The organism is Nocardia sp. NPDC127526 (assembly GCF_042672265.1).
Taxonomy (GTDB): Bacteria; Actinomycetota; Actinomycetes; order Mycobacteriales; family Mycobacteriaceae; genus Nocardia.
In genome coordinates this window covers 90,374-146,356 of the sequence record NZ_JBHXVO010000016.1, presented here as the reverse complement: position 1 = coordinate 146,356, position 55,983 = coordinate 90,374, and the positions used below count along the sequence as shown (strand labels likewise).

Annotated in this window: 55 protein-coding genes; 40 read left to right on the top strand and 15 right to left on the bottom strand. The window is 68.2% G+C overall.

Annotation, left to right across the window (positions count from 1 at the left end; all coding sequences use genetic code 11):
* Positions 1-195 precede the first annotated feature (195 nt).
* The 7 genes from ACFVIV_RS24405 (at position 196) to ACFVIV_RS24375 (ending at position 6,865) form a co-directional block, all read left to right on the top strand.
* Complete coding sequence (locus tag ACFVIV_RS24405; RefSeq protein ID WP_379199976.1) at positions 196-696, top strand: flavin reductase family protein; 501 nt, start codon at positions 196-198, stop codon at positions 694-696.
* An 86-nt stretch (positions 697-782) separates the two neighbouring features.
* Positions 783-1,922, top strand: coding sequence for a Rieske 2Fe-2S domain-containing protein (locus ACFVIV_RS24400; RefSeq protein WP_379199974.1), 1,140 nt, complete (start codon positions 783-785; stop codon positions 1,920-1,922).
* An 11-nt stretch (positions 1,923-1,933) separates the two neighbouring features.
* Positions 1,934-2,179 carry a hypothetical protein gene (locus ACFVIV_RS24395; RefSeq protein ID WP_379199972.1) on the top strand — a complete coding sequence of 82 codons (246 nt, stop codon included), beginning with the start codon at positions 1,934-1,936 and terminating at the stop codon, positions 2,177-2,179.
* 241 nt (positions 2,180-2,420) lie between these two features.
* Positions 2,421-3,605, top strand: a complete 1,185-nt coding sequence (locus ACFVIV_RS24390) for a 2Fe-2S iron-sulfur cluster-binding protein (protein WP_379199970.1) — start codon at positions 2,421-2,423, stop codon at positions 3,603-3,605.
* 17 nt (positions 3,606-3,622) lie between these two features.
* The gene (locus tag ACFVIV_RS24385; protein WP_379199968.1) at positions 3,623-4,501 is read left to right on the top strand and encodes a VOC family protein; all 879 of its coding nucleotides are present in this window, start codon (positions 3,623-3,625) and stop codon (positions 4,499-4,501) included.
* A gap of 122 nt (positions 4,502-4,623) precedes the next feature.
* Positions 4,624-5,832 (top strand): LLM class flavin-dependent oxidoreductase, encoded by a 1,209-nt coding sequence (locus tag ACFVIV_RS24380; RefSeq protein ID WP_379199966.1) that lies wholly within the window; start codon positions 4,624-4,626, stop codon positions 5,830-5,832.
* 1 nt (position 5,833) lies between these two features.
* Positions 5,834-6,865, top strand: coding sequence for a zinc-binding dehydrogenase (locus ACFVIV_RS24375; protein WP_379199964.1), 1,032 nt, complete (start codon positions 5,834-5,836; stop codon positions 6,863-6,865).
* Positions 6,866-6,937: 72 nt separating this feature from the next.
* Here ACFVIV_RS24375 and ACFVIV_RS24370 read toward each other — a convergent pair whose 3' ends face one another.
* Positions 6,938-8,647 carry a nitroreductase family deazaflavin-dependent oxidoreductase gene (locus ACFVIV_RS24370; protein WP_379199962.1) on the bottom strand — a complete coding sequence of 570 codons (1,710 nt, stop codon included), beginning with the start codon at positions 8,645-8,647 and terminating at the stop codon, positions 6,938-6,940.
* 111 nt (positions 8,648-8,758) lie between these two features.
* Here ACFVIV_RS24370 and ACFVIV_RS24365 point away from each other — a divergent pair, with 111 nt between their 5' ends.
* Together ACFVIV_RS24365 and ACFVIV_RS24360 are read left to right on the top strand one after the other, a co-directional pair.
* Complete coding sequence (locus ACFVIV_RS24365; protein WP_379199960.1) at positions 8,759-9,346, top strand: TetR/AcrR family transcriptional regulator; 588 nt, start codon at positions 8,759-8,761, stop codon at positions 9,344-9,346.
* A gap of 58 nt (positions 9,347-9,404) precedes the next feature.
* The gene (locus ACFVIV_RS24360; RefSeq protein ID WP_379199958.1) at positions 9,405-10,205 is read left to right on the top strand and encodes an NAD(P)H-binding protein; all 801 of its coding nucleotides are present in this window, start codon (positions 9,405-9,407) and stop codon (positions 10,203-10,205) included.
* Between the two features lie 54 nt (positions 10,206-10,259).
* Here ACFVIV_RS24360 and ACFVIV_RS24355 read toward each other — a convergent pair whose 3' ends face one another.
* Positions 10,260-10,616: a GNAT family N-acetyltransferase gene (locus ACFVIV_RS24355; protein WP_379199956.1), complete on the bottom strand. Its 357-nt coding sequence runs from the start codon at positions 10,614-10,616 to the stop codon at positions 10,260-10,262.
* A gap of 41 nt (positions 10,617-10,657) precedes the next feature.
* A complete protein-coding gene (locus ACFVIV_RS24350; protein ID WP_379199954.1) occupies positions 10,658-12,175 on the bottom strand; it encodes an MFS transporter in 1,518 nt (505 codons plus the stop codon).
* Positions 12,176-12,384: 209 nt separating this feature from the next.
* Here ACFVIV_RS24350 and ACFVIV_RS24345 point away from each other — a divergent pair, with 209 nt between their 5' ends.
* The 10 genes from ACFVIV_RS24345 (at position 12,385) to ACFVIV_RS24300 (ending at position 21,044) form a co-directional block, all read left to right on the top strand.
* Positions 12,385-12,963 (top strand): hypothetical protein, encoded by a 579-nt coding sequence (locus tag ACFVIV_RS24345; protein WP_379199952.1) that lies wholly within the window; start codon positions 12,385-12,387, stop codon positions 12,961-12,963.
* Between the two features lie 91 nt (positions 12,964-13,054).
* Positions 13,055-14,323: a glutamate-5-semialdehyde dehydrogenase gene (locus tag ACFVIV_RS24340; RefSeq protein WP_379199950.1), complete on the top strand. Its 1,269-nt coding sequence runs from the start codon at positions 13,055-13,057 to the stop codon at positions 14,321-14,323.
* Between the two features lie 114 nt (positions 14,324-14,437).
* The gene (locus ACFVIV_RS24335) at positions 14,438-15,322 is read left to right on the top strand and encodes an AAA family ATPase (RefSeq protein WP_379199948.1); all 885 of its coding nucleotides are present in this window, start codon (positions 14,438-14,440) and stop codon (positions 15,320-15,322) included.
* 4 nt (positions 15,323-15,326) lie between these two features.
* Positions 15,327-16,823, top strand: coding sequence for a VWA domain-containing protein (locus tag ACFVIV_RS24330; RefSeq protein WP_379199946.1), 1,497 nt, complete (start codon positions 15,327-15,329; stop codon positions 16,821-16,823).
* Between the two features lie 64 nt (positions 16,824-16,887).
* On the top strand, positions 16,888-17,571 hold the full coding sequence (locus ACFVIV_RS24325; RefSeq protein WP_379199944.1) for an RsiV family protein: 684 nt from the start codon (positions 16,888-16,890) through the stop codon (positions 17,569-17,571).
* Positions 17,572-17,641: 70 nt separating this feature from the next.
* The gene (gene nadD / locus ACFVIV_RS24320; RefSeq protein WP_379199942.1) at positions 17,642-18,286 is read left to right on the top strand and encodes a nicotinate-nucleotide adenylyltransferase; all 645 of its coding nucleotides are present in this window, start codon (positions 17,642-17,644) and stop codon (positions 18,284-18,286) included.
* Positions 18,283-18,696 (top strand): ribosome silencing factor, encoded by a 414-nt coding sequence (rsfS, locus tag ACFVIV_RS24315; RefSeq protein ID WP_379199940.1) that lies wholly within the window; start codon positions 18,283-18,285, stop codon positions 18,694-18,696. The genes nadD and rsfS overlap by 4 nt, the downstream gene beginning before the upstream one ends.
* The gene (locus ACFVIV_RS24310) at positions 18,696-19,358 is read left to right on the top strand and encodes a histidine phosphatase family protein (RefSeq protein ID WP_379199938.1); all 663 of its coding nucleotides are present in this window, start codon (positions 18,696-18,698) and stop codon (positions 19,356-19,358) included. Before rsfS ends, ACFVIV_RS24310 begins: the two co-directional genes overlap by 1 nt.
* Positions 19,348-20,148 carry a diglucosylglycerate octanoyltransferase gene (octT, locus tag ACFVIV_RS24305; protein ID WP_379199936.1) on the top strand — a complete coding sequence of 267 codons (801 nt, stop codon included), beginning with the start codon at positions 19,348-19,350 and terminating at the stop codon, positions 20,146-20,148. Before ACFVIV_RS24310 ends, octT begins: the two co-directional genes overlap by 11 nt.
* A gap of 53 nt (positions 20,149-20,201) precedes the next feature.
* Positions 20,202-21,044, top strand: coding sequence for a DegV family protein (locus ACFVIV_RS24300; RefSeq protein WP_379199934.1), 843 nt, complete (start codon positions 20,202-20,204; stop codon positions 21,042-21,044).
* Here the strand turns inward: ACFVIV_RS24300 and ACFVIV_RS24295 are convergent.
* Positions 21,041-21,433, bottom strand: a complete 393-nt coding sequence (locus tag ACFVIV_RS24295) for a hypothetical protein (protein ID WP_379199932.1) — start codon at positions 21,431-21,433, stop codon at positions 21,041-21,043. The genes ACFVIV_RS24300 and ACFVIV_RS24295 overlap by 4 nt on opposite strands.
* A gap of 66 nt (positions 21,434-21,499) precedes the next feature.
* A complete protein-coding gene (locus ACFVIV_RS24290) occupies positions 21,500-21,961 on the bottom strand; it encodes a MarR family winged helix-turn-helix transcriptional regulator (RefSeq protein WP_379199930.1) in 462 nt (153 codons plus the stop codon).
* 143 nt (positions 21,962-22,104) lie between these two features.
* Here ACFVIV_RS24290 and ACFVIV_RS24285 point away from each other — a divergent pair, with 143 nt between their 5' ends.
* The 3 genes from ACFVIV_RS24285 to ACFVIV_RS24275 are packed head-to-tail and all read left to right on the top strand — an operon-like array spanning position 22,105 to position 24,718.
* Positions 22,105-22,968, top strand: coding sequence for a ComEA family DNA-binding protein (locus ACFVIV_RS24285; RefSeq protein WP_379199929.1), 864 nt, complete (start codon positions 22,105-22,107; stop codon positions 22,966-22,968).
* On the top strand, positions 22,965-23,156 hold the full coding sequence (locus ACFVIV_RS24280; protein ID WP_379199927.1) for a hypothetical protein: 192 nt from the start codon (positions 22,965-22,967) through the stop codon (positions 23,154-23,156). Before ACFVIV_RS24285 ends, ACFVIV_RS24280 begins: the two co-directional genes overlap by 4 nt.
* Positions 23,157-23,212: 56 nt before the next feature.
* On the top strand, positions 23,213-24,718 hold the full coding sequence (locus ACFVIV_RS24275; RefSeq protein ID WP_379200029.1) for a ComEC/Rec2 family competence protein: 1,506 nt from the start codon (positions 23,213-23,215) through the stop codon (positions 24,716-24,718).
* Here ACFVIV_RS24275 and ACFVIV_RS24270 read toward each other — a convergent pair.
* Entirely contained in the window at positions 24,715-25,578 is an 864-nt protein-coding gene (locus tag ACFVIV_RS24270) for an NAD(P)-dependent oxidoreductase (RefSeq protein ID WP_379199925.1), read from the bottom strand. The two genes, ACFVIV_RS24275 and ACFVIV_RS24270, sit on opposite strands and share 4 nt — an antisense overlap.
* A gap of 100 nt (positions 25,579-25,678) precedes the next feature.
* Here ACFVIV_RS24270 and ACFVIV_RS24265 point away from each other — a divergent pair, with 100 nt between their 5' ends.
* On the top strand, positions 25,679-26,029 hold the full coding sequence (locus tag ACFVIV_RS24265) for a winged helix-turn-helix transcriptional regulator (RefSeq protein WP_379199923.1): 351 nt from the start codon (positions 25,679-25,681) through the stop codon (positions 26,027-26,029).
* A 68-nt stretch (positions 26,030-26,097) separates the two neighbouring features.
* Complete coding sequence (holA, locus tag ACFVIV_RS24260; RefSeq protein ID WP_379199922.1) at positions 26,098-27,069, top strand: DNA polymerase III subunit delta; 972 nt, start codon at positions 26,098-26,100, stop codon at positions 27,067-27,069.
* A 1-nt stretch (position 27,070) separates the two neighbouring features.
* Here holA and ACFVIV_RS24255 read toward each other — a convergent pair whose 3' ends face one another.
* Together ACFVIV_RS24255 and rpsT are read right to left on the bottom strand one after the other, a co-directional pair.
* Entirely contained in the window at positions 27,071-27,805 is a 735-nt protein-coding gene (locus ACFVIV_RS24255; RefSeq protein WP_379199920.1) for an LGFP repeat-containing protein, read from the bottom strand.
* Between the two features lie 273 nt (positions 27,806-28,078).
* Positions 28,079-28,342 carry a 30S ribosomal protein S20 gene (gene rpsT, locus ACFVIV_RS24250; protein WP_379199918.1) on the bottom strand — a complete coding sequence of 88 codons (264 nt, stop codon included), beginning with the start codon at positions 28,340-28,342 and terminating at the stop codon, positions 28,079-28,081.
* A 211-nt stretch (positions 28,343-28,553) separates the two neighbouring features.
* Between rpsT and ACFVIV_RS24245 the strand changes: the two genes are divergently transcribed.
* The 4 genes from ACFVIV_RS24245 to ACFVIV_RS24230 all read left to right on the top strand — a co-directional run bounded on the left by ACFVIV_RS24245 (position 28,554) and on the right by ACFVIV_RS24230 (position 32,879).
* On the top strand, positions 28,554-30,206 hold the full coding sequence (locus ACFVIV_RS24245; protein ID WP_379199916.1) for a circularly permuted type 2 ATP-grasp protein: 1,653 nt from the start codon (positions 28,554-28,556) through the stop codon (positions 30,204-30,206).
* Between the two features lie 21 nt (positions 30,207-30,227).
* Positions 30,228-31,196 (top strand): alpha-E domain-containing protein, encoded by a 969-nt coding sequence (locus ACFVIV_RS24240; RefSeq protein ID WP_379199914.1) that lies wholly within the window; start codon positions 30,228-30,230, stop codon positions 31,194-31,196.
* Positions 31,193-32,035, top strand: coding sequence for a transglutaminase domain-containing protein (locus ACFVIV_RS24235; protein ID WP_379199912.1), 843 nt, complete (start codon positions 31,193-31,195; stop codon positions 32,033-32,035). The genes ACFVIV_RS24240 and ACFVIV_RS24235 overlap by 4 nt, the downstream gene beginning before the upstream one ends.
* 64 nt (positions 32,036-32,099) lie before the next feature.
* A complete protein-coding gene (locus ACFVIV_RS24230) occupies positions 32,100-32,879 on the top strand; it encodes an aquaporin (RefSeq protein ID WP_379199910.1) in 780 nt (259 codons plus the stop codon).
* A gap of 83 nt (positions 32,880-32,962) precedes the next feature.
* Here the strand turns inward: ACFVIV_RS24230 and ACFVIV_RS24225 are convergent, their stop codons facing one another.
* Positions 32,963-33,544, bottom strand: coding sequence for a type II toxin-antitoxin system PemK/MazF family toxin (locus ACFVIV_RS24225; RefSeq protein ID WP_379199908.1), 582 nt, complete (start codon positions 33,542-33,544; stop codon positions 32,963-32,965).
* A gap of 82 nt (positions 33,545-33,626) precedes the next feature.
* Between ACFVIV_RS24225 and lepA the strand changes: the two genes are divergently transcribed.
* From lepA to ACFVIV_RS24210, 3 genes are all read left to right on the top strand, one after another.
* Entirely contained in the window at positions 33,627-35,477 is a 1,851-nt protein-coding gene (lepA, locus tag ACFVIV_RS24220; RefSeq protein ID WP_379199906.1) for a translation elongation factor 4, read from the top strand.
* A 408-nt stretch (positions 35,478-35,885) separates the two neighbouring features.
* Entirely contained in the window at positions 35,886-38,306 is a 2,421-nt protein-coding gene (locus ACFVIV_RS24215) for a hypothetical protein (protein WP_379199904.1), read from the top strand.
* On the top strand, positions 38,303-40,096 hold the full coding sequence (locus ACFVIV_RS24210) for a dynamin family protein (RefSeq protein WP_379199902.1): 1,794 nt from the start codon (positions 38,303-38,305) through the stop codon (positions 40,094-40,096). The genes ACFVIV_RS24215 and ACFVIV_RS24210 overlap by 4 nt, the downstream gene beginning before the upstream one ends.
* 9 nt (positions 40,097-40,105) lie before the next feature.
* On the opposite strand, the gene ACFVIV_RS24205 is transcribed toward ACFVIV_RS24210, so the two are convergent.
* A complete protein-coding gene (locus ACFVIV_RS24205) occupies positions 40,106-42,160 on the bottom strand; it encodes a glycoside hydrolase family 15 protein (protein WP_379199900.1) in 2,055 nt (684 codons plus the stop codon).
* A gap of 65 nt (positions 42,161-42,225) precedes the next feature.
* Here ACFVIV_RS24205 and ACFVIV_RS24200 point away from each other — a divergent pair, with 65 nt between their 5' ends.
* The gene (locus ACFVIV_RS24200) at positions 42,226-42,462 is read left to right on the top strand and encodes a hypothetical protein (protein ID WP_379199898.1); all 237 of its coding nucleotides are present in this window, start codon (positions 42,226-42,228) and stop codon (positions 42,460-42,462) included.
* Positions 42,463-42,614: 152 nt separating this feature from the next.
* The gene (locus ACFVIV_RS24195; protein WP_379199896.1) at positions 42,615-42,869 is read left to right on the top strand and encodes a hypothetical protein; all 255 of its coding nucleotides are present in this window, start codon (positions 42,615-42,617) and stop codon (positions 42,867-42,869) included.
* Positions 42,870-42,871: 2 nt separating this feature from the next.
* On the opposite strand, the gene ACFVIV_RS24190 is transcribed toward ACFVIV_RS24195, so the two are convergent.
* Complete coding sequence (locus ACFVIV_RS24190) at positions 42,872-43,930, bottom strand: M48 family metallopeptidase (protein WP_379199894.1); 1,059 nt, start codon at positions 43,928-43,930, stop codon at positions 42,872-42,874.
* Positions 43,931-44,153: 223 nt separating this feature from the next.
* Between ACFVIV_RS24190 and ACFVIV_RS24185 the strand changes: the two genes are divergently transcribed.
* The 5 genes from ACFVIV_RS24185 to ACFVIV_RS24165 all read left to right on the top strand — a co-directional run bounded on the left by ACFVIV_RS24185 (position 44,154) and on the right by ACFVIV_RS24165 (position 48,200).
* The gene (locus tag ACFVIV_RS24185; RefSeq protein WP_379199892.1) at positions 44,154-44,243 is read left to right on the top strand and encodes an Ms4533A family Cys-rich leader peptide; all 90 of its coding nucleotides are present in this window, start codon (positions 44,154-44,156) and stop codon (positions 44,241-44,243) included.
* A 189-nt stretch (positions 44,244-44,432) separates the two neighbouring features.
* Positions 44,433-45,476 (top strand): sulfate ABC transporter substrate-binding protein, encoded by a 1,044-nt coding sequence (locus ACFVIV_RS24180; RefSeq protein ID WP_379199891.1) that lies wholly within the window; start codon positions 44,433-44,435, stop codon positions 45,474-45,476.
* A 128-nt stretch (positions 45,477-45,604) separates the two neighbouring features.
* Complete coding sequence (gene cysT / locus ACFVIV_RS24175; protein ID WP_379200027.1) at positions 45,605-46,402, top strand: sulfate ABC transporter permease subunit CysT; 798 nt, start codon at positions 45,605-45,607, stop codon at positions 46,400-46,402.
* On the top strand, positions 46,402-47,208 hold the full coding sequence (gene cysW / locus ACFVIV_RS24170; protein WP_379199889.1) for a sulfate ABC transporter permease subunit CysW: 807 nt from the start codon (positions 46,402-46,404) through the stop codon (positions 47,206-47,208). The genes cysT and cysW overlap by 1 nt, the downstream gene beginning before the upstream one ends.
* The gene (locus tag ACFVIV_RS24165; RefSeq protein WP_379199887.1) at positions 47,205-48,200 is read left to right on the top strand and encodes a sulfate/molybdate ABC transporter ATP-binding protein; all 996 of its coding nucleotides are present in this window, start codon (positions 47,205-47,207) and stop codon (positions 48,198-48,200) included. Before cysW ends, ACFVIV_RS24165 begins: the two co-directional genes overlap by 4 nt.
* A 276-nt stretch (positions 48,201-48,476) precedes the next feature.
* Here the strand turns inward: ACFVIV_RS24165 and ACFVIV_RS24160 are convergent, their stop codons facing one another.
* The gene (locus tag ACFVIV_RS24160) at positions 48,477-49,619 is read right to left on the bottom strand and encodes a CobW family GTP-binding protein (RefSeq protein ID WP_379199885.1); all 1,143 of its coding nucleotides are present in this window, start codon (positions 49,617-49,619) and stop codon (positions 48,477-48,479) included.
* Positions 49,620-49,982: 363 nt separating this feature from the next.
* Between ACFVIV_RS24160 and ACFVIV_RS24155 the strand changes: the two genes are divergently transcribed.
* Positions 49,983-51,464, top strand: coding sequence for a helix-turn-helix domain-containing protein (locus ACFVIV_RS24155; RefSeq protein WP_379199883.1), 1,482 nt, complete (start codon positions 49,983-49,985; stop codon positions 51,462-51,464).
* Positions 51,465-51,480: 16 nt separating this feature from the next.
* Here ACFVIV_RS24155 and pucL read toward each other — a convergent pair whose 3' ends face one another.
* Positions 51,481-52,401, bottom strand: coding sequence for a factor-independent urate hydroxylase (pucL, locus tag ACFVIV_RS24150; protein WP_379199881.1), 921 nt, complete (start codon positions 52,399-52,401; stop codon positions 51,481-51,483).
* Between the two features lie 182 nt (positions 52,402-52,583).
* Here pucL and ACFVIV_RS24145 point away from each other — a divergent pair, with 182 nt between their 5' ends.
* Positions 52,584-53,948 carry a uracil-xanthine permease family protein gene (locus ACFVIV_RS24145; protein WP_379199879.1) on the top strand — a complete coding sequence of 455 codons (1,365 nt, stop codon included), beginning with the start codon at positions 52,584-52,586 and terminating at the stop codon, positions 53,946-53,948.
* 100 nt (positions 53,949-54,048) lie between these two features.
* Here ACFVIV_RS24145 and ACFVIV_RS24140 read toward each other — a convergent pair whose 3' ends face one another.
* Positions 54,049-54,474, bottom strand: a complete 426-nt coding sequence (locus ACFVIV_RS24140) for a molybdenum cofactor biosynthesis protein MoaE (RefSeq protein ID WP_379199877.1) — start codon at positions 54,472-54,474, stop codon at positions 54,049-54,051.
* Complete coding sequence (moaCB, locus tag ACFVIV_RS24135) at positions 54,467-55,708, bottom strand: bifunctional molybdenum cofactor biosynthesis protein MoaC/MoaB (protein ID WP_379199875.1); 1,242 nt, start codon at positions 55,706-55,708, stop codon at positions 54,467-54,469. The genes ACFVIV_RS24140 and moaCB overlap by 8 nt, the downstream gene beginning before the upstream one ends.
* Between the last annotated feature and the right edge of the window lie 275 nt (positions 55,709-55,983).

Genomic DNA, 55,983 nt, shown 5'->3' with positions numbered 1-55,983 from the left:
CGATTAGGCATGTGCCGGTTTCGGACCTTGTGCTACCCATCACAGTGCCCTGGGCCACATCCGTAGGAATCGGGAGAACTACGTATAAATCACGTATCCGCGTCTCGGTGACCGAACCACGATATTGACGCCTCCCCGCGCCGACCTGCTGTCATGACTGACAGCTATATTTCGAACCGAAATAAAGGAGGCGCCGTGGAACCGGTGCTGACGTCCCCGGGGATCGATCCGGCCGCCTTCAAGGCGGTGCTCGGACGATTCGCTTCCGGAGTCACCGTGATCACCGCCCTGGACCGGGGAGAACCGGTCGGATTCGCCTGCCAGTCCTTCGCCTCGCTGTCTATCGAACCGCCGCTGGTGAGCTTCTTCCCGGCCCGGACCTCGACGACTTGGCCGCGCATACGTCATGCCGGTGAGTTCTGCGTGAACATCCTGGCCGACCACCAGACCGATATCTGCCGCCGCCTCGGCCGCCCCGGGCCGGACAAGTTCGCGGGCATCGACTGGACCGCGTCGGAGAACGGCTCACCGCTGCTGACCGGGGCCCTCGCCTCCATCGACTGCGCCCTGCACGACGAGGTCGACGGCGGCGACCACACCATCGTCATCGCCCGCGTGACCGGACTGAACGAGCATTCCGAGGCGAATCCGCTGCTCTTCTACCGGGCCGCGTTCGGCCGTCTCGCACACCAGTAGCTACCTCCCGGCCAGTGGGACAGCCGTTGTCGAAGGCGTCACCCGGGCCGCAACCATCGAAGTACCGGCAAGGGAGAGGAACACACATGACCACCACGGACAGTGACGTGCGCGTGATCGACGCGGGCGCCCCGCCCACGCGATTCGCGCGCGGCTGGCACTGCCTGGGCCTGGCCGACTCCTTCCGCGACGGAAAGCCGCACGCCATCAAGGCCTTCGGCACCGAGATCGTGGTGTTCGCGACGGAGGACGGCGCCCTCAATGTGCTCAATGCCTACTGCCCGCACATGGGCGGCAACCTCGCCGACGGCACCGTCAAGGGCGATTCGCTGGCCTGCCCGTTCCACGACTGGCGCTGGAACGGCAACGGCAAGTGCACCGGAATCCCTTATGCGCGACGGGTTCCGCCGCTGGCGCGCACCAAGGCCTGGCCCACCATGGAGCAGAACAAGCAGCTGTTCGTATGGAACGACCCGGAGGGCCGCCCGCCCGCACCCGAGGTCGCCATTCCGCGCATCGACGGCGCGTTCAGCGACGAGTGGACCGACTGGACCTGGAACACCATGATCGTGGACGCCAACTGCCGCGAGGTCATCGACAATGTGGTGGACATGGCGCACTTCTTCTACGTGCACTACGGATTCCCGACCTTCTTCAAGAACGTCTTCGAGGGCCATGTCGCCAGCCAGTACATGACCTCGGTGTCCCGCGACGACATGATGGGCGAGACCGCGAAAGCCTTGGGCGGCAAGAACGTCCTGCATTCGGAGGCGTCCTACTACGGCCCCTCCTACATGATCGACTACCTGCGCAGCGAGAGCGCCGGGCTGACGGTCGAGGGCTATCTGATCAACTGCCACTACCCGATCTCCGAGAACCAGTTCATGCTGCAGTACGGCGCGATCGTGAAGAAGCCGACCACGGTGTCGCCCGACGAGGCGGTCGGCATTGCCGACAAGTTCGCCAATGGCCTGGGCAAGGGCTTCGAGCAGGACGCGAACATCTGGAAGCGCAAGTCCCGCATCAACAATCCGCTGCTGTGCGAGGAAGACGGCCCCGTCTACCAGCTGCGCCGCTGGTACGAGCAGTTCTACACCGATGCCGCCGCGGTCTCCGAAGAGATGACCGCCCGCTTCGAATTCGAGGTCGACACCACCCGCGCCGTCACCGCCTGGGAGGCCGAGGTCGCCGAGAACGTGGCCGCCGGCCGCGCCCCGGCCTTCTGAAAGCCCCTGCCATGAACAAGGTTTCGTGCCACACCTGCGGAACATGCGTACTGGCGGAGAAGTTCGGCCCGCACCACACCAGCGTGCAATGGAACACCGCCGCCCGCACCGCCTGCACCGAACTCGGCCACACCGGCCCGCCCTCCCACACCTGCCACGCCCTGCGCGCCAGCATCGACGCCGCGGTGGAAGCGGGCGAGTTGACGGTCAGTACCCGCGAAACGGACGTTCGCACCCGTGGACGGACCTTGGCATGAGCACCCGCCTTCGTCCTCACCACGGTGCGTGCGCCTACCCGCGTCCTCACCCCGGTGCGTGCGCCTACCCGCGTCCTCACCCCGGTGCGTGCGCCTACCCGCGTCCTCACCCCGGTGCGTGCGCCCATTCTCGTCATCCCGGCGCGTTTCTTGGCCGGGATCCACGGCAGCGAGCGACTGCTGACCATTGTGGGGCTCGGCGAAAAGCACGCCGGAATGGCGGGGCCGGAGCACGACGCTCATGGAAATCGACAGCACGGGAACAGAACTGGTGGAGCGAATGACGGTGGCGGAGATCGACCCGGACATGGCGCAGCTGGAGGCGAATGCCGTGCTGGAGCGGGACCAGCTGGAGGCGGACGTCGCGCTCGATACGGTGCGGCAGGCGGGCGCGTTCGCCTCGGTTCGGGTCGTGCGCGTGGTGCGGGAGACCGAGGACGCGGTGTCGCTGGAGCTGGCTCCGGAGGCGGGGCACGCCGGGATGTTCGGGTACAAGCCGGGGCAGTTCCTCACGTTGCGGATTCCGAGTGAGCTGACCGGGTCGGTGAGCCGGTGCTACTCGCTGTCCAGTGCGCCGCACGAGGGCGGGTCGCTCAAGGTGACCGTTAAGCGGACGGTCTCGGGGTATGGCTCGAACTGGTTGTGCGACAACGCGGTCGAGGGCATGGCGCTGGATGTGCTGCCGCCCGCCGGGTTGTTCACGCCTGGCTCGCTGGACAGCGATCTGTTGCTGTTCGCCGGTGGCAGCGGCATCACGCCGGTGCTGTCGATTCTGAAGTCGGTGCTGGCGGAGGGGGCCGGGCACTGCACGCTGATCTACGCCAACCAGCACGAGAACTCGGTCATCTTCGCGGCGGAACTGGCGGAGCTGGCGGCGGCGCATCCGGATCGGCTGCTGGTATTGCACTGGCTCCAGTCGGTGCAGGGCCTGCCCAGCGTCGAACAGCTTGCCGCGCTGGCGAAGCCGTGGGCCGGGCGCGAGGCGTTCGTCTGCGGTCCCGGCCCGTTCATGGACGCCGTCAGCGCCGCCATGGCCGCGCTGGGCGCGGACCGCAAGCGGGTGCACGTCGAGAAGTTCGTGTCGCTGTCGGGCAATCCCTTCGAAACCGACTCCGCCACAGTCGATATCGACGCTGCCGATGATGCGGGCGACAATGCCACCGCGCGGGTCGAGCTCGACGGTGAGAACCACGAGGTCACCTGGCCGCGCAGCCAGACGCTGCTCGACGTGCTGCTCGCCGGGGGCATCGAAGCGCCCTACTCGTGCAGGGAGGGCGCGTGCAGCGCCTGCGTCTGCCGCGTCGTCTCCGGCGAGGTGTCCATGCGCCGCAATGAAGTACTCGAAGACGCCGACCTGGCAGACGGCTATGTGCTGGCCTGCCAGTCGGTTCCGGTGACCGACGACGTTTCCGTCACCTATTCCTGATCGTAAGAGGAGTGATCATGGCTGCCTTCAGCTCCCTCGGCTATGTGCGAACCCGCATTGCCGATGTCGACGCCTGGCGCGAATTCGCCTTCGACACCATCGGTTTCGCCGAGGGGTCCGGCCCCAACCCGGCTTCCGTCTATCTGCGCACCGATGAGCACACCTACCGCTTGGAGCTGGTGCCCGGCGAGCGCGACGAGGTCCTCGCCGTCGGCTGGCAGGTCGCCGACAGCAGATCGCTCGCCCTGGTGCGCGAGACCCTGGAGAAGGCCGGTGTCGCCGTGACCGCCCTGTCGGTGGCCGAGGCCGCGGCCCGGCACGTCGAGGAGGCCATCAGCTTCACCGATCCGTCCGGCTTCACCATCGAGGTCTTCCACGGCCCGCTGCTCGACCACAGCCCGGTGCTCACCAAATACGGCGCCCGCTTCGTCAACGGCGATCTCGGCTTGGGGCACGTGGTGCTGCCGGTCCCCGATATCGAGGCCGCGCGCCGGTTCTACACCGAGGTCCTGGATTTCGCCTCCCGCGGCTCCTTCCGGGTCGGCCCGCCCGTGCATCCGATCTGGATCCGCTTCATGGGCGTCAACCCGCGCCACCACAGCCTCGCCCTCATTCCCGGCAGCCGCCCCGACGGCCCGGGCATCGTGCACATCATGGTCGAGGTCGACGCCCTCGACGATGTGGGCCGGGCCCTGGACCGCGTCACCAAGGCCGGCTACCACCTGTCCTCCACCCTGGGCCGGCACACCAACGACAAGATGATCTCCTTCTACGTCCGCACCCCCGGCGGCTGGGATCTCGAATTCGGCTGCGAGGGAATGCTGGTCGGCGACGACTACGTCGCCGAGGAGATGACCGCCGACAGCTACTGGGGCCACGAATGGGCCCGCGGCTGACGCGGTGAGACCGGCCCGCCGTCACCCGCGACGGCCGGCCGCCGCTTCTCCGCCAGAGCCCCGGCGGATCCAGCGGCATGTTCGGAGCACAACTGAATATCCCGCAAAGGAGCGACCGAAAATTGACTCAGCCCATCGCATCCGGACCCACCCGCTTCGGATTCTTCATCGCGCCTTATCACCCGCTGACCGGCAATCCCACCCTGCAGATCCAGCGTGATCTGCGCCTGGTGGAACTCGCCGACGAACTCGGCTATGCCGAGGCATGGGTCGGCGAACACCATTCCGCCGGTCTCGAAATCATCGCCGCGCCAGAGGTTTTCCTGGCCGCCGTCGCCGAACGCACCCGGCGGATCCGGCTGGGCACCGGCGTGAACTCGCTGCCCTACCACCAGCCCATGATGCTGGCCGACCGGCTGTGCCTGCTCGACCATCTCACCAAGGGCCGCGTCATGATGGGCATCGGCCCGGGCCAGCTCGCCTCGGACGCCTCCATGATGGGCGTACCCCAGCCGCGCCAGCGCGACATGATGCACGAATCCATGGATGTGCTCACCCAGCTGCTGCGCGGTGAGGCGGTGACCGCCAAGACGGACTGGTTCGAGCTCAACGAGGCGCGCCTGCAACTGCTGCCGTATCAGCGGGGCGGGCTGGAAATGGCTGTCGCATCGACCATTTCACCCTCCGGCGCGGTACTGGCCGGACGTCACGGCGCGGGCCTGCTGTCCCTCGCCGCCTCCGATCCGAGCGGGTACGAGGCGCTGCTGCCCAACTTCAAGGTCTACGAGAAGACCATGACCGACAACGGCCACACGGTTGACCGCGACAAGTGGCGGCTGGTCGCCCCCATGCACTTGGCCGAGACCCGCGAGCAGGCCCGCCGCGAAGCCGAATGGGGCATCGGGCATCTCGTCGACTACATCAAGCAGCTCAGCGGCATGGACGTCCCCTGGGGCGATACCGCCGCCGAAGCCGTCGAGCAGTGGGTCGGCCCCGGCTTCCCGGCCTTCGGCCGCGCCACCATCGGCACGCCCGACGACGCCATCGCCACCATCGAGGCCCTCGCCGCACAGTCCGGCGGCTTCGGCACCTTTCTGGTGCTGGCCCTCAATGTCGCGGACTGGGACGCCACCCAGCGCTCGGTGCGCCTGTTCGCCGAACACGTCATCCCGCACTTCACCGGCGCGAACCGCAATCGCCTCGCATCCCTGGACTGGGCTCATGCCAATAGCGAGCGCCTCATGTCCGGTATGCGCGCGGGCGTGGAAGCCGCCTTCGAACGCCACGGCCAGGCTCTGGCGGCCGCCCTCCAGCCCGAGGAAGGACAGTGACATGCGCGCGGTAGTCATGCGCAACCGCAAGCTCGTCGTCGACGAGTTCCCGGACCCGGTGCCGGGACCGGGCCAGGTGCTGGTCGAGACCATCGCCTGCGGCATCTGCGGCTCCGACAAGGCGGCCCTGGACTACACCGACGAGTTCCTCCAGGCCTCGCGCGACAGCGGCGTCCCCACCTTCCTGTTCGACCCGCACAAGGACATGGTCATGGGCCATGAACTGTCCGCCCGGGTGATCGGCGCGGGACCGGATACGCCATTCGTGGCGGGGCAGAATGTCGTCGCCCTGCCCTGGGCACTGGATGCGGCGGGCGGCATCCACGGCGTCGGCTACTCCAATGTGTTCCCGGGTGGCTTCGGCGAACGCATGGTCCTGCAGGCCATGGCCCTCGAACCCATCCCCGAGCACGTGCCGCCGCACGTCGCCGCCATGACCGAACCTCTCGCGGTCGGCTTCGGCAATGTGGCCAGAACCGGCATCGGCCCGGAGGGCACCGGCATCGTCATCGGTTGCGGCCCGGTCGGTTTGGGCGCGGTCGCGGCCCTGGCCGAGCGAGGCGTCGCCCCCATCGTGGCGTCCGATCCGTCCACGCTGCGCCGGGAGGCGGCCCTGCGGCTCGGCGCACACCGAGTGGTCGATCCGAACGCCGAAGAGCCCGTGGAGATCTGGCAGGAACTGGCCTCGCCCGGCCAGCAACTGCACGTCTTCGTCTGCGCCGGAGTCCCCGGCCTCCTCAACGACCTCATGTACAAGGTCCCCCGGGAAACCCGGATCCTGCAGATCGGCTCGGTCATGTCCGACGACGTGATCCGCCCGATCGTCGGCATCTACAAGGACATCTCCCTGCAGATGTGCATGGTCTACCCGCACGCGGAATACGCGAAGACCCTGCACCGCATAGCCGATGGCGTCATCGACGCCGAATCCCTGGTCACCACCCAGGTGGGCTTCGACGGCGTAGCCGACGCCATCGACTCCCTCCGCCACCCCGACGACCACATCCAGATCCTGGTCCGCCCCGACCTGTGAGTGAAACGCTTGCGACCGGGAACTGGTGGCGGCATTTCGCGAGTAGCCCCCGCCACCAGTTCCCGGTCGGCGTCATTTCTGATCTGTGAAGGTGATTCGGACGGTGACGGGGGTGGTTTCCAGGGCGGCGAACATGGAGGTCGCCAGGCCCGCCAGGGCCGGATGCGGCGCGAAGGTGCGGGCGCGGGCGACCACATCGTCGTCGGGGAGGAATTCCGCGGTGCCGGTGCGCCAGCGATTCCCTTGGCGGACACGGATGGTCGGGTCGGCGCTGAGGTTGAGGCCCCAGCCCGAGCGCATGCCGTGCTGGCAGATCGCCCAGGCGCCGCCGCCGTCCGCGTCGAACAGGACGGAGACCGGGACGCGGCGCGGTTGACCGGTCTTGCGGCCGATGGTCTCGATCTCGGTGGCCAGGGCGGTGCGAATGCCGATGCGATCCAGGGCGCGGATCGTGGGATTCATGACGTAACGGCCGATGGCGCGTTCGCGGCGGAACTTGCGAGCCGTGCGATCGGCGGCCTCGGCGGTGGTGGAACGCTTGCTGCGGAAGGCGTCGAAACCATTGCGGCGCACCATGGTCATGGCTGTCCTCCAGGGGGATCGGGCGGGGTCGGGATCCTTGCCCGCCCCGAGCAGATGCAACTGATCGGTGTGCCATTGCAGATCCAGCGCGCCGTCGAAGGACTTCATGGCCCCGTTCGCGGCGAGCCGGGGCGGCAGGCCGAGCGAGATGCTCGGCGGCCGCAGGACATCGGTGCGCTTACCGAGCAGATCGGCTGCGGCCGTGGGTATTACGGCCGCCGGGCGGCCGAGGCCGACGATATCGCAGGTGCCCTCGGCCAGGGCCGCGGACATGGCGGTGCGGGAACGGAAGCCGCCGGTGACCGCGATCGGCACCGCGCCGGCGGCGCGGCGGGCGGATTCGGCGTACTCGAGGAAGTAGGCCTCGCGCGCCCGGGTGCTCGCCGAACCGGTGCGGGGGCGGCCCATCATGGCGGGGGATTCGTAACTGCCGCCGCTGATCTCGATGAGATCCACCTGCTCGGCCGAGAGCCGCTCGATCACCTCGCGCGACTCCTCCTCGGTGAAACCGCCGCGCTGGAAGTCCGCGGAATTCAGCTTGATGCCCAGCCCGAAGCCGGGGCTCACCGCGGCGCGAATGCTGCGGGCGACCTCGAGCACGAACCGGCGGCGGCGTTCGGCGTCGCCGCCCCAGGCGTCGGTGCGCCGATTCGACAGCGGAGACAGGAACTGCGACACCAGATATCCGTGTGCGCCGTGAATCTGCACGCCGTCGAACCCGGCGGCCTCGGCCACCCGGGCGGCGGTGCCGAAGCGGCGAATGATGTCGCGGATCTCGTCCTCGGTGAGCGCGCGCGGCGCGGGCACGCCCGGAATGCCCATGCCGATGGCCGACGGCGCCACCGTCCGGTTCCGGGTGACCAGCGGATTGCCCTGGCGGCCAGGATGATTCAGCTGCACCCAGACCTTGGCCCCGCCGTCCTTGGCAGCCTTGGCCCACCGGGTGAGCGCGGGCAGATGCCGTTCGTCCTCGATGGCCACATTGCCCGGTTCACCGCAGTGCCGGCTGTCCACCATGACATTGCCGGTCACGATCAATCCGTAACCGCCCGCGCTCCAGCGCGCGTACAGTCGTTCCAGGCGTTCGTCGGGGGCATTGTCGGCGGTGCCCAGGCCCTCGCTCAGGGCGGATTTCATCATGCGGTTCGGCAGGACCTGGCCGCTGGCCAGGGGTAGGGGATCGTGCAGGGTCGTCGTCACTGGGGCCCCGATTCATCGTCGAAGAAGTGGCGGCGGTCTACACTCACTGGTAGACCAATCGGTATATCGAACGGTAGTACACCGATCGGTATACGGCAAGGAAGGGGAATCATGGGAGCCCGGGATCGTCTCATCGACAGCGCCGTCGCCCTGATGCGCTGCAAGGGCATTGCCGGGACGGGCATCGCGCAGTTACTCGAGCACAGCGGGATTTCGCGCCGGTCGGTCTACCTGAACTTCCCGGGCGGCAAATCCGAGCTGGTCGCCGAGGCCACGCGCACCGCGGGCGAGGCGTCCAGCGCCATCATGCGCACCGTGACCGCGGGCGCGGACCTGGCGGCCGTCATCGCCGCCTTCCCGGCCATGTGGCGCGACACCCTGGTCTCCAGCGATTACTCCGCGGGCTGCCCCATTGTGGCCGCGGCGCTGGGCCGCTCCGAATCCGCCGAGGCCGCCGATGTGGCGGGGGAGATCTTCACCGAGTGGGAGGGCATTCTCGCCGAGCGGCTGCGCGCCGAACGGGTGGAGACCGAGACCGCGCGCTCCCTGGCGACGACCATCATCGCCGCCATCGAGGGCGCGGTGGTCATGTCGCAGGCGACGCGGTCCACCGCGCCGCTGGAGCGGGTCGGCAAGCAGCTCGCCGAGCTGGTCGCCGGATACACCCGGCGTGATGAGAGCGCCGCCGTCGGGAGTTGAGAATCCGGCCGAAATTTCCATATGCACGTGGCGCCGAGGTCTGGATAGCGTCGAAAGCATGAGGATTCTGGTAACCGGAGCCACGGGAAATATCGGCCGCATGGTGGTCGAGCACCTGCACGAAGCCGGCGCGGAGAATATTCGCGCCCTGTCCAACCACCCCGAACGCACCGACTTCCCCGACGGCGTGGAGGTCGTCAAGGGCTATCTGAAGAAACCGTCGACCCTGCCCGCCGCCTTCGAGGGCGTCGACCGCATGTACCTGGCGCCCGTGCTCGACACCGTCACCGAGGTGGTCGCGCTGGCGCGCGAAGCCGGGATCTCCCAGATCGTCGACCTGTCCGGCGATGAGACCACCGACTGGCAGCCCATCGCGAAGGCGGTGGAGGCGTCCGACGTCGACTGGACGCATCTGTACGCGGGTGAGTTCATGGAGAACACGACCATCTGGGCCGAGCAGGTGCGCACCACCGGCGAAGTGCGCGAACCCTATCCGGCCGCGGCCAATGCGCCGATCGCCATGGACGATATCGCGCGGGTCGCGGCCACTGTCCTGATGGGCGAAGGGCATATCGGCAAGACCTATGAGCTCACCGGGCCGGAATCGATCACCCGGGCGGGGCGGGTGCTGCGCCTGGGCGAGGCCCTCGGCCGGGACCTGAAATTCGTGCAGGTGTCGCGCGAGGAGGCCATTGCCGTCCTCGCGCCGATCATGGGCGAATTCGCCGAGTGGTACGTCGACGGGCTGGCCGCCATGGTCGACCATCCCCAGGTGGCCACCGCTACGGTCGCCGAACTCACCGGTCGCGCAACCATTTTCGAGGAGTGGGTGACCGCGAACGCCGACGAGTTCCGCTGATCGGTTCGCCCGCACGCTGTTTCGGACCCCGGACGGCGACCGGCGCGAGCCGACTCAGGCGATCGCTTCGACCGCGGCGATCGCCTGCGGGGTGACCTGGTCGACCAGATCGTCGAAGTCGTGGTGCTTTTCGAGGTACCCGGCGACGAACGGGCAGATGGGCACGATGCGCAGGCCGGCCGCGCGGGTGTCGGCGAGTGCGGCGGCAATGAGCTTGCTCGCCAGTCCGCGTCCGGCGAAGCGGTCGCCGATCTCGGTGTGGAAGAAGATGCGCTGCCCATCCTGGTCGAGGTAGGCGGTGAGGCCCGCGCGCTCGCCGTCGACGTGGATCGCGTAGTGCTGGGGCTGGGCGTCGGTCACCCGGGTCACGGTCGGTTCCGCGTGGGGTGCACCGTTGTTCGCGTCGGTCATCGTTACTCGCTTTCCAACAAGTTGTGGATACGGCAACCAACCTAACCGCGGGACTGCGTCGGGTATTCCGTGCGCCCCGGCTCCAGCGGCGGCGCGCCGACCGGGCAGTTCACCCGGCACTGCGGTTCGGCCTCCGGGGGAGCGACCTGCAAGGCGTCGTCGCGCACGGTGACGAAGGCCAGGGCGGCGGCCGCGACCATGAGCACCGCGCAGACCAGCACGGCAATGCGGAAACCGTGCTCGAAGGTGGACGGGTTCATATATGCCGCGCCGGTGAGCCCGGCCAGCGGCGGAATGGCGGCGACGGCGAGCAGGCCGGCCGCGCGGGCGACCGCATTGTTGACACCGCTGGCCACACCCGCATGGCGCTCGTCGGCCGTCGCCAGCACGGTGGCCGTCAACGGCGCCACGGCCAGTGTCAGGCCGATGCCGAAAACGATTGCGGCGGGCAGCACTACGGTCAGATACGAGGCGTGCTCGGTAATGCGGGTCATGAGCAGCATCCCGGCGGCGGAGAGCAGGACGCCGAGGGTGATCGGCCAGCGCGGGCCGATGCGCTGCGCCAGCGCGCCGGAGCGGGCCGAGAACAACAGCATGAGAATCGTGGCGGGCAGCAGGGCGGTGCCCGAGGCGATCGGGCTGAAACCCGACACGACTTGCAGGGTGAGCACCAGCAGGAAGAACACCACGCTCATGGCGCCGTACATGACGAAGGTGACCGCATTGATGGCGGTGAACTGCTTGGAGGCGAACACATCCAGGGGCACCATCGGCTGCGGGCCGTCCGGGTCGGCCGAGCGCCGCCGCTCCACGAGAATGAAAGCGACGCCGCACAATACGCCGAGCACGGCACTGCCGATGACCAGTAGCCGGTTGGCGCTCGCCTCGGGCGCCTCGGTGAGCGCATAGGTGATTCCGGCCAGGCACAGCGCCGCCAGCGTCGCCCCGAGGACGTCGAACTTGCCGTGCGCCCGTGGGTCATAGGTCTCCGGCACATGCCGGATGGTCACCGCGATCACCACCGCGGCCAGCGGGATATTGAGCAGGAAAACCCAGCGCCAGCCCACGGATTCGACCAGCCAGCCGCCCAGGAACGGCCCGATCGCGCCCGCCACGCCGCCCAGTCCGGACCAGGCCCCGACCGCGCGCGCCCGGTCCTCCGGCTGGAACGACGCCTGAATGATGGCCAGCGAGCCGGGCGTCAGCAGCGCACCGCCGATGCCCTGCAGGGCGCGGGCCGCGATGAGCATCGAAGTGTCCTGCGCCGCACCGCACAATGCCGAGGCGATGGCGAACCACACCACGCCGATCAAGAAGATCTTGCGCCGCCCGAAGCGGTCGCCCAGCGCGCCGCCCAGCAGGATGAGCCCGGCCAGGGTCAGCGTGTAGGCATTGACCGTCCACTGCAATCCGGCCATCGAGGCATCGAATTCATCGCCGATTCGGGGCAGCGCCACATTCACGACGGTGGCATCCAGCATGGCCATGCCGGAGCCGAGGACGGTGGCCAGCAGAACCCAACGGCCGGTGGCGGAGGACAACCGGATGCTCGCGGTCATCAGCCCACCGTAGCGTGTCCTGCCACACTGTTCCGGGCGTGCGCGACACGGCGAGCCCGTGCCGCTGTATCCGTCATCGAATCGGTCATGCGGGCATATGAACTTGAACCCGAAATAACAAGCCGCGCAAGATTTCTGGTTGTCACAATCGTGCACATTTATTGAGGGCTTGCCGGTCGCTGCGGACCGGAAGCCAGGGGAGAAATTCAGTGAAGATCAAGAAGTTCGCCGTGACCGCGTTCATGGCGATCAGCGCCGTCGCCGTCACCGCGGGGACCGCGCACGGTGCGCCCGAGGCGCCGGCCGCCTCCGCCGTCACCATTGTCACCGCCGAGGAGGGCGTCGACCACGGGGTGGCCTTCAAGTCCGAGATGGGCAGCGACGGCAAGCTCACCACCACCGTCGACGGTGTGTTCGCGGTGACCGCCGATGCCATCAGCCTGGCCGACAAGAACGGCGCGCCGGTGGCTACCATTCCGCTGTCGCACCAGGTCGGCGAGCACAAGCTCACGCTGTCGCCGGTCGTCAGCGATAACGGGCACAAGCTCGAGCTGATCAACCAGTCCGTGCCGACCGGCGCGGACATCAGCTACGCGGCCGACCAGTACCGCCTGCAGAAGGCCGGGCAGTACGCCGGCATCGGCGCGCTCATCGGTCTGCTGCTGGGCATTCCGTTCTTCATCGGCATCATTCCGGGCGCGGCCTTCGGCGCGATCATCGGCGCCATCGTCGGCTACACCTCGCCGGTGCCCGACGAGATCGAGAACGCGGGCCGTCCGCCGGCCTGACAGCCACACTGCGGTAGCGCCCCGGCGCTACCGCAGTGTGCCACCGGACCTGAGCCGCCGGCGGCCGGTGGCCGGTCAGTAGGCTGTAGCCATGACTGCAGGATCTGCCACCGACCTGGACAACGTCCGCGACGTGGTGCACGAGGCGGCGCGCCGGGCCCGGGTGGCGTCGCGCACGCTCGCCCGGCTCACCACCGCGGACAAGGATGCCGCGCTGCACGCCGCGGCCGACGCGCTGCTCGGCGCCAAGGACCGGATTCTCGCCGCCAATGCCGAGGACATCGAGATCGCCAAGGCCGGGGGAACCGCGGAGGCGCAACTGGATCGGCTGCGGCTGACCGAGGCCCGCATCGACGGCATCGCCTCCGGCCTGCGGCAGGTCGCCGGGCTGCCGGATCCGGTGGGCGTGGTGGTGCGCGGTGCCACGCTGCCCAACGGCCTGGAAACCCGGCAGGTGCGGGTGCCGCTGGGCGTGGTCGGCATGGTGTACGAGGCGCGGCCGAATGTCACGGTGGACGCCTTCGGGCTGACCCTGAAGTCCGGCAACGCCGCCCTGCTGCGCGGCTCCTCCTCGGCGGTGCGGTCGAATACCGCGCTGGTCGCGGTGCTGCGGGAAGCACTTGCCGCGCAGGGGATTCCGGAGGATGCGGTGCAGCTGCTGCCCGCCGAGGACCGGTCCAGCGTCACGCATCTGATCCAGGCGCGCGGGCTGGTGGACGTGGTCATTCCGCGCGGCGGCGCGGGCCTGATCAATGCCGTCGTGCGCGATGCGCAGGTGCCGACCATCGAGACCGGGACCGGCAACTGCCATGTGTTCGTGCACAAGGACGCCGATCTCGAGATGGCCGAATCGATTCTGATCAATGCCAAGACGCGGCGGCCGAGTGTCTGCAATACCGCCGAGACGGTGCTCATCGACGCCGCCATCGCCGATGTCGCGGTGCCGCGGCTGATCAAGGCCCTCGAGGACAAGGGCGTCACCATTCACGGTGATCTGCCCGGACTGGTGCCCGCCACCGATACCGACTGGGCCGATGAGTATCTGTCGCTGGATATCGCGCTCGCGGTCGTCGAGGATCTGGACGCCGCGATCGAGCACATCAACCGCTGGGGCACCGGGCACACCGAGGCCATTGTCACCGCGGATCTGAAGGCCGCCCGCGAGTTCACCGGTCGCGTGGACGCCGCCGCCGTCATGGTCAACGCCTCCACCGCCTTCACCGACGGCGAGCAGTTCGGGTTCGGCGCCGAGATCGGCATCTCCACCCAGAAGCTGCACGCGCGCGGGCCGATGGGACTGCCGGAGCTGACCTCCACCAAATGGATTGTCTGGGGCGACGGGCAGATCCGCCCCGTGTAGCACCGCCGCGGAGGTGTCGCCGGTCCCAGTTGCCGGCGACACATTCGCATAAGGCACAGTGGAGCGAGCGGGCCTGAGTTCGGCGGCCCCAGCCCCGAAGGAAGGACAGCACCCGTGGCTCCTACCAGCGCACCGAATCAGGAGCCGATCTTCTCGTCGGTCGACGATGTGATCGAGCGTCTCGCCAAGACCGGCTATCTCGCCGACAAGGGCACCGCCACTTCGGTTTTCCTCGCGGACCGGCTGGGCAAGCCGCTGCTCATCGAGGGTCCCGCCGGTGTCGGCAAGACCGAGCTGTCCAAGGCCGTGGCCGAAGTCGCGGGCGCCGAACTGGTGCGGTTGCAGTGCTACGAGGGCGTGGACGAGGCGCGGGCGCTGTACGAGTGGAATCACGCCAAGCAGATCCTGCGCATCCAGGCCTCCTCGGAGAACGACTGGGCCGAGACCAAGGCCGATGTCTTCACCGAGGAATTCCTGCTGTCGCGGCCGCTGCTGACCGCCATTCGCCGGACCGAGCCGACGGTGCTGCTCATCGACGAGACCGATAAGGCCGATGTCGAGATCGAGGGCCTGCTGCTCGAGGTGCTCAGCGACTTCTCGGTCACCGTGCCGGAACTGGGCACCATCACCGCCGACCGGAAGCCGTTCGTGGTGCTCACCTCCAATGCCACCCGCGAGCTGTCCGAGGCCCTGAAGCGGCGCTGCCTCTACCTGCACATCGACTTCCCGGACGAGGATCTGGAACGCCGCATCCTGGCCAGCCGGGTGCCCGAGCTCAAGCCCGCGGTGGCCGCGCAGCTGGTGCGGATCGTGCACGTGCTGCGCGGGATGCAGCTCAAGAAGCTGCCCTCGGTCGCCGAATCCATCGACTGGGCGCGCACGCTGCTCGCCCTGGGCGCCAAGGATCTCGACGACAAGACCGTGCGCGCCACGCTCGGGGTGGTGCTCAAGCATCAGGCCGATCATGTGCGCGCCCTGTCCGAGCTGAAGCTGGCCTGACATCATGGCCGGCGGTGCAGCGAACACACCCCGCGGGCTGGTCTCCGCGGCCCTGCGCGCCGTGACCGGAGGATCGTCCGCGCCCACCTCCGAGCTGCCGGGATCGACGGCGCAGCACGGGATTTCGGGACATCTCGTCGCATTCGTGGAAGCCCTGCGCGCCAGGGGGATTCCGGTCGGGCCGTCCGAAACCGTCGACGCCGGACAGGTTCTCACCGTCCTGGATCTCATGGACCGCGAGGCGCTGCGCGAGGGCCTGGCCTGCGCGCTGCTGCGGCGCACCACCCAGCGCGCCACCTTCGACGGCATGTTCGACCTGTGGTTCCCGCCCGCACTCGGTGAGCGCATCGGGGCCGAGGAGATCGAAATCCCGCACCGGCCGGACGGTTCCGTCGACATTATCGAACTGCGCAAGATGCTGGCCGAGCTGCTCACTCAGGATCCCTCCGGCGAGCAGGCCCAGCAATTGCAGGCCCTGGCCGCGCAGATGGTCGAGCAGATGGGGCAGTACCAGGCGGCGGGCGGACCGTCGTTCTCCGCGTATCAGACGCTGAAGGACCTCCAGCCCGACATCCTGGTCAGCAAGATCCTCGCCGGGCTGGCCCAGGGCATGGACAACTCCGACTTCGACACCGAGGTCAACCGGCGCGCGGCGCGCCGGCGCATCACGGACTTCCGGCTCACCGTCGAAGCCGAGACCCGCCGCCGGGTGGCCGAGCGCATCGGCCGCGACCGCGTCGCCACCTACGGCGTCGCCCGCCAGGCCGAGGACGCCGACTTCCTGCGCATCTCACAGAACGAACTCGACGAACTGCGCCGCAGCAGCCAGCGCCTGGCCCGAATCCTGGCCTCCCGCTTGGCCTCTCGCCGCCGCCGCGCCCGCCGCGGCGAGATCGACCTGCGCAAGACGCTGCGCAAGTCCATGTCCACCGGCGGCGTCCCGATCAACCTGGTGACCCGCAAACCACGGCCCGGCCGCCCCGATCTGGTGCTGGTGTGCGATATCTCGGGCTCGGTCGCCGGGTTCTCCAGCTTCACCATGGTCCTGGTGAACGCCCTGCGCGAACAATTCTCGCGCGTAAGGATTTTCGCCTTCGTCGACCGCGTGGACGAAGTCACCCACCTGTTCGACGCCACCACCCCCCTGGATCAGATCACCAAGCGAATCTTCACCGAATCCACCGTCGTCGGCATCGAAGGCCACTCCGACTACGGCTCCGCCCTCGAGAGCTTCGCCGAGCACTGGCCCGACGCCGTCACCAGCCGCACCTCCCTGCTCATCCTCGGCGACGCCCGCACCAACTACCGCGACCCGGCCCTGGACACCCTGCAACGGCTCGTCGGAGTCGCCAAACACGCCTACTGGCTCAACCCAGAGGCCGAGAAGATGTGGGGCACCGGCGATTCCGCCGCCAAGAAGTACGCCGACATCATCGAGATGCACGAATGCCGCTCCGCCCGCCAGCTCACCGCGGTGGTCGGCCGCCTGCTACCGGTCTAGGGCAGTCGATCACTCGTTAGCCGGCCATTAGGGAAGCGTTGGCCGGCGGGGTCACCGTGGGCTGGTGAAACGAATCTCCGCTGCTCATGTCCTGCTCGCCTTCGTGTTCGCCGTGCTGACCACGGTGTCGGGGGCCGTCATCGCGCGTGCCGACACCCCGGACCGGCTGCACGGGACCGAATACACCATCAAGGGCTATCAGTACGAGGTGCGGGTGCCGCAGCTCGCCGGTGGCACCGAGACCGAGCGTGCCTCCTTCAACGAGGCCATGCGGCTGTCCGCCGACGAGTACATCGGCTACGTCGACCACGTCACCTCCGTCTACCCGGCGCACAGCGAGGTCGTCTACATCGGCGCGCACGTGGCCAGCGGGAAGCTCGGCGTCGAGATCTACAAGGAGGGCGCGGCGCACGGGTACGAGGAGTTCGTCACGCACAACACCTGGCTGGCGACCGGGCAGCCGGTCTACCTCGCCGATCTGTTCACCGATTTCCAGGGCGCGCTGAACGTGCTCTCCGAGCAGGCCGCGGTGCTGGTGCCGCAGACCGCGGCGGGCGAGAACTACTCTCGCGCCGCCATCGAGCCGTATGCCGCCAATTACGAGAAGTGGGCGGTCACCCGGGACGGTCTGCGCGTCTATTTCGGGGAGATCGGCTCGCACGCCGCGGGCAATATCCACATCACCGTTCCGTGGTCGGCGGTCGAGCACCTGATGCTGCCGGAGATGAAGACCATTGGCGAGGCGTGAGCCACTCGCCGCACAGCGGTGTCCCCTCGCTGCGCAGCCGCGCCGTTCGCCCCCGGTAAGCTCGCTTTTCGTGCATACGACAAGGCGCCGCAAGCTGGGGGTGATGGGCGGCACCTTCGATCCCATCCACCACGGTCACCTGGTGGCGGCCAGTGAGGTCGCGCATCGGTTCGACCTGGATGAAGTGATCTTCGTGCCGACCGGGCAGCCCTGGCAGAAGGCCGATCGGGTGGTGAGCCCGGCCGAGGACCGCTATCTCATGACGGTCATCGCCACCGCCTCCAATCCGCGCTTCACCGTCAGCCGCGCCGACGTCGATCGCGGCAAGGACACCTACACCGTCGACACCCTGCGTGAACTGCGCGAACAGCATCCCGACGCGGATCTGTACTTCATCACCGGAGCCGACGCGCTGGCCAGCATCCTCACCTGGCAGGATTGGTCGGAACTGTTCGCACTGGCGAAATTCGTCGGAGTGACCCGTCCGGGGTACGAATTGAATATCGACCATTTGGCCGACCACCTCCGCGATTATCCGGAGGGCACGGTCACCATGGTCGAGATTCCGGCCCTGGCGATCTCCTCCAGCGAATGCCGGCGGCGGGCGGGCGAAGGCAGACCGGTGTGGTACCTCGTCCCCGACGGGGTCGTGCAATACATATCGAAACGGCACCTGTACGGGCCGGGAAGCAACGGGAAGGTAGCAGCAGGGTGAGCGCATCCGTCGAAGCTTTGAAGATGGCAACGGTGGCCGCATTGGCGGCCGACGAGAAGCTGGCCTCGGATGTGGTGGTGCTGGACGTCTCCGAGCAGCTGGTCATCACCGACTGCTTCGTCATCGCCTCCGCGCCGAACGAGCGCCAGGTCAACGCGATCGTCGACAATGTCGAGGAGAAGCTGCGCGAGGCCGGATACAAGCCGGTGCGCCGCGAGGGCACCCGCGAGGGCCGGTGGGCGCTGCTCGACTACATCGAGATCGTCATCCACATCCAGCACAATGACGAGCGCGACTTCTACGGCCTGGAGCGGCTGTGGAAGGACTGCCCGCAGGTGCCGATCGAGGGGCTCGGCGATCCGGGCGCCAAGACCGCGGCCGGTGCGGACGACGAGGCCGGGGACGAGTAGTGAGCAAGAAGCATCCTGGCGTCCGGCGGCTGATCCTGTTGCGCCACGGGCAGACCGAATGGAATGCCTCGGACCGCATGCAGGGGCAGATCGATGTCGAACTCAACGACGTCGGCCGCAAGCAGGCCAAGGACTGCGCCCGCGATATGGCGTGCGACGATCTCATCCACATCGCCTCCTCGGACCTCAAGCGCGCCCACGAAACCGCGCTCGCCGTCGCCGATCACGCCGCCATGCCGGTCGTCACCGATGTGCGGCTGCGCGAAACCAGCCTCGGCCAGTGGGAGGGCATGAATCACCTCGAGGTGGACGCCCAGTACCCGGGGGCGCGCAAGGCCTGGCGGCTCGACCCCACCTTCACCCCGCCCGGCGGGGAATCCAAGATCGAGGTCGGCCTGCGCGCCCTGCCCGTGGTGCAGGAGCTGCTGGCCGAGCGGGAGGACTGGCCGGGCCGTACCATCATGCTGGTTGCGCACGGCGGGCTCATCGCGGCGCTCACCGCGGCGGTACTCGATCTCCCGCACCAGCATTGGCCTGTCCTCGGCGGGCTCGCCAATACCAGCTGGGTGCAGCTCACCAGCCACGGTCCGAGCATCGAACAGCCCGCCTGGCGGCTCGATGTATGGAATGCGCTGGCGAAAGTAGCACCGGATGTCCTCTGACAGTTCCGCCGATCCCGCGTTGTCCTCCGACAGCGCCGTGGTGGATGCCGTCGATGATTCGGGGGGCAAGCCGGTCCTCTTGGTCATCGCCGACTCGCTGGCCTACTTCGGGCCCAAGGGCGGGCTGCCCGCCGACCATCCGAAGATCTGGCCGAACCTCGTTGCGGCCGAACTGGACTGGGATGTGGAGCTTATCGCCCGCATCGGCTGGACCTGCCGGGACGCCTACTGGGCGCTGATCGGCGACCCGCGCGTATGGGCGGCCGTCCCGCGCGCCGGGGCCGTGGTCTTCGCGACCGCAGGCATGGATTCGCTGCCCTCGCCGCTGCCCACGGCGCTGCGCGAGCTCATCCGCTATGTGCGACCGGCCGGCCTGCGCCGCCGGGTGCGCGACACCTATAACTGGTTGCAGCCCAAGCTTTCCCCGCTCGGGTGGCCGGTGGCGCTGCCGCCGTCGGTGAGCGTCGACTACCTCGAACAGTCGCGAAACGCCCTCGCGCAGTTGCGTCCCGAGCTGCCGGTGGTGGGAGTGCTGCCCTCCGTGCACAAGTGCGACGCCTACGCGAGCGTGCACACCGGCCGCGAGCCCATGGTGCAGGCCGTTTCGAAGTGGGCCGCGGAGCAGTCCGTTCCACTGGTCGATCTCGGTGCAGCCGTGCGCGACAACGTCTTCAACGGCCCCGCCAACCCGGACGGCATCCACTGGGGCTGGGAAGGCCACCAGGAGGTCGCCCGCGCCATGGTCAAGGTGCTCGCCGAAGTCGCGTCCCCCGAGGTCCACACTGCATGAGGCGCCTGCTGATTCGCGCCGGTGGTGTGTGGTGCGGAGAGGACCGCTGACCGATGGCCGTCGTCGTTGTCACGGACTCCTCGGCCAGCCTGCCTGCCGACCTCACCGCCGATCTCGGCATTCACGCGGTGCCCCTGCACGTTCTCGTCGACGACCGCGAGATCCGCGAGGGCGTCGACCCCTGCGATATCGACTACGGCTCGTCGACGGTCACCACCTCCTCCGCCTCGCCGGGTGATCTGCGCGCCGCCTACGAGCGTGCGCTGGAGCTGAGCGATGGCGACGGCGTTGTCGCCGTGCACATCTCGCGCCAGTTGTCCGGCACGTGGGAAGCGGGCCGTCAGGCGGTCCGGGATATGGATGCCGCCGACAAGGTCCGTCTCGTCGATTCGCTGAGCGCCGGTCTCGGCACCGGACTGCCGGTCCTGGCCGCCGCCCGCCGCGCCCGCACCGGCGCTGCCTTGGACGTCGTGTACGACACCGCCGTAGCCGCGGCTACCCGCGGCCGCGCGTTCATCGTCGTCAATCGCACCGAACAGCTCCGCCGTGGCGGCAGGCTCAGTACCGCCGCCGCCTTCTTCGGCACCGAACTGGTCACCAAGCCCATCCTCCAAATCGTCGACGGCCGACTGGAACTCCGCGAAAAGGCCCGCACCCGCTCCAAGGCGTTCACCAAGCTCGTCGCGGCCGCCGTGGATGCCGCCGGTGAGGACGGCGCGGCGGTGGCCGTCCAGCATCTCGGCTCCGAAGAAGCCGCCAACACCATCGCGAGCCAGCTCCGCGACCTCATTCCGGGCATCCGCGAACTCATCGTCGCTGAATTCGGCCCCACCCTGGGCGTCCACCTCGGCATGGGAGCCGTTGGCGCGCTGGTGGTTCCCGGCGGCTGCGGCTAGACCGCCGCTCCGGCTCGCGCGATCGCCTCGCGCACCGCCGGGGCGATCTCCTGACCCCAGCGACCGAGCGACGCGCGGTCCTGCGCGCCGCCGCCGGGGGAGAACAGGATGAAACCCGAAGCGCCATGGTCCAGTACGGCGCCGGTCAATTCCTCGATCCACTGCTCGACGGAACCGCCGATCCACCGCCCGGTTTCGTCACGAGTCGCGGCCAGCGGCCGGTCGGTGATCTTGCCCGGGAAGTTGAAGATGGTGCGGACCGCGCCGGGATCACGGCCCACGGCGGCCGCGGCCTCGTCGATGATCGGGCGCGACATCCGGTAGCGGTCGCTGAGCCAGTCGGCGGCATGGTGGGTGCCGAAGCCGAAGACCACGTCTGGAGTGGACACGATCGTGCCTTTCATCCGAGGAGATTTAGTTCGTGGTACGAACTGTATAGTTCGTACCACGAACTTTCAACCCTTGACTTCCGATTCCATGAATACGGCCGGGGCCTGGTTCTCCTGCACGATCCGGCCCAGCAGCGCGGCCAGGGTGCCGCGCTCGGCGGCGCTGAGCCCGGCCGAGAGCGCCTCGATCCGGCGGCAGGTCTCGGCATAGAACTCCTCGGCGAGCGCACGCCCCTTCGGTGTCAGCGCGACGCGCACCGCACGGGCGTCGCCCGGGTCGGATTCGCGATGTACCAGGCCGTTTCGCTCGGTGCGATCGATCATTCCGGTCAGGCTCGACTTCGCGAGATTCAGCATCGCCCCGAGCTCGCCCATCCCGTACGGCTGAGCCATCAGCACGCAGAGCAGCTGCCCCTGCTGCTGTGTGAGCCCGTATTCGCGCCCCGATTCGACATACACGGCATTCACCAGAAAAGCCGACCGAACCAGCCCGCCGACAACGCCGATCCGGTCTTCATCCTTAGCCATCGGCCCAGCCTACATCCAGTTCGTGACACGAACTATCCGGTTGAACGGCTGGATTTTCACAACCACTCGCGCTATCCACAGACTTTCCGAAACCCCAGGTCGCCGCCCGGGGCCGAGCACGCCCATCGCCCTACCGTCGCCCCATGCCACGAATCGATGAACGCACCCGGGCCCGCCGCAGACTCGACGACCTCACCGACCCGAAACGCGCCTACGGCCCGAGAGAATTCACCCCGAGCCCGCCCCACCCGCCGCGCTGGGACGACGAATCCGTGGATCAGGCCACCTGGCACGAGCGGCTGGTACCGGATCGATTCCGCGGCACCCGCTGGGATCCCGGCCCACGCGGCGCGGTGATCCTCGCTGTCATAGCAGCGCTGGCCGTCCTCCTGACCGCCATCGTCTCCGTGCGGGAAAAGCCGGTGGTGCACGCGGTTCCGCCCATCGCACCGGCCGGCGCGACCACATCGGCGGCTCCGGCTCCCGGCGCAGCCCCGCCCAGCACAACGCCCGATGCCCGTCCATCGGCCACGGGCGAGGTGGTGGTCAGCGTCGTGGGCCTGGTGGAATTCGGCGGCCTCCGCCGCTTCCCGCCCGGCGCCCGCGTAGCCGACGCCGTGAAAGCCGCGGTCCCCCACCCGGAAGCCGACCTGTCCGGCCTCAACCTCGCCCAGCAACTGTGCGACGGCGACCAAATCGTCATAGGCAAGACCGGCCCCCGCCCCCAACAAGTAGGCAGCACCGTAGTCAATGCCGCCCTCACCGCCCCCGCCCAGAAGCCGCCCGGCACTCCCCGCCCCTCCGGTTCGCCGGCCACCAAGGTCAACCTGAACACCGCCACCGAATCCGACCTCGAGGCCCTCCCCGGCGTAGGCCCCGTCACCGCCCGCGCCATAGTCGCCTGGCGCACCAAGAACGGAAAGTTCACCGCCATAGAACAACTCACCGAAATCGAAGGCATCGGCCCCGCCCGCCTCACCCGCCTCCGCGAGGTGGTGACGATATGAACGCCGAGAACGCCGCACCGCGCGATACCGAGACCCGAGCCGCACACCGACGCGCCACGAACGTCCGCCGAATCAAGGAGCACGAAGGCGCCGGCTGGAGACTCTTTGACGCCCGGGAGGTCTTGGGCGCGCCCTTGGTCTTGGTTTCGGCGGCGCGGGCCTGGCTGCGCTGGGCGGTGTGGCGATGAGCGGGGTCGATGGCCGGGGTGGCGATGGCGAGCGTGGGTTGATCGAGTTCGAGGAGGTGTTGGATGCGCGGTTGGTGCCGGCGGCGGTGTGTTGTTGGGGCGCAACGATTGTGGCTGTGGTTGCGGGGTGGCGGGCCGGGGTTTGGGTGGCGGTGGGGTGTGGGGTGGTGGCTATCGGGTTGTGGTGGTGGGGGATTCGGCGGAGCGAGAATCGGCGGGGCGAGAACCGGCGGAGGGGACTGGTTCTCGTGCTGTTGGCGGCGGTGGTGGCCGGTGCGGGGTATGGGGTGGCGGGGGCTTGGCGGGAGTATCGGGTGCAGGCGCATCCGCTGCGGTCGGCGGTGGGGGAGGAGGTGTGGGTGACCGTGGTGGCGGCGGACGATCCGAAAGAGCTGTCGGCCAGGTGGTTCGGGGGTCGGAAGTTATTGATGGAGGGGAAGCTGGTCGAGTTCCGGCGGGGTGCGGAACAGGTGCGAGGCGGGGGAGGGGTGGTGGTGCTGGCGTCGAAGAACGGCTGGCGGGATCTGGTGCCGGGACAGGAGGTGGTGTTCCGGGCCCGGGTCGATCGGCCGTGGGGATCCGATCTGACCGTGGCGGTACTGCGGGCGGAAGGGCCGCCCACGCGATCGGGACTGCCGCCCTGGTGGCAGCGCGCGGCGGGAGAGGTGCGCGGGGATTTCGCGGACGCCGCGGGGAGAGCATTGTCCGCCGAAGCGGCGGGGCTGCTTCCGGGCCTGGTCCTCGGTGATACGTCGCGGCTCGCGGAGCAGGTGCGCAAGGACTTCCGGGAAACCGGTTTGGCGCACCTGACCGCTGTCAGCGGTGCCAACATCACCATCTTGCTAGGCGCGGTGCTGCTTTCGATGCGTGCTTTGACAGTGGATCCACGCGTCGGGGCGGTAGCGGCCGCAGTCGCATTGCTGATGTTCGTGGTGCTGGCGCGTCCTTCACCGAGCGTGCTGCGCGCCGCCGTAATGGGTGCGATCGCCCTACTGGCATTGGTCACCAGCCGCCGCAACCAGGCACTACCCGCATTGTGCGCGGCGGTGATCGGACTGATCGGCTGGTCGCCGGGCCTGGCGGTCGACATCGGGTTCGCACTATCGGTACTGGCCACCGCAGGGCTGGTGCTGCTCGCCCCCGGATGGTCGGAATGGCTTCGGGCACACGGGTGCTGGCGAGCCATGGCGGATGCGGTCGCCATCTCGGCCGCGGCCTTCGTGGTCACCACGCCGATCGTCATCGCGCTGACCGGCCGCTTGAGCTTGGTCGCCATTGCGGCCAATGTGCTCGTCGCTCCGGTGATCGCGCCGATCACCGTGCTGGGTGCGATCGGAGCGGCCCTGTCGCCGGTATGGCCGTCCCTGGCGGAACTGGTGCTGCACTGTACCGCCCCGCCGCTGTGGTGGCTGCTGACGGTGTCCGAGCGCGCCGCCGCGCTCGGAGCTTCCGTCACGCTGCCCACCGGCATCCGGTCCGGGCTGGTGGCCGCGGTCTCCTGCACGGTGGTGTTGCTCGCCCTCGAATTCCGTTGGGCGCGAACGACAGGAGGTGATCGCTAGCGGAGGAGGAGATCTACTACGCCGGTGGTCGATTCCTTGCCGCCGCCCTCTGCGACCCGGCGGTTCATCAGCGCCATGAAGGGGGTGAGGAGTTCGGGGCTGACGCCCTGTTCGGCGGCGGTGCGGAGCAGGGTTCCGTTGGTGGTGGCCATCATCGACAGGTTCGATTCGACGCCTTCGGTGTAGTCGCCGCCGGCCAGTTGGGCGGCGGTGCCGTAGGCGTAGGCGGCCATGGCCTGCTGGTAGCCGACCAGCAGGGGCGCGAACTCCACCGGGTCGATGTTCTCCTTGGCGATCAAGGCGAAAGCGTGTGCGGCGCCGGCGAACATGCCCCACATTCCGCTGAGCAGTGCGATGTCGTAGAGGGCGGCGAAACCCGGGTCGGCGCCGACGTAGGTGACGGCGGCGGGGACGGACAGGGCCGCGGCGTGCGTCTCGTGGGCCTCGGGGGAGCCGCTGTAGAAGACGTACGCGCCGGAGTCGGGGACGCCGATCATGGAGGGGACGGCCATGATTCCGCCGTCCAGGAAACGGCCGCCGCGTGCGGTGATCCACTCGGAGAGCGCACGGGCTTCGGCGGGCGTGCTGGTGGTGAGGTTGACGATGTCGCGGCCGGTGAGATCGATGCCGCCGAGGGTGGCGCGCACCGAGGCGTCATCGAGCAGGCACACCACGATGAGCGAGTTGGCGGAGACGGCGGCGGCCGCCGTGGCGGTGGGCGTCGCGCCCTTGGGAACCGTTCGGGCGCTTCGGTTCCAGACGGTGACGGCGTATCCGGCGGTGAGCCACGAGCGGATCAGGGCCGAGCCCATATCGCCGAGGCCGAGGACGGTGAGTGAGGTGTTCGAGTGAACCGGCATGAGCGCTACTCTGGGCCTCGCATCCGGGGCGCTCAAGTACGCACATGGAAGTGGGTACGCACCTCCGGGTAAGAAAACAGGCAGCGGAAAGGGGCACGTGGTGCCGATCACACGCAGACCGGGCGCCTATACCTGCGGGCTCGACGCCACTCTTTCGGTCCTGAACGGCAAGTGGAAGATGATGATCCTCTGGCCGCTGAGCGAACGCCCGCACCGCTTCGGGGAACTGCGCCGCCAGGTCCCGGGCGTCTCCGAGAAGGTGCTCACCACCCAGCTCCGCGAACTCGAGGCCGACGGCATCGTGCACCGCGAGGTCTACGACGAGCTGATCCCGCGCGTCGAGTACTCGCTGACTCCGCTGGGCGAACTGCTCAACAATGCCCTGCTTCCCCTGGAAGCCTGGGGCCGCGAACATCTCATGGGCGAACCCGCGCCCTCGCACAGCCGCTAGGCGATCCGGATCCGGCGAGCCCGTGATCCCGGCGGCCGGGTGTCGGAGGCGGCTCGTAGGATCGCTGTGTGAGCCAACGACCCGCGCCCCTGCATCTCGTGCTCGGTGAAGAGGAATTGCTGATCGAGCGGGCGGTTTCGGCGATTACCGCCCAGGCTCGGGCCGCCACCCCGGAACCGGACTCGATGCCGGTGGACCGGCTGCGGGCCGGCGATGCGAGCACGGCGGAACTGGCCGAGTTGCTCAGCCCCTCCCTGTTCGCCGAGGACCGGGTGATCGTGCTGGAGTCCGCCGCCGAGGCCGGCAAGGACGCGGTGTCGGTGATCCAGGATGCCGCCGCGTCGCCGCCCGAAGGCGTGGTGCTGGTGGTGCTGCACACCGGCGGCGGACGGGCCAAGGCGCTGGCGCCGGCCCTGCAGAAGCTGGGCGCGGTCGTGCACAACTGCGCCAAGGTCAGCAAGGCCGGTGAGCGAGTGGAGTTCGTGCGCAACGAATTCCGCGCACAGAATGTCCGGGTTTCCGCCGATGTGGTGCAGGCGCTGATCGAGGCGATCGGCTCGGATCTGCGGGAATTGGCCGCCGCCAGTTCGCAATTGGTCGCCGATACCGGCGGCAAGGTCGATCTCGCGGCGGTGCACCGGTACTACTCGGGCAAGGCCGAGGTCTCCGGCTTCGATGTGGCCGATCTGGCGGTCTCCGGCGATCGCCCGGCGGCCATGGAGGCGCTGCGCTGGGCCACCGATCGCGGCGTGCCCGCCGTGCTGCTGGCGGACGCGCTCGCCGATTCGGTGCACACCATTGCCCGCGTCGGATCGGCCGGCCGGGGCGACCCGTTCAAGATGGCCGGCGATCTCGGCATGCCGCCCTGGAAGGTGAAGAAGGCGCAAGGCCAATCACGGGGCTGGACGGCCGCGACCATCGGTCAGGCGCTGCAGGTGGTGGCCGCCCTCAACGCGGACGTCAAGGGCGGTGCGGCCGATACCAATTACGCGCTCGAGAATGCGCTCTCGCGCATTCTCGACCTGCGCGAGTCGGCCTGACCTACGGCGACCAGGTGAGCTTGCCGCCCTGGAAGTCCTGGGCCTTCCCGCCGTTGTAGTCGTATTCATCGCTGGTGGGGAAGCCGTAGCGGCCGTTCTCCGCACCATTGCGCACCCACTCGTCGCGGATGGAACCCCAGATGACATGGGTGCCGGTCTTCTGCGTGGAGTAGATGGCGCCACCCTCGAACAGTCCGTAGAGACCGTTCTCCGTGGAGGTCTTGGCGACATCGGTGATGGGGAAGCCCAGCGGGCTGTTCTCCCAGCCGACCTGCCCGTACTTCTGCAGGATCACGCCGGTCAGCGCGTGCGCCGCGGTGCCCAGCGACCAGTAGACCGCACCACCCTGGAAGGTCTGGAACCGGCCGGGTTTGGCGGTCGCGCCCTCATCCGCGGTCGGGTACTTCAGCGTCCCGGACTCCGAGCCGAGAGCGTTCCACTTGTCGCGGATGGCGCCGCCGACGGCATGCGCATCCGTGGCCGGCGTCCAGTAGATGGAGATGTTGTTGGCGAAGTCCTGCTTCTTACCCCCGCCCGCCGCGTCCAGCTCCGGCCCCACCGGATCGCCGAATACGCCCGGCCCGCCGGACCGGTCGTACGCGACCTCGATGGCCCCGCCCACCTCGAACGGCCCGATCGGCCGAGCGCCCGCGGCACCGACCCCCGCGCTCAGCACGACAGCGACGGCGCCGGCCGCCAGCGCGGCCCGACCCCAGGACGAATTCTTACGAAGCAAGACAACTCCCAACACAGGTGTTTACAGATTGCCCCCGACGTTTCGCAGCCATGCTCCCCCGCCTCCCCGCGACTTCAGCGCCCGGCCCGGGTGCCGTTCGCCGTTGTGCACGCGTGCCGGCGGTTGGGAGCCGAACCGATCTCGGGCGTACCCCAGGAGTTACCCGGACCCTCACGAAATCAGTTGTCGCCTCGGCTACGCCAAAAGCCGCCGTGGTCGTCGTGGCCACGGCGGCTATTCTAAGCATGTTTTCCGGTACGAGTACCGGGTAGATCAGCCGAGCTTGTTGAAAGCCAGCGACAGCGCCGACTTCTTGTTGGCGGCCTGGTTGGCGTGGATGACGCCCTTCGAGGCAGCCTTGTCCAGGCTCTTGCTCGCGTCGCGCATCAGCTCGGCCGCCTTGTCCTTCTCGCCCGCCGCGGCGGCCTCGCGGAACTTGCGGATCGAGGTGCGCAGCGCGGACTTGACCGACTGGTTGCGCTGACGCGCAAGCTCGTTGGTGCGGATCCGCTTCATCTGGGACTTGATGTTGGCCACGCCTGTTTCCTCGTGTTCCTTCGCTTGGTGGTTTAACCGGCTGAAAAGTCTTTGAGTGCACGCTACGAAGAGGGCGTAGCGCCGCACCGACGATCGAGGTTACCAGGCAACACGCCACGGCATGAAATCGGCCCCATCCGCGATGGGGCCGCAACCAGAAATTTATCCCGGTCCAACACCGTGTTGCCCCTGCGTGATGGACCATTTTTGCATGACTCCCGCCGCCGCGCAGGGTCCACCCAGGACAGTGAAGCCGGCTGCGGCCGTTCCACCCCCGATCGGCCGCACCGAGCTCGACGATGCGGCGATCGGGGTCTTCGCGGGATACCGGCCGGGCCGCTACGACCGGGCCTATGACGAGATGTTCGACTCCTCCGGCAAACCGCGCCCCGCCTACCGGGGCATTCACGCCGCCCTGTGCACCATCGACGCCGCGGATCTGGCGGCCCGCGCCGAGGCGCTCGACCGCGCCTTCGTGGATCAGGGCATCACCTTCTCCCTGTCCGGCCAGGAGCGGCCCTTCCCGCTGGATCTGGTGCCGCGGGTGATCGCCGCCACCGAATGGACCAAACTCGAGCGCGGCATCAAGCAGCGGGTGCGGGCCCTCGAGGCCTTCCTCGCCGATGTGTACGGCGAGCAGACCATCCTGCGCGACCGGGTCATCCCCAAACGGCTCGTCACCTCCTGCGCGCATTTCCACCGCGAGGCCGCCGGCCTGTTCCCGCCCAATGGCGTGCGCATCCACGTCGCCGGCATCGACCTGATTCGCGACGAGCACGGCGACTTCCGGGTGCTGGAGGACAATCTGCGCTCCCCGTCCGGGGTGTCGTATGTGATGGAGAACCGCCGCACCATGGCCCGCGTCTTCCCGGACCTGTTCGCCTCGCACCGGGTGCGCGCCGTCGGCGACTATCCGGCCCATCTGCTGCGCGCCCTGCGCTGCGCCGCCGCGCCGAACGAGGCCGACCCGACGGTGGTCGTGCTGACCCCGGGCGTCTACAACTCCGCCTACTTCGAGCATTCGCTGCTGGCCCGGCAGATGGGCGTGGAACTGGTCGAGGGCCGCGACCTGTTCTGCCGCGACAATGTCGTCTACATGCGCACCACCGCCGGCGAGCGGCAGGTCGACGTCATCTACCGCCGCATCGACGACACCTTCCTCGACCCCATGCAGTTCCGGCCCGACTCCATGCTGGGCGTGGCCGGAATCCTGAACGCCGCCCGCGCGGGCACCGTGGTGCTGGCCAATGCCGTCGGCAACGGCGTCGGCGACGACAAGCTCGTCTACACCTATGTGCCCGCTTTCATCGAGTACTACCTCAGCGAGAAACCCGTGCTGCCCAATGTCGATTCGTATCGCTGCTGGGAGCCCGGCGAGCGCGACGAGGTGCTGGACCGGGTGGCGGAATTGGTGGTGAAACCCGTGGAGGGCTCGGGCGGCTACGGCATCGTCATCGGCCCCGACGCCACGGCGAAGGAACTCGAGGCGGTGCGCCGCAAGGTGCGCGCCGATCCGCGCGGCTGGATCGCCCAGCCGGTGGTGCAGCTGTCCACGGTGCCGAGCAAGATCGGCGGCCGGCTCTCCCCGCGGCATGTGGACCTGCGTCCCTTCGCGGTCAACGACGGCGACGACATCTGGGTGCTGCCCGGCGGATTGACGCGGGTGGCGCTGCCGGACGGTTCCCTGGTGGTGAACTCCAGTCAGGGCGGCGGCAGCAAGGACACCTGGGTGCTGGCCCCGCGAACTTCTGTGGAGCAGCGCGAACTGGCGGGCGAGCAGCTGGTGAGCGAACTGCACATCACCCGGGATCGCGATCAGTCCCGGGAGCCCTCACCGACGCGGGCGAGCCAACAGCAACAGTGACGACAGATAGGGCGCAGCATCATGTTGGCGCGCAATGCCGAATCCCTCTTCTGGATCGGCCGCTATATCGAACGCGCCGAGTACACGGCACGCATTCTCGATGTCGCGGTGCATCAACTGCTCGAGGACGCGACCGTCGATCCGGACAGAACCTCGCGGGTCCTGCTCAAGGTCCTCGGCATCGAGCCGCCCGCGGCGGAGCTCGACGTGTGGTCGGTGACCGAGCTGGTGGCCTTCGGCCGCGAACACGGCGGATCCATTGTCGATTCCATCAGCCGGGCGCGGGAAAACGCCAGGGGCGCACGAGAAGTCACCTCCACCGAAATGTGGGAATGCCTCAATGCGACCTTCAACGGGCTCGCCGCCGCCGAACGCGCCGCCCGCGCGCTGGGCCCGCACGAGTTCTGCCACTACATCACCGACCGCGCCGCCATGTTCGCCGGACTCTCCGATTCCACCCTCAGCCGTGACGACGGCTACCGGTTCCTGCTGCTGGGCAGATCCATCGAACGCGTGGATATGACCGTGCGCCTGCTGCTCTCGCGGGCGGGGGATCTCGCCTCGTCCCCGGCCTGGGTGACGGTGCTGCGTTCGGCCGGGGCGCACGACCCGTATCTGCGCACCCACCGCGGCGTCCTGGACGCCAATCAGATCGCCGAATTCATTCTGCTGGACCGCCTTTTCCCGCGCTCGGTCTTCCATTCCCTGCGCGTGGCCGAAACCTGCCTGCAGGAACTGGATCAACGCCCCAACAGCCGCTTCGCCGCCCGCCACGAAGCGCATCGGCTACTCGGCCGGGCCCGCAGCGAATTGGAGTTCCTGCCCTCGCTGGTGCTGCTGGAGGACCTGCCCAGCCGCCTGCTCTGGTTGCAGGAGACCTGCCGCGAGGTCGGGGAAGCCGTGGCGCTGCAGTACTTCCACGCCGAATCCTGGGTGGCCTGGACGGGTCTGCACGGGCGCAACAACTTCCAGGTGCAGGAGCAGGCATGAGCTGGCGGATGCGGGTGGTGCACACCACCGGATATGTGTACGACGCGCCGGTCACCCGGTCGTTCAACGAGGCGCGGCTGAGCCCGCGCGCCGACAGCCGGCAGAACGTCATCCTCAGCCGGGTCGACACCGTGCCCTCGACCCGCTCCTACCGCTACACCGACTATTGGGGCACCACCGTCACCGCCTTCGACCTGCACGCCCCGCACACCGAATTGGAGGTCACCAGCGCCTCGGTGGTGGAGACCGAACCGTTCGCCGGCCCGCCCGAGGAGCTGTCCTGGGAGGAACTGCGCGAGGACGCCGTCGCCGACCGCTTCGACGAACTGCTCACCCCCACCGCCCAGGTGCCGCGTGAACGCCGCCTGTCACCCATCGCCCGTCAGCTCGCCCGCGGCGTGCCGCCCGCCAAAGCCGTTGTGCGCGTGGCGGAATGGGTGCACCGCGAAATGAACTACTCGGCCGGCGCCACCTCGGTGCACACCTCCGCGGTGGAGGCCTTCGCCGAACGCCGAGGCGTATGCCAGGACTACGCGCACCTGACCCTGCTGCTGTTGCGCGGCATGGGGATTCCCAGCCGCTACGTCTCCGGCTATCTGCATCCCGATCCGGCCGCCGAGGTCGGCCGCACCGTGGCCGGGCAGATGCACGCCTGGGTGGAGGCATGGACGGGTCAATGGTGGGGCTACGACCCGACCAACAACATTCCGGTGACCGAACAACACGTTTCCGTTGGGGTGGGCCGTGATTACGCGGATGTGCCGCCTCTGAAAGGTATCTTCAGCGGAAGCGGCTCGACCGATCTCGAAGTGGTGGTGGAGATCACTCGACTCGCATGATGCGTGATTCGGCAGGACACAGGTGCTCTCCGCTATACGGCGGGACCAACCGGGAAGGTGGCTGATGTCTCCAACAGCGCAGGAAGTAGTCGAAGAATTATCGGAGCTGGAACCGATTTCGCTGGGCCGGAAGCTGTTCGCCGAAGGTTTCGGCACCTTCGTGCTGGTCTTCGGCGGTGTGGGCACCGCGGTGCTGGCCGGTGACAAGGTGGGCGCCCTCGGCATCGCCCTGGCCTTCGGCTTCACCCTGTTGTTCCTGGTCTACGCCATAGGGCCGATCTCGGGATGCCATGTGAATCCGGCGGTCACCGTCGGGCAGTTCCTGCTCGGCCGCATCTCGGCCGCGCATGCCGGCGCCTACGCCCTGGCTCAGATTGTCGGCGGCCTGCTCAGCGGCGTGGCCATTTACGCCATCGCCCAGAACCTGCCCTCCTACAACCGGGCTCGCGACGGCCTCGGCGCCAATGGCTGGGGCGCGCACAGCCCCGCGAAGATCGAACTCGGCGGCATCACCGTCAACGGCTACGGCCTGGCCGCCGCCATCACCGTCGAGGTCATGCTCACCGCGCTGCTGGTCTTCGTGGTCCTGGCCTCCACCGACCAGCTCTCCGACGTCCCCCTGGCGGGCCTGTCCATCGGCATCACCCTCGCGGTGATCCACCTGATCTCGATCCCCGTCGACAACACCTCGGTGAACCCGGCCCGCAGTATCGCCGTCGCCTTCTTCCAGGACGGCGCCCCCGCCCAGCTGTGGGTGTTCGTCGTCTTCCCGCTGATCGGCGGTGTGCTCGGCAGCCTGCTCTACGGTCTCATGTTCGGCCGTTCGCGGAATATGGCGAGCTGACGGCTCTTTGAGAACCCCAGGCCCCGTTTCCTGCGGAAACGGGGCCTGGGGTTTCAGGAAGTAAGCGGCGGGGGCACTTTCGTTCAGTACCAGTGGTATTCGGCGCACAATCGATGCGCGACGAGGTCGAACGTCTTGCGCGGGACGATCGCGCCCTCGCGGCGGATTCCCGCCTCCGGCACATCGAGCACCCGGTCCAGGCGCACCCAGCTGGGGCGGCCCGCGTGATCCCAGGGGCCGTCGCCGATGCCCACCCAGTTCGAGTGGTGCGCGTGGTCGGCATTGGAGGAGAGCATCAGGCCGAGGAGAGTATTGCGTTCGCGGCCGACCACCAGGACGGGGCGGTCCTTGCCATTGTCCGGGTCCTCCTCGTAAGGGACCCAGGTCCAGACGATTTCGCCGGGATCGGCGCGGCCGTCCAATTGCGGGCTGTAGACGATCTGGCGGGCGCGGTCCCGGGACGGCACCCCCGCCGACGAGGTCGGCCGCACCGAGACCCCCGGTCCCGCCTTCGGCGTCGTCACCGCCTTCATCGCCCGATCCCACATCGACGACTTCTGCATCCGCCCGATCAACTTCGGGGCCTGCTGTCGGACGAGCTGGGAACCCTGCTCCTTAGCCACGATTCCCAACTGCTTCCCCAGAGCATTCCATCTGCCGGCCATGGTCGGCAGCCTAGCGGCGGTTCGCCGGTACGCGCACCGTAGACTTCGGGGTTGACATGCCGCTGTTTCGCCATGCCGAGGAGTGACTCCGATTAGCAGCTTCGCCGATACGACGTTCACCGATCCGTCCCGGATCAGGAACTTCTGCATCATCGCCCACATCGACCACGGGAAATCCACCCTGGCCGATCGCATGTTGCAACTCACCGGTGTGGTCGAGGAGCGCGCCATGCGGGCCCAGTACCTGGACCGCATGGATATCGAGCGCGAACGCGGTATCACCATCAAGGCGCAGAACGTGCGCCTGCCCTGGCAGGTCGACGGTGAGGACTACGTCCTGCACCTCATCGACACCCCCGGCCACGTGGACTTCACCTATGAGGTGTCCCGCGCGCTGGAGGCGTGTGAGGGTGCGATCCTGCTGGTGGACGCCGCCCAGGGCATCGAGGCGCAGACCCTCGCCAATCTCTATCTGGCGATGGACAAGGACCTCACCATCATCCCGGTGCTGAACAAGATCGACCTGCCGGCCGCCGACCCGGATCGCTACGCCGCCGAGCTCGCCCACATCGTGGGTTGCGAGCCCGAGGACGTGCTGCGGGTGTCCGGCAAGACCGGCGTCGGCGTGCCCGAACTGCTCAACGAGGCGGTGCGCCAGGTGCCGCCGCCGGTCGGCGAGGCCGACGCGCCCGCCCGCGCCATGATCTTCGATTCGGTCTACGACACCTATCGCGGCGTCGTCACCTATGTGCGTGTGGTGGACGGCAAGCTCACCCCGCGCCAGAAGATCAAGATGATGTCCACCGGCGCCACCCACGAACTGCTGGAGATCGGCATCGTCTCGCCCGAGCCCAAGCCCACCCAAGGGCTCGGCGTCGGCGAGGTGGGCTACCTCATCACCGGTGTGAAGGACGTGCGCCAGTCCAAGGTCGGCGACACCATCACCTTCGCGCGCGACGGCGCGAAGGAGGCGCTCACCGGTTACCGCGAGCCGCGGCCGATGGTCTACTCCGGTCTGTACCCGCTCGACGGCTCCGACTACCCGGACCTGCGGGACGCGCTGGACAAGTTGCAGCTCAACGACGCCGCGCTCACCTATGTGCCGGAAACCTCCGTGGCCCTGGGCTTCGGCTTCCGCTGCGGCTTCCTGGGCCTGCTGCACATGGAGATCACCCGCGAGCGCCTGCAGCGCGAATTCGGCCTCGACCTGATTTCGACAGCGCCCAACGTGATCTACCGCGTGGTCATGGAGGACGGGACCGAGCACGTCGTCACCAACCCGTCGTTCTGGCCGGAAGGCAAGGTGCGGGAGATCTACGAGCCGATCACCAAGTGCACGGTCATCGCGCCGTCGGAGTTCATCGGCACCATCATGGAGCTGTGCCAGTCCCGTCGCGGCGAGCTGCTCGGCATGGACTACCTGTCCGAGACCCGCGTGGAGATGCGGTACACGCTGCCCATGGCGGAGATCATCTTCGACTTCTTCGACTCGCTGAAGTCGCGCACCCGCGGCTACGCCTCGCTCGACTATGAGGAGGCCGGCGAACAGCAGGCCGCGCTGGTGAAGGTGGACATCCTGCTGCAGGGTGAGGCCGTGGACGCGTTCTCGGCCATCGTGCACAAGGACGCCGCGCAGGCCTACGGGCACAAGATGACCACCAAGCTGCGCGAGCTCATCCCGCGCCAGCAGTTCGAGGTGCCGATCCAGGCGGCCATCGGATCCAAGGTGATCGCGCGCGAGAACATTCGCGCCATCCGCAAGGACGTGCTCGCCAAGTGCTACGGCGGCGACATCTCGCGGAAGCGGAAGCTGCTGGAGAAGCAGAAGGAAGGCAAGAAGCGGATGAAGACCATCGGCCGCGTCGACGTGCCGCAGGAAGCCTTCGTGGCGGCGCTGTCGACAGAGTCGACGGCCGACAAGCCGAAGAAGTAGCTCTTCGATTCCCGTGCCCCGCTGCCTGACGGCAGCGGGGCACTGTGGTGTGGGGTTGGAGGCTGTGTCGGCGGCGGGGCACGTGCTTCTCTGGGGCTTGCTGTCCCGGGTTTGGGAGGCTGGGCCGCGGGGCATTGTTGTGAAAGCCAATCGCGGGGTAGGTTCTGCCGGACGATCTTCGACAGGGGAGTCCGGTGGGCATCTCAGCTGCGCCGGGTTCGTTACGCAGCGGAAAACTGGGGCTTCCGTACAGATATGCAGGGTGACAAGCTATGTCTCACACCGCTGCGCACACCGTCTCCGACCTGGTGGATGTGACAGACCGGATATCCGGAAATAGGGTGTGAACGAGTTTTGAAACGGCGGCCCGTCACGGCGGATCGCGCTTCACCTGAGAGCGGAGCCTGTATGACACGTGATCTGCCCTTCGATGATGCATCCGGTGCGGACGACGACTACGCGGGCGACACCGCGTACCGCATTGCCACCGGGGTCTCGCGGGTGACCAGGGCAGGCGCGTACGTCACCGGAGGCGCGCTCATCGCGGCCGGCGGCAACCAGGCCGACAGCGGCGCGCCGATCAATCACGACAGCCGCAATGTCGGCTGGTCCCAGGTGAACGATCCCAAGCCCGACGAGCCCAGCCCGACCCTGACCTTCCCCGACCTCACCGAGGACGCGCTGCCCTACACCGGCGGCGTCTCGCCGGTCGCCGACCCCTTCGACAACGGCCAGTACGGCACCGACGCCGGACTCTTCCCCGGCCATTTCGGCGGTCAGGGCGATGCGACCATGGCCGGTTTCGGCGGCCTCGGCCTGCCCGAGTCCGGTACGCCCGCCTTCGGACTGGGCTACGGCGACGACTCGCACAATGCCCTCGGCATGCCGCTGGAGAGCTCGCAATCTTCCGAATCCGCGCTCGGGCTGCCGCTCGGCAATCCGCAGTCGGCGCTGTTCGACGACGACCAGGGCGGATTCCTCGGCGGCCTGCAGAACATGCAGGGCCTCAAACTGCCCGGCACCGAGGGACTGCACCTGCCCGGCATGAACAGCGGCGGGTACGCCCCGCCCGGATCCGGGTTCGAGAACCCTTCGCACACAGGGCCTTTCGACGGCATCGGTGAAGGCTTCGGCGCCTTCGTCAAGACCAGCTGGGAAGTCGACGCGCATGCCGGCCTGGACGGCGTGTGGGTCCGCTCGGAACTGAACGTGGACATCGGTGTCGGCAATATCGGCAACCAGTTCCACGAATTCGGGCGGGATCTGAGCGACGGCATCGCCCATGCGCCGGGTTACAAGCCCGGCGTCGAGGCGGCCGATCAGCCCGGTTCCTCGTTCCTGGGCGGACTGCGCGGCCTCGATGAGCCGAATGCGGCCGCGAATGCTCCCGGCCACCAGGCTGATCCGCAGAACGGTGGTGCGCCCGCTCCCGTCGGCGGCGCACCGAACGGCGGTGCGGCGGCACCCGCGAACGGCCTGCCCAATGGCGCCACCGGTCCGGGGATCGGTGCGACCGCTCCCGGTGCGGGCGCGCATGCTCCCGGTGCGCACGGACCGGGCCTGAACGCTCCCGGCGCGGCCGGCCCGAGCGCCGGCGCCCCCGGATTGGGTGCTCCCGCGGCACCTTCCGCTCCGGCGGCCGGTATCGGTGCGCCCGCCCCCGGCCCGGCGGGCCCCATCGGCCCGGTCGCGCCCGCGGCTCCGGCGGCTGTCGCTCCGGTCGCCCCCGCCCCGGCCGCTCCGGTTGCCGTCGCGCCGGTCGCCCCGGTTGCTGTCGCTCCGGTCGCTCCCATCGCCGTTGCTCCGGTTGCCCCGGTGGCCGTGGCCCCGGTCGTCCCCGTGGCCGCCGCGCCCGCTCCGGTCGTTCCGGTCGCCGTCGCGCAGCCGGTGGTGACCACCCCGCTGCAGACCACCATTCAGCCCGATGCCGCCTCGCAGCCGATCGCGAATCTGCTTGCCGCTCCGGCCGTCTCGCCGCTGACCGCGCCCGCCGCCACCGCTCCGGCCCTGCTGGACCTGCGGCAGCCGACGGTCGTCGCGGAGCACCCGGACAAGCCGGCCACCATGATCGCCCAGCCGCTCACCACCGCGCCCGGCACGTCCGCGCCGCAGATCAGCATCCCCTCGACGGCGGATTCGCCGTCGCTGCTGACCACCGCGCCGACCGTGCCGACCACCAAGGTGCCCGGCGTGACCGATCCGGCCACGACCAAGCTGCCCGGCCTCACCACCGCGCCCGCGGTCACCACGGCGCCGGGCGCGACCACCGCACCGGGCCACACCACCGCTCCCGGGGGCACCACCGGTCCGGGCAACACCACCGCACCGGTGGTCACCAACCCGACCACCGGTACGGACCCGGACGGCGGCCTCACCACGCAGCCCAGCGTCCCGACCGATGACGTGGACGTCCCGTCGGTGACGGTGCCGAGCGACGACAACGATTCGATTCCGACGCACCAGCCGACGGTGAGCAATCCGCCGACGACGGTCTCGGTGCCGACCGTCGAGCCGACGGTGCCGACCGGTGATTCGCATCCGACCCTGGACACGCCGCCCACCATCGATACCCACCCCACCATCGATGTGCCGGATCCGACCATCGCGACCATGCCGCCGCTGACCACCAAGCCGATGCCGGATATGCCCAAGCCGGTGAAACCCATTGCGGACGTCTCGGATTCGGGCCACCACGCGCTGTCGATCGCCGATACGACACCGCTCTACCAGGTGCACGACGCGGCGCTGACGTCGAATCTCATGCCCGACGCCACCTTTATCGAGACGCACCACCCGGTAGTCGACGTGCACGACGTCACGCTGCTGTGAGCGGCGCTGAACGCGTTGCCGTCGTGAAGAACCCGGATGCGATGGGGCCCCTGCTCGAGCTGCTCGACGAGCTGCTCGGGCACACCCATGCCGCGGGCCGCGCCGATCTGACCTCGCGGCTCGGGCTCGCCCGCGCCCGCATCGCCGATCCCCGGGTGCGCCTGGTCGTGGTGGGCGAATCCAAGAGCGGCATGAGCACACTCGTCAACAGCCTGGTCGGAGCGCCGGTCAGCGCCACCGACAGTGCGATCAGCGTGCCGGTCATCGCCGAGTACGGGGAGCAACCCACCGCCACCCTGGTGAAGGTGGGCGACGGCGGTCGCACCGACCGCGAGCAGGTCGATCCGCAGACCGTCGCCGAGGCCCTGAACGCCGATGTCATCCGGGCCGAGTTCACCCAGCCCAGCCCGCTGCTGGCCGAGGGTTTCGTGATGCTGGACGCGCCCGGCTCACCGGCCGACACCCCGGCCACCTGGTCGCTCATCGCCGCGGCCGACGCCGTCCTCTATGTCGCCGACGCGAGCGCGCCGTTCACGCCCGAGCAGATCGCGCAGCTGCAGCGCATCCAGCAGGTGTGCCCGACGGTCATCTGCGTGCTCAACAAGATCGACCAGTATCCGCAGTGGCCGCAGGTCCAACAGCGCGACCGCGAACTGCTCGACGACGCCGGTCTGGCCTTCGCCGTGGCCCCCGCCTCCGCGCTGCTGCACGATCAGGCCGCCGGCAATCCGCGCTCGGATCTGGAATCCGGTGTGCCGCAACTGCTCGAGCACCTACGCGGGTATGTGCTGGGCCGGGCCGACGCGGTGGCGGCCGAGGCCGCCGTGGGCGATATCCGCCTCATTACCGACCATCTCGCCCTGGCCTTGCGCACCGAGGCCGAAACCCTGCGCGATCCGCGCCGCTACTCCGTCATCACCGAACAGCTCCGCCGCACCCGCGAGGAAGCCGAACAGCTCCGCCAGCGCACCGCCAACTGGCAGGTGACCCTGGCCGACGGCGCGGCCGAGCTGATGGCCGATACCGAACACGATCTGCGCCACCGCCTGCGCAGCCTGGTCCGCGATGCCGAGGCCGGCATCATGAAGGGCGATCCGGCCAAGCGCTGGCGGGAATTCGGAGCCGACCTGGACGCCCGGATCTGCGAGGCCGTCGAGGAGAACTTCGTCATCGCCCACTACCGCTCGGTGGAACTGTCCGAACAGGTGGCGGCAAAATTCCCCGACAGCGGCATCCCGACTCCCGATCTGCGCCTGGACAATCCGGGCGAGGTGGGTGCGGTCCTGGAACCGGTGGCCGACCTCGATGCGCTCGTCACCGGGAAACCCGCTGTCACCGAACAGTTCCTGAGCTCGCTGCGCGGCTCCTACGCCGGCGTCCTCATGGTCGGCATGGCCACCAGCCTGCTCGGCATGCCCCTGGTGAACTGGTACTCCGCCGGCGCCGGCGTGCTGCTGGGCTCGCATGCGTTCTGGGAGGACCGCAAGGGCCGCAAACAGCGCCGCCAGGCCGAGGCCAAGCTCGCGGTCGCCCGCCTCATGGACGATGTGATCTTCCAGGTGTCCAAGGAATCCCGCTACCGCCTGCGCGCCGTGCAGCGCAGCCTGCGCGACCACTTCACCGAGATCGCCAATGAGACACTGCGTTCGGTGGACGCCTCGCTGCGCGCCGCCGAGGAGGCCGCGGCCGTGCACTCCGGTCAGCGCCGCGAATATCGCCTCACCGAGATCGAGACCTCGCTGGTGCGCCTGCGCGATCTGCGGGAACGCGCCGACGCCCTCAGCGAATAGTCGCGGATCCTACCGTCCCGGGTGGGCCGGGTTGAATTGTCCTGCGCGGTGGGACTCTTCGGCCCGGATGACGTGCATGACGGCATTGATGAGCGCCAGATGGGTGAACGCCTGCGGGAAGTTGCCCAAATGGCGTCCGGTGGTCGTGTCGATCTCCTCGGCGTAGAGCTTGAGCGGGCTGGCATAGCCGAGCAGCCGCTCCAGCAACTGGCGGGCGCGCTCCAGCTCGCCGATCTCGACGAGCGCGGAGACCAGCCAGAACGAGCAAATGGTGAACGAGCCCTCCTCGCCGTACAGGCCGTCGTCGGTGGTCTCGGTGCGATACCGCAGCACCAGGCCGTTCTCGGTCAGCTCGTCGGCAATGGCCAGCACCGTGGCGCGCACGCGGTGATCCTCGGGCGGCAGGAACCGCAGCAGCGGCACCAGCAGCAGTGACGCGTCCAGCGAGTCGCCGCCGTAGACCTGGGTGAAGACGCCATCGGCATTGACGCCGTGATCGAGGATGTCGGCGTGGATCTCGTCGGCGATATCGCGCCACTTGCGGGCGTAGTCGAATTCGCTGTGCAGCTCGGCGAGCTTCGCGCCGCGATCGAGCGCCACCCAGCACATCACCTTCGAGCAGGTGAAGTGCTGCGGCTCGCCGCGCACCTCCCAGATGCCGCGATCGGGCTTGCGCCAGTTGTCGATTGCCGCCTGCACCTGCCGTTCCAGCATGGGCCACAAGGTTTCCGGGACCTGACGGCGCGACTTCACGTGCAGATAAACGGAATCCAGCAGGGTGCCCCAGATATCGTGCTGGTCCTGGTTGTAGGCGCCATTGCCGATGCGCACCGGGCGGGCGTGGTCGTAGCCGTCCAGGTGCGTCAGCTCGGATTCGGTGATCTGGCGCTCCCCGCCGATGCCGTAGAGCACTTGCAGCGGAATGGCTTTGCCATTGTCGTCGGTGGCGACATCGTGCAGGAAGGCGAAGAAGTCATCGGCCTCGCGGTCCAGGCCGAGGGTGTACAGACCCCACAGCGCGAAGCTGGAATCCCGGACCCAGGTGTAGCGGTAATCCCAATTGCGTTCCCCGCCAGGTGTTTCCGGCAGCGAGGTGGTGGCCGCCGCCAGCAGCGCCCCGGTCGGAGCATAGGTGAGGCCCTTCAAGGTGAGCGCACTGCGCTGCAGATGCCCGCGCCACGGATGATCCGGGAAGCGGCCCAAGGTGATCCACTGCCGCCAGCACTCGGTGGTCAGCCACATCTTCTCCGCCGCCTCGGCGAAGGTGCGCGGCGGCGGCAGCTCCGACCAGGACAGCGCCACGAAGACCTGATCGCCCTCCTGCATGCGCTTGCGGGCGCGCGCCTCCCGGCCCTCCAGGCCCAGGCGCAGGTCGGTGGTGAGGGTCAGCGTCGGGCAGCCCTCGATATCGCAAGTGGCGCTTGCCTTCTCATAGACGTCGCCGGTGTACTCCCACTTGGCCGGTCCCCGGTGGTAGTCGAAGGCCGGCTCGCAGCTCATCTCCAGCTCCACCGTGCCGTTCACGCATTTCACCGTGCGCAGCAGGATGTGCTCGGCATCCCAGTCCATGGGCGTGCGGCGATGGGTGCGGCTGCGCGCCTGATTGTTGTGCCACGGGCCCAGCACCAGCGCGTCGCGCACGATGAGCCAGCCGGTCTCGGTCTGCCAGGTGGTCTCCACAATGAGCCCGCCGGGCAGGTAGCGCCGCGCCGCGGGCACATTGCGGCCGTAGGGGCCGATGCGGAAGTGCCCGGCGCTGCGATCGAGCATGGCGCCGAAGATGCTGGGGGAGTCCGGGCGCGGCACGCACATCCACTCCACCGAACCGTTGCGGGCGATGAGGCAGTTGGTCTCGCAGTCGGACAGGAAGGCGTAGTCGTCGATGGGCGGATACGGCGAATGATGGCTCACCCCGACGGGCACCGACGGCAGGTAGTCGTCGGTGAGCGCGGCGTCGGGCCGGTCCACCGAGTCGCGCGGCGGCTCCAGTGGGCCCGGGCCGGGAGGGTCGTAGCTACTGCCGAGCGGCCGGTCGTTCGACTCCGGTTCGTCGTAGGACTCCATCACACAATGATCTGTCCGTTCGGCCCGAATCGTCCACCCGCGACTTCTGGGCGTAGGTTGGTGTCGTGCATCGGATTGCTGATTGGTGGGACGGCGTCGAACTCTGGGTGGCCGGCCTGCCCTTCGTTCCCCAGTTCGCCGTGGTGCTGGCCGCCGTGGTGCCCGTCTGCTTCGCTCTCGCGTTCGTGCTGGACCGCGCGCTGCGCCTCGCTCTGCGGGCGCTGGGCCGGGATCGGGTGGTTGCGCAGGAGGCCACGGCCGCCGTCGCCGCACCCCGCCCGACCCGGAAGGAAGCCGCCTGATGCCGCGCTCGCGCGTCCAGCTCGCCCTGATCGCCCTGCTGGTTCTGGTCGTCGTCGCCTGGCTGCTCACACGCTGAATTCGCTGGCTGTTCACCCGGTCGAATCGGGTTTCCCTACGTGTCGAGCGAACCCTGCGCGTACTCTGCTGCACCATGTCAACCACCGATGAAGGCATGGAACTCGAGACGCTGCTCGTCGACGAGGAATTCGAGGACGAGCCGCGCCTGATCGCGACTCACACCTGCGGCCCCGAGGAGGCCGTGGACATGGTCAAGGCGGCGCAACTGCTGGGCCTGGGCGTGCGGCTGAGCAACCGCATCCGCATCGACGAGGACGATGCGGAATCCGCCACCGAGGAATGGGTGCTCGACATCCTGGAGACCCCGCCCATGGCGGAAGACGAGTAGCGTCAGCCCTCCTTAGGGCCGTCCCGCCACTCGTTGAACCGCTTGCCGATCTTCGAGACGGTGTCGCTGACCTCTTGTCCCACCGTGCCGACCGCGGACCCCATGTCCTTGCCCAGGTTGCGCACGGTGCGGACGAGGGGGTCTTCGGACTGGTCGAAGGTCTGCTTGTAGGAGCGGGCGGCTTCCTTGACCTGGTCGCTGATCCTGGCGTTCTTGTCCTGATCGCGGGTCGGGTAGCGGCCGTCCAGGATGCGGTCGTAGTCGCCGCTGGTGATCCAGCGGCGCAACTCCGCGGCCCGCAGCACCGAGAACGGGTGCGTCTGCAATTCCAGATTCAGCAGTTTCAGCACGCCGTCGCGCAGATCGCCGGACTTGTCGTAGTCGTCGGCCTGCTGCAGGAATGCGGCATGGCTCATCTGATCCACCCGGGATCCGCCCGCCAGCTTCATGTGCACCCGCACCGAGGCGTCCACATCCTGCCCGCACAGCAGCCCGGCCCGGTCGCCGGAGAGCTCGGATTTGCGGCTCCACTCCATCAGCGCCGCGATGATGGCGCGCAGCGCCCACCCGCCGATCGGCACCCACCCGATGCCCGCCGCCAGCCGCATGAGATGCATGAGCATGGTCCGGTACACCGCGTGCCCGCTCAGCGCGTGCCCGAGCTCGTGGCCGACCACGAACCGCAGCTCCTCGCGATCGAGCAGATCCAGCAGCCCGGTGGTGAGCACGATGAACGGCTGATCCATGCCGATGGTGAAGGCGTTCGCGTTCGGATCCTGCAGCACGAACATCTCGGGTTTGGTGCGCGCGTCCAGAATGCGCGCGCAGTCCTCGCGCAGATGGTGGATATTGCGGAACTGCTTGTCGTCCACCCGAACCGCCGTGGCCAGATACAGCAGCCGATGCTGCCGCTCGGCCAGCAGCCCGGACAAGGTGCGCAGGACGACGTCGAACCCGCTCAGCGAGCGCAGCGTCACCAGCGCGGTCCGGTCGGCGGGATGCTCCCAGGCGCGGGTGGAGATGCCGGGGAACTCCCGGCGGATTCGGTCGGGACTGGTCATGAATTCCCCCAGCGGACGGTGTGCTGCCGTGCGGCAGCCTTTCGTCCTACATACTGCCGCCTGTGACCCGCGCTGTCCCGTGCCGATTCACGATCGCCCCGGTTGCCGGGCCCTTATACTTCTCACTATCTGAGACGCTGTTCCGGTGAGCGAGAAGTGAACTCTCGGTGCGCATGTTCACGGTGATTGGGCGCACCCCTCGCCGCTCTGCTACAGTTCGCCCGTGTCGTCGAGCGCTCTTCCCCAGGTCCGCCATGAATTGGCGTTGATCGCGGTGGGCTGCCTCGCGGTCGCGGACATTCACTGTCGCTGATTGCCGACCGAGCTGTGCTGCTTGTCCCCTCAGTAGACTGGCGCGCGTGCCTTTCGCAGCTGTGCTCGTACCCCGGCGGCCCTCGGGCCGATAACGCGACCGCCCATGTTCGACCTGGGCGGGTCTACGGCAATCCCAGTTCTTCCGCCGATGATCTTCGACTCGGCGGGCGGTAGGAAAGGTCCACCGATGTCCCGCAGTACCAGACTCTCCCGTCGCTCCATAGCCGTCGCGCTCACCGCGGTCGTGGCCTCCGTGCTGACCGCGTGCGCAGGCGGTTCCAGCGATGTGGTGGGCGGCGACACCTCCGGCGGCGGCGCCGACGTCAAGCTGAACCTCTACGCCTACGCGGTGCCGAAGCCCGGCTTCGACAAGGTGATTCCGGAATTCGCCAAGACCGACGCCGGCAAGGGCGTCGAGGTGCTCGGCTCCTACGGCGCCTCGGGCGATCAGTCCCGCAAGGTCAAGGACGGCGCCGAGGCCGATGTCGTGAACTTCTCCGTCGAGCCCGACATCACCCGCCTGGTGGACGCCGGTCTGGTGGATGCCAGCTGGAATGCCGACGCCAACAAGGGAATTCCGTTCGGCTCCGTGGTCGCCATCGTGGTGCGCAAGGGCAATCCCAAGGGCATCAAGGATTGGGACGACCTGCTCAAGCCGGGTGTGGAGGTGGTGACCCCCAACCCGTTCTCCTCGGGTTCGGCCAAGTGGAACCTGCTCGCGCCGTACGCGGCCAAGAGTGAGGGCGGCAAGAACCCGCAGGCCGGTCTGGACTACCTGTCCAAGCTCGTCTCGCCCGACCACGTGAAGGTGCAGCCCAAGTCCGGCCGTGAGGCCACCGACACCTTCCTGCAGGGCGTCGGCGATGTGCTGCTCAGCTACGAGAACGAGGCCATCTTCTCCGAGCGCAAGGGCGATCCGATCGAGCACGTGATCCCGCCGACCACGTTCAAGATCGAGAACCCGGTGGCGGTGCTCAAGAACAGCAAGAATCCGACGCAGGCCATCGCCTTCAAGGACTTCCTGTTCACCCCCACCGCGCAGCTGGCCTGGGCGCAGGCCGGTTTCCGGCCGGTCGATCCCAAGGTGACCGCCGCCTTCGCCGACGACTTCCCGACCCCGCAGCAGCTGTGGACCATTGCCGACCTGGGCGGCTGGAAGACCGTGGACAAGGAACTGTTCGCGCAGGGCACCGGCAGCGTGGCGATCATCTACGACAAGGCCACCAAGTAAACGGGTGAGCTGGACCACACAGGATACTTGGCAACGTGAACGACAGTAGTGGCAACACCGGCGCCGGGCAGGGCGCCGGTGTTGCGGGGGACAAACCCAAGCCCAGCGGCCCGGGACGCTTTTCCTGGCTGCGCGTCACTGGTTCGGTCGGGCCGCTCGGGATCGCCACGGTGGTGCTGTGGCTCAGCATCATCGTGCTGCTGCCCCTGGCCGCCATGACCGTCGCCTCCTTCGAGGACGGCTGGGGCGGTTTCCGGGAGGCGGTGACCGCGCCCGCGGCCCTGGATTCGCTGCGGGTGACCGTCTTCGTCTCGATCGTGGTCGCGATCATCAATGTCGTGATGGGCACGCTCATCGCGTGGGTGCTGGTGCGCGACGACTTCCCGGGCAAGGGGATCGTCAATGCGCTCATCGACCTGCCGTTCGCGCTGCCGACCATTGTGGCCAGCATCGTGCTGCTGTCGCTGTACGGGCCGCAGAGCCCGATCGACATCCAGCTCAATGCCACTCAGCCCGGCCTGGTGGTGGCGCTCGCCTTCGTGACGCTGCCGTTCGTGGTGCGCTCGGTGCAACCGGTGCTGATGGAGATCGACCTGGAGGTCGAGCAGGCCGCCGCCTCGCTGGGCGCGGACAATCTGACCACCTTCCGCCGCATCGTGCTGCCGACGCTGGCGCCGGCCATCATCAGCGGCGGAGGGCTGGCCTTCGCGCGCGCCATCGGCGAATACGGGTCGGTGGTGCTGATCGGCGGCAATATCCCGCGTGAGACGCAGATGGCCTCGCAGTACATCCAGCAGCAGATCGAGGTGGACCGGCCGGTCAATGCCGCCGCGGTCTCGGTCGCGCTGCTGGTCATCTCGTTCGTGACGCTGCTGGTGCTGCGGCTGTTCGCGGATCGCTCGGCGCGCAAGGAGCAGGAGAGCTGATGAAACTTTCCGCGCTGACCCGTATTTCGCTGCGTTCCGTGGCGCTGGGGTATCTGCTCATCCTGCTGGTGCTGCCGCTGGCCATCATTCTGTGGCGGACCTTCGAGCACGGCATCGGCACCTTCATCGACTGGATCTCCACGCCCGCGGCGATCTCGGCGTTCAACCTGTCGATGATCATTCTCGCCATTGTGGTGCCGGTGAACGTGGTGTTCGGCATCCTCACCGCGCTCGCCCTGGTGCGCGGGCGCTTCCCGGGCCGGAATCTGTTGCAGGGCCTGGTGGATCTGCCGTTCGCGGTGTCGCCGGTCGTGGTCGGCGTCTCGCTCATCCTGCTGTGGGGTGCGGGCGGCTGGTTCGGCGGGCTGGAGGATCACGGCCTGAAGGTCATCTTCAATCTGCCCGGCATGGTGCTGGCCACCATCTTCGTGACGCTGCCGTTCGTGGTGCGCGAGGTGGAGCCGGTGCTGCACGAGATCGGCGACGATCAGGAACAGGCCGCCGCGACACTGGGCGCCTCGCGCTGGCAGACGTTCTGGCGCATCACGCTGCCGGCCATCCGCTGGGGTCTCACCTACGGCGTGGTCCTCACCGTGGCCCGCTCGCTCGGCGAATTCGGCGCGGTCATCATGGTTTCCACCGCGCTGCCCGGCAAATCGCAGACCCTCACCCTGCTCGTGCACGGCCGCTACGAGGACCACAACACCTTCGGCGCATACGCGGCGGCGACCCTGCTCATGGGCATCGCCCTCATTGTTCTTCTCCTGATGACCCTCCTCGAACGCAAGCGGGGCACTGCCAAATGATCACCGTGACCAATGCGAACAAGAACTACGGTTCCTTCGCCGCCCTCGACAACGTCAGCCTGGACATTCCCTCCGGCGAGCTGACCGCACTCCTGGGCCCGTCCGGTTCCGGCAAGTCGACGCTGCTGCGCTCGATCGCCGGACTGGAATCCCTCGACAACGGCATCGTCACCATCGCCGGGCGGGACGTCACCCACGTGCCGCCGCAGAAGCGCGATATCGGCTTCGTCTTCCAGCACTATGCGGCGTTCAAGCACATGACCGTGCGCGACAATGTCGCCTTCGGCCTGAAGATCCGCAAGCGGCCCAAGGGCGAGATCAAGAAGAAGGTCGACGAACTGCTCGAGATCGTCGGCCTGGACGGCTTCCAGCACCGCTTCCCGGCGCAGCTGTCCGGCGGCCAGCGCCAGCGCATGGCCCTGGCCCGCGCGCTGGCCGTGGACCCGCAGGTGCTGCTGCTGGACGAGCCCTTCGGCGCGCTCGACGCCAAGGTGCGCGCCGACCTGCGGCAGTGGCTGCGCCGGCTGCACGAGGAAGTGCACGTCACCACCGTCCTGGTCACCCACGACCAGGAGGAGGCCCTCGATGTGGCCGACCGCATCGCGGTCATGAACAAGGGCCGCATCGAACAGGTCGGCAGCCCCGAAGACGTCTACGACCGTCCCGCAAACGAATTCGTCATGTCGTTCCTGGGCGCGGTCGCCAAGCTGAACGGCCACATGGTCCGTCCGCACGACATCCGCGTGGGCCGCGACCCCTCCATGGCGCTCGCGGCCCACGAGGGCACCGCCCAGTCGGCGGGCGTCACCCGCGCGACGGTCGAGCGAGTTGTGCACCTGGGCTTCGAGGTTCGCGTCGAACTCCGCAATGCGGCGACCGGCGATCTGTTCACCGCGCAGGTCACGCGTGGTGACGCCGAGGCGTTGCATCTGGCCGAAGGCGAAACCGTCTACGCGCGCGCGACGCGAATCCCCGAGCTGCCTGTTTCGTAAGGCTAGGAGGATAGGCCGCCGGAAATGCTGTCGAACAGCCCGAGCGCTTGAACGGCGGTAGATATCGCGGTGAGCACCATTTGCACCGAACCCATGACCGAACTCCTTGTCTATGCGGGAGAACGAGACACAACGGGCGTACGCATCTGATCGTACGTGCCGGTTGGTTCACTTGGGGCGCGAAAAAGTGAAACGTCATCGACCGGGAAATGGTGGCGGGGTTTGTCGGCGTGTCGCCGCCACCACTTCCCGGTCGGCGGCGTTTCACATTTGGCGTCACTCGCTCCAGGACAGGACGGTGGGGGTCGGCTCCTCGGATTGGGAGGCTTCCGGGGCGACATAGCGCCAGATCGGTAGGAGCGCTTCGTCATTGAGGGGCTCGGGGGAGGTGTGCACGGTGGCGTCGAGGCGGGCCGTGACGGCGGTGGTGTCCAGGCCGGAGCCGATGAGGACCAGATTGCTGGTCCGGGGCTCGTGCCGGCTCCAGGCGGCCGGTTCGATGGTGATGTGGCGGCCGACCATGTGCAGCAGGAACTTTCGCTGATCGTCCGGGGTCGCGAAAGCCAGCACGCCCTTGGCGCGGAACAATCCGGGCGGCGGATCCTCCAGTACGGCAATGAGTTCGCGCGGATTCAGATCCGTTGTGCTGGTGAAGGACACGCTGTCGTAGCCGTCGTGCAGATGCCGATGACCGTGGCAGCCGTCGCCATGATGGCTGTCGTCGTGGTGGCCGTCGCATTCGGGCGCCTCGTGCGCATGATCGTCGTGGTCCTCGAAGAGCTCGTCGAAACTGAGCTGTTCCCCGACGCGGGGCTCGCGAGCATCGCGGGCCGGGATATCGAAGAGCAGCCCGGGATCGACGCGGCCATGGCTGGTGGGATGGACCGGCACCTGCCCCACGAGTTCGCCGATCTCCGTGCGCAATTGCGCCAGCGCCGCGGGCTCGACCCGGTCGGCCTTGTTCACCACCACCAGATCCGCCAGCCGCAGATGCGTAGCGAGCTCCGGATGCCGTGCGCGACTCTCGGCGAAATGCTCGGCGTCCACGACCTCGATCAGCCCGCCGTACCGAATCCGCGGATTGTCACTCCCCGCGACCATCCGAATGAGATTCCGCGGCTCGGCCAGCCCACTGGCCTCCACCACAATGACGTCGATCTTCTGCCGCGGATCCGCCAGCCGGTCGAACAGCCCGTCCAGCTCGCTCACATCGACCGCGCAGCACACGCACCCGTTCCCCAGCGACACCATCGCATCGACCTGCCCCGCCACCAGCATCGCATCGATATTCACGGCCCCGAAGTCGTTGACCACCACCCCGATCCGCGCGCTCCGGCTCCGCAACAGCCGATTGAGCAGCGTCGTCTTCCCGGCCCCGAGAAATCCGGCCACGATCAGAACAGGAATCCGCCGACTCATCTCGACCACCCTACCGACCCGCGAGCCACCGCCCGCGACCTGTTCGCCGGCCACGGTCCGGGGGCGCGCCACACAGACCTCCATCGAGCCGGAGCGGACGACCGGCGCGTGACCTCCGCGCACTTCCGTCTGCAGGCACTCCCGGCAAGTCGTGCCGTGGCGGGCGGCAGAGTTATTGCGTCCCGCACTTCCCCGAATCGCCCACCGAGACGATCCTGCCGAACGATAGTGGTGCATAGCTTGGCCGCGATCTACGGCATGGGGCCGTATGTGAGACGGCCGCAGCATCGCCGAAACGTCGCGGCAACACTGGCGTCCTACCGTGACGCCGGTCGGGCCGATCAGCGGAGGTGCGCCGTGCGGGTGCGAGATTTACTGGACGCGCCGCAGTTGCGCATGCGGTTGCTACACGGGGATGCGGCGGCCCTGAACCGCCCCGTCGCCCGGATCTGCGCCACCGACATGCCCGACCCCCGCCCATTCGTCACCTCGGGCGCTCTCGTATGCACCGGACTGGTCTGGCGGCACGATCCCGCCGACTCGAATCGGTACATCGGCATGCTGGCCGCCGCAGGCGTCGCGGGCGTCGTCGCGGGCCAAGCCTTGCACGGCCACGTCCCCGACGACGTGCTGACCGCCTGCGAACGCCACGGCCTACCCCTGCTGTCCGCGCCGCAGAGCGTCCCGTTCAGCCGCATCATCGAGCACCTAGCCGAACAGGCGGCCGAATTGCGCTGGCAGCACATCCAATCCGGCGCCGACCGGCAGCGCCGACTCCTGGCCGCCGTCGCAGCCGGCGCCAGCATCACGGACCTGATCGCGGATATCGCAGCGGAGCAGGACATTTCGCTCTGGCTGGTGACCGCCACCGGTCGCATCGTCGCCGGAACCACCTCACTCTCGGAGGAGGAACTCGACCGCATCATCTCCACCGCCCTGACCGCCCCCCGCCTCCCCGCCGTCACCATCGGGGCCATGCGCGTCCTCCAAGTGGGAGCCGGAGACCGAATCACCTCCTGGTATCTGGTCATCCGCCCCACCACGGCCGAGCTCGATACCTCCGCCACCGACCTGGCCGCCATCGCCGAGCTCTACCGCCAGCGCGCCACCGACCGCCTCCACCTGGACTGGGAACTCACGGACCGTTCCTCGAGCTCACCTGCGCCCCATCCGGAAGAACCCACCGTCGCGGTAGTTGCCGAAATCCGTTCGAACAAAGGGGCTTTGCTCGACGAGTTCGAGTGGGAGGTGGTGCGGGCGGCACTGCACGATGTGCTGGAGGGAGTCACGACCTCGGTAGATCGGGAGGGCCGGTTGGTTGGTGTCGTGGCCGGAACTCAGGCGGAGGTTGCCGGGGAGCTGCGGCGGCGGATCGGGCGGTTGGCTCCGGCATTGGGTGGCGTGCGGCTCATGCTCGGGGTGAGCGCCAGACAGCGGGGCGAATCGATGTCGGGAACGGTGGCTGCTGCGGCGGCAGCGGCTGCGGCGGCGTGGGATGACGAGGGCGTGGTGCGGCTGCGGGTGGCCGATATCGATTCGGCGGTGGGGCTTTTCACCGCGGTGCCGGGTGGGTTGCAGCGGCGGTTCGCGGAGCGGGTGCTGGGGCCGGTGGTGGAGTACGACCGGAGGACGGGGGCGGGGTTGCTGGAGACGTTGGAGGTTTTCCTGGGGTGTGAGGGGTCGTGGCGGCAGGCGGCCGAGCGGATGCACGTGCATCTCAATACTGTTCGGTATCGGATCGGGCGGGTCGAGGAGCTGACCGGGCGGGATCTGGGGCGGCTCGATGATCGGTTGGATCTTTATCTGGCGGTGCGGACGCTCGCCGGGCACGGTGTGTCCGTTTAGCGCGGCGGGCGTGGTGTCACACGGCTCCGGTGTAGGGGTCCCAGGCGGTGCCGGGGTCGGGGGCGTCTTCGCGGAGCACGCTGGCCTGGATGAGGCCGTAGGGGCGGTCGTCGGCATGGAAGACCTCGTTGCGATTCTCGACGCCGAAGCGGGAGAGGTCGAAGAACCAGTGGTGTTTGTTGGGGGCCGACAAGCGGATCTCGGCGAGGCGGGGGAAGGCTTCGAGGGCGGCGGCGCCCATGTCGAAGAGGGTCTGCTGCAAGGCTTTCGAGTGTTCGGTGGCGAACTTCTCGATCATGACGGCGCGGATGCCGGAGTAGGCGGCGTCCCAGTCGGCGGGTGGGGCGGCGAAGCGCCAGCGGGCGCTGAGGCTGGTGGCGAGAATGCGGTCGTGGGTGGGCTGCAGGACGGTGTAGGGGTCCTCGAGGAAACTGGCGAATTCGGAGCCGGTGGATTTGAGGATCACCAGGTCCTTGACGCCGCCGATCACCCATTCCCGTTGCCCGGGCGCCTTGCCGCCGACGGTGATCGCGGCCGTGCGGATCTCCGGGCCGATCCGGGTCCAGGTGTGGTCGTGACCTTGCCCGTTCACCGGAACCCGTTGCCACGCATACTCTTCGATCTCGATCCGGGCCGATTCCACCGGCTCCACGTCATCGACGAAATGCCGCGCCAAGGCCAGCCCGTACTCCTCGATGCTGCCGTCACCGTGCTCCTTGGCGTAGGAGTAGATGGTCTGCTTCTGCGAATCGGTGGGCAGCACCGCGCCCTGATCACCGCTGGTGTGCGCCTCGTCGAAAGCCCCACGCAGGCACGACGATACGTTCAGATCCCGGATCTCGTGCCGGTCCCCGTCGCGGTAGATGCGCACCACCCGGTTCTCGGCCTTCCCGTACTGGTGCGGGCCGAGCACGATCTTGCCGGTCAAATCGGACATGGTCGCCTCCCGTGGTCGATGAACACTGTGCCTCACTGTGGCGCACACCCGCCGCCGCACACGCTGGTTCCGAAGACAAAACACCGCACCCGGGGCACACTCCGATTCGGCCGATCGGACAAACCCCCGGACCGGCGCGCCTGCCTACCCTGACCACCAACGACGCGCCGCAAGGAGCCACCATGACCTCGCCCCATCCCGTCGACACCCGGCTGCCCTGGCATCGGCTGCTGATATTCGGCATTCAGCACGTCCTGATCATGTACACCGGATGTGTCACCGTCCCACTGGTCTTCGGCGCGGCCGCCGGCCTGGACAAATCCACCGTCGGCATGCTGATCAGCGCCGACCTGCTGGTCGCGGGCGCGATCACGGTGGTGCAGAGCCTCGGGCTCGGCAAGTTCGCGGGCGCGAAACTGCCCATCATCACCGGCGCGACCTTCGTGGCCATGTCGCCGATGATCCTCATCGCCAAGGAATACGGCCTGCCCGCCGTCTACGGCTCCATGCTGCTGGGCGGTCTGCTCGGCCTCGCACTGGCCTGGCCCTTCGCCATGATCGTGCGGTTCTTCCCGCCGCTGGTCACCGGCACCGTGCTGACGGTCGTCGGCATCTCGCTCATCGGCGTGGCGGGCGGGCTGATCGTCGGCACCGATCCCAAGGCGGAGTCGTTCGGATCCATCTCGAATATCGTGCTCGCCACGGTCGTGCTGCTGATCGCCCTGGTCTGCACCGTGCTCGGCCGCGGCGTGTGGTCGCAGCTGGGAATTCTCATCGCACTCATCGCGGGCGTGCTCATCGCCATCCCGATGGGCCTGATCTCCCTCGACGGTGTCTCCGGCGCGGCCTGGCTGGGCGCGCCGCATCCGTTCTACTTCGGTGCGCCGGAGTTCCCGATCACCGCCGTGGTCGCCATGAGCATCGTGATGGCCGTGGTGTTCGCCGAATCCACCGCCAGCATGCTCGCGCTCGGCGAGATCACCGGCAAGAAGGTCGGCCGCGCCGACATCGCGCGCGGCCTCGCGGGAGACGGCCTCTCGGCCATCCTCGCCGGCGTCTTCAACTCCTTCATCGACACCGTCTTCAACCAGAATGTCGGCGCCGTCGCCCAAACCCGCGTCTACAGCCGATATGTCACCGCCGTCTCCGGCGGCCTGCTGATCCTGCTCGGCCTGCTGCCCCGCTTCGGCGCGATCGTCGCCGCCGTACCGAAGCCCGTCGTGGGCGGCGTAGGCCTGGTCCTGTTCGCCACCATCGCCGTCATCGGCATCGACACCCTGCGCAAAGCCGACCTCTCCGACCGCGTGAACCTGACCATCATCGCGGTCGCCATCGGCATCGGCCTGGTCCCGGTCCTCACCAAGGGCATGTTCGACAAGTTCCCCTCCGCCGCCGAAATCCTCCTCAACAGCGGCATCACCCTGGCCGCCGCCACGGCCTTCCTCCTCAACCTCCTGTTCAACCACACCAGGGTCGGCGACTTGGCCCGCGGCGCAATCGAATCCGCAACCGCCAAGCCGGAACCCCAAGACCCGATCACCACCTAGATGCCGCACGAAAAAGCCGCGGATTCAGGAGAATCCGCGGCTTCGGCGTTCTTGCCAGGGGGTTCGGGGGCGAAGCCCCTGAGAGTCCCGAGAGTTGGGTTCACCCGCAGGCGTTGACCCACTCCGACATCCCATCGGCGAACAGCTGCCGCTTCCAGATCGGCACCTCGTGCTTGATGCGATCCACCAACTCGGCGCACGTCGTGAACGCCTCCCCGCGATGCGGCGCCGCCACGGCCACGGTAATGGCGAGGTCACCCACGGTGAGCGCCCCGATGCGATGCACCGCCGCCACCGGCAGCCCGGTCGACTCCGCGAACTCCTCGCAGATCCGGCGCATGAACTTCGCCGCATCCGGGTGCGCCGAGTATTCGAGCGCCGAAACCTCCTGCCCCCCATCGTGATTGCGCACCTTACCGGTGAACACGACCACGGCCCCGTGCTCCGGCCCGCTCACCGCCTTCTCGACCTCGTCCGGATCGAGCGGCTGATCGCTGATCCGAACCAGCAGTTCGCGCTCACTCATGACTGCCTCCTCCGGCCACCTGGGCCAGCAAATGCTCGAGCAGCGGCTCCAACACCGCGATGCCATCCTTCACCCCACCCGGCGACCCGGGCAGATTCACGATCACCGTGCGCCCGGCCAGCCCCGCCACCCCGCGACTGAGCGAGGCGAGCGGAAACTTCGCCGTCCCCCGCTGCCGAATCGCCTCCGCCACCCCCGGCAACTCCCGATCCAGCACGGCCAGCGTGGCTTCCGGCGTCGCATCCGTCGGCGAAGCGCCCGTCCCGCCCGTAGTGATCACGAACGCCGGTTCCCCCGCCAGCGCCTCCGACAGCCCGTAACCAATATCCGAATCCGCGTAAACAAGCGGCCCCCGCACCGAAAACCCAAGCCCGGTAAGCCATTCCGCCAGCCGCGGCCCCGTAGTGTCCTCACGCGTTCCCGCCGCCGCCCCCGTGGACGCCACCAGCACAACCGCAGCCCGCCCCACCCCGAACGCCGTAGCCTCGGAGGCTTCCACCGCCTGCGGCGCAACGGCTTCGGCTTGGTGCGGTGCAGCGCCTTTGGTGTGGTGCGGTGCAATGCCCTCGGCCGGGTGCGGTGCAATGCCCTCGGCTTGGTGCGGTGCAGTGCCCTTGGTGTGGTGCGGTGCAACGCCCTCGGCATGGTGCGGCGCAGCGCCTTCCGTCGGGTGCGGCGCAGGGGACAGCTGCGATCCAGCGCTCTCACCCGCGGGTGCATGCCCCTCACCCGCACCGGCATTCACCCCACCATCCGGTGCCCCCTCGGGCCGCACCCAATGCCCGTGCTTCCCACCGTCTTTGGTGAGCAGCCGAACCCCGGTCAGCGTCGCCGCTGGATCCACCGCCTTCACCATGTCGTGCAGGGTCAGCCCGGCGACCGCGACAGCCGTCAGCGCCTCCATCTCGACCCCGGTGGGCCCCTTGGTCTTCGCCGTCGCCTCGATCGTGATGCTGCTCTCGGTGAACCCGAACGTCACATTCACCGACGACAACGCCAGCTGATGGCACAGCGGAATCAACTCCGAGGTCTTCTTGGCCCCATTGATCCCCGCCAGCCGCGCCGTGGTCAGCACATCCGCCTTGGGCATGTCATCGGCCCGCACCAGCTTCACGACCGCCGCGGTCGTCACCAGCTCCCCGCCCGCAACGGCCACCCGCGCCGTGTCGGCCTTCGCACTCACATCCACCATGCGAGCGCGACCTTCCTGGTCGACATGCGACAACTCACTCATACCCCCAGCCTTCCACAGCCGCCCTCCCCGCCGCGTCTGTGGTCATCCACCGAACTCGGCCGGGATCACCGGGAATCCATTCGTGCGATCACCCGAGCGAACCCCGCGCCGCGCCGAAGCGCGTAGGCAAGAGTCCCGCTCACCGTCACGCCGTGAGTTCCGCTCGTTATCGCGGTGCGAGCCCCATTCGTCATCCCGGCGTGGGGGGTGGGGGGGGGTGGGCCCACCCCGGGGGGTAGGGGCCAAACAACACCCCCCAGACGACTGGGTATTAG

Excerpts from the sequence above, each read along its gene's own strand:
- pucL (WP_379199881.1), bottom strand. The coding sequence starts at position 52,401 with ATGTCCGATTTGACCGGCAAGATCGTGCTCGGCCCGCACCAGTACGGG.
- cysW (WP_379199889.1), top strand. The coding sequence starts at position 46,402 with ATGAAACTTTCCGCGCTGACCCGTATTTCGCTGCGTTCCGTGGCGCTG.
- ACFVIV_RS24165 (WP_379199887.1), top strand. The coding sequence starts at position 47,205 with ATGATCACCGTGACCAATGCGAACAAGAACTACGGTTCCTTCGCCGCC.
- ACFVIV_RS24160 (WP_379199885.1), bottom strand. The coding sequence starts at position 49,619 with ATGAGTCGGCGGATTCCTGTTCTGATCGTGGCCGGATTTCTCGGGGCC.
- ACFVIV_RS24350 (WP_379199954.1), bottom strand. The coding sequence starts at position 12,175 with ATGACCGCGAGCATCCGGTTGTCCTCCGCCACCGGCCGTTGGGTTCTG.
- ACFVIV_RS24195 (WP_379199896.1), top strand. The coding sequence starts at position 42,615 with ATGTCAACCACCGATGAAGGCATGGAACTCGAGACGCTGCTCGTCGAC.
- ACFVIV_RS24355 (WP_379199956.1), bottom strand. The coding sequence starts at position 10,616 with ATGACCGACGCGAACAACGGTGCACCCCACGCGGAACCGACCGTGACC.
- ACFVIV_RS24390 (WP_379199970.1), top strand. The coding sequence starts at position 2,421 with ATGGAAATCGACAGCACGGGAACAGAACTGGTGGAGCGAATGACGGTG.
- ACFVIV_RS24360 (WP_379199958.1), top strand. The coding sequence starts at position 9,405 with ATGAGGATTCTGGTAACCGGAGCCACGGGAAATATCGGCCGCATGGTG.
- ACFVIV_RS24290 (WP_379199930.1), bottom strand. The coding sequence starts at position 21,961 with ATGGCTAAGGATGAAGACCGGATCGGCGTTGTCGGCGGGCTGGTTCGG.
- ACFVIV_RS24385 (WP_379199968.1), top strand. The coding sequence starts at position 3,623 with ATGGCTGCCTTCAGCTCCCTCGGCTATGTGCGAACCCGCATTGCCGAT.
- ACFVIV_RS24180 (WP_379199891.1), top strand. The coding sequence starts at position 44,433 with ATGTCCCGCAGTACCAGACTCTCCCGTCGCTCCATAGCCGTCGCGCTC.
- ACFVIV_RS24235 (WP_379199912.1), top strand. The coding sequence starts at position 31,193 with ATGAGCTGGCGGATGCGGGTGGTGCACACCACCGGATATGTGTACGAC.
- ACFVIV_RS24245 (WP_379199916.1), top strand. The coding sequence starts at position 28,554 with ATGACTCCCGCCGCCGCGCAGGGTCCACCCAGGACAGTGAAGCCGGCT.
- ACFVIV_RS24215 (WP_379199904.1), top strand. The coding sequence starts at position 35,886 with ATGACACGTGATCTGCCCTTCGATGATGCATCCGGTGCGGACGACGAC.
- ACFVIV_RS24240 (WP_379199914.1), top strand. The coding sequence starts at position 30,228 with ATGTTGGCGCGCAATGCCGAATCCCTCTTCTGGATCGGCCGCTATATC.
- ACFVIV_RS24375 (WP_379199964.1), top strand. The coding sequence starts at position 5,834 with ATGCGCGCGGTAGTCATGCGCAACCGCAAGCTCGTCGTCGACGAGTTC.
- ACFVIV_RS24300 (WP_379199934.1), top strand. The coding sequence starts at position 20,202 with ATGGCCGTCGTCGTTGTCACGGACTCCTCGGCCAGCCTGCCTGCCGAC.
- ACFVIV_RS24230 (WP_379199910.1), top strand. The coding sequence starts at position 32,100 with ATGTCTCCAACAGCGCAGGAAGTAGTCGAAGAATTATCGGAGCTGGAA.
- ACFVIV_RS24400 (WP_379199974.1), top strand. The coding sequence starts at position 783 with ATGACCACCACGGACAGTGACGTGCGCGTGATCGACGCGGGCGCCCCG.
- ACFVIV_RS24280 (WP_379199927.1), top strand. The coding sequence starts at position 22,965 with ATGAACGCCGAGAACGCCGCACCGCGCGATACCGAGACCCGAGCCGCA.
- ACFVIV_RS24395 (WP_379199972.1), top strand. The coding sequence starts at position 1,934 with ATGAACAAGGTTTCGTGCCACACCTGCGGAACATGCGTACTGGCGGAG.
- ACFVIV_RS24340 (WP_379199950.1), top strand. The coding sequence starts at position 13,055 with ATGACTGCAGGATCTGCCACCGACCTGGACAACGTCCGCGACGTGGTG.
- ACFVIV_RS24330 (WP_379199946.1), top strand. The coding sequence starts at position 15,327 with ATGGCCGGCGGTGCAGCGAACACACCCCGCGGGCTGGTCTCCGCGGCC.
- ACFVIV_RS24225 (WP_379199908.1), bottom strand. The coding sequence starts at position 33,544 with ATGGCCGGCAGATGGAATGCTCTGGGGAAGCAGTTGGGAATCGTGGCT.
- ACFVIV_RS24190 (WP_379199894.1), bottom strand. The coding sequence starts at position 43,930 with ATGACCAGTCCCGACCGAATCCGCCGGGAGTTCCCCGGCATCTCCACC.
- ACFVIV_RS24270 (WP_379199925.1), bottom strand. The coding sequence starts at position 25,578 with ATGCCGGTTCACTCGAACACCTCACTCACCGTCCTCGGCCTCGGCGAT.
- ACFVIV_RS24140 (WP_379199877.1), bottom strand. The coding sequence starts at position 54,474 with ATGAGTGAGCGCGAACTGCTGGTTCGGATCAGCGATCAGCCGCTCGAT.
- ACFVIV_RS24285 (WP_379199929.1), top strand. The coding sequence starts at position 22,105 with ATGCCACGAATCGATGAACGCACCCGGGCCCGCCGCAGACTCGACGAC.
- octT (WP_379199936.1), top strand. The coding sequence starts at position 19,348 with ATGTCCTCTGACAGTTCCGCCGATCCCGCGTTGTCCTCCGACAGCGCC.
- moaCB (WP_379199875.1), bottom strand. The coding sequence starts at position 55,708 with ATGAGTGAGTTGTCGCATGTCGACCAGGAAGGTCGCGCTCGCATGGTG.
- ACFVIV_RS24205 (WP_379199900.1), bottom strand. The coding sequence starts at position 42,160 with ATGGAGTCCTACGACGAACCGGAGTCGAACGACCGGCCGCTCGGCAGT.
- ACFVIV_RS24145 (WP_379199879.1), top strand. The coding sequence starts at position 52,584 with ATGACCTCGCCCCATCCCGTCGACACCCGGCTGCCCTGGCATCGGCTG.
- ACFVIV_RS24365 (WP_379199960.1), top strand. The coding sequence starts at position 8,759 with ATGGGAGCCCGGGATCGTCTCATCGACAGCGCCGTCGCCCTGATGCGC.